Source organism: Saccharothrix sp. 6-C, from assembly GCF_016695385.1.
Lineage (GTDB): Bacteria > Actinomycetota > Actinomycetes > Mycobacteriales > Pseudonocardiaceae > Actinosynnema > Actinosynnema texasense.
The window spans coordinates 6,715,111-6,771,180 of sequence record NZ_CP064192.1; the positions used below are offsets into that span (position 1 = coordinate 6,715,111).

General features: G+C 72.2%; 58 protein-coding genes (2 of these 58 cut by a window edge). 19 read left to right on the forward strand and 39 right to left on the reverse strand.

The window, feature by feature from the left end; all coding sequences use genetic code 11:
* The 4 genes from IOD16_RS28305 to dctA all read right to left on the reverse strand — a co-directional run.
* Positions 1-293 carry the 5' portion of a hypothetical protein gene (locus tag IOD16_RS28305; RefSeq protein WP_201436800.1) on the reverse strand. 448 nt of this gene lie to the left of the window's left edge, so the window shows 293 of its 741 coding nt (coding positions 1-293); its start codon is at positions 291-293; the stop codon falls past the left edge of the window.
* A 151-nt stretch (positions 294-444) separates the two neighbouring features.
* Positions 445-1,950 (reverse strand): glutamate synthase subunit beta, encoded by a 1,506-nt coding sequence (locus IOD16_RS28310; protein WP_201436801.1) that lies wholly within the window; start codon positions 1,948-1,950, stop codon positions 445-447.
* Positions 1,943-6,481 carry a glutamate synthase large subunit gene (gltB, locus tag IOD16_RS28315; protein ID WP_201436802.1) on the reverse strand — a complete coding sequence of 1,513 codons (4,539 nt, stop codon included), beginning with the start codon at positions 6,479-6,481 and terminating at the stop codon, positions 1,943-1,945. The genes IOD16_RS28310 and gltB overlap by 8 nt, the downstream gene beginning before the upstream one ends.
* 360 nt (positions 6,482-6,841) lie before the next feature.
* Positions 6,842-8,212 carry a C4-dicarboxylate transporter DctA gene (dctA, locus tag IOD16_RS28320; RefSeq protein ID WP_123746171.1) on the reverse strand — a complete coding sequence of 457 codons (1,371 nt, stop codon included), beginning with the start codon at positions 8,210-8,212 and terminating at the stop codon, positions 6,842-6,844.
* A gap of 158 nt (positions 8,213-8,370) precedes the next feature.
* Here dctA and IOD16_RS28325 point away from each other — a divergent pair, with 158 nt between their 5' ends.
* A complete protein-coding gene (locus IOD16_RS28325) occupies positions 8,371-9,315 on the forward strand; it encodes a TAXI family TRAP transporter solute-binding subunit (RefSeq protein WP_236594434.1) in 945 nt (314 codons plus the stop codon).
* 486 nt (positions 9,316-9,801) lie between these two features.
* On the opposite strand, the gene IOD16_RS28330 is transcribed toward IOD16_RS28325, so the two are convergent.
* A complete protein-coding gene (locus IOD16_RS28330) occupies positions 9,802-11,169 on the reverse strand; it encodes a sensor histidine kinase (protein ID WP_201436803.1) in 1,368 nt (455 codons plus the stop codon).
* Between the two features lie 109 nt (positions 11,170-11,278).
* Here IOD16_RS28330 and IOD16_RS28335 point away from each other — a divergent pair, with 109 nt between their 5' ends.
* Positions 11,279-11,779 carry an AMIN-like domain-containing (lipo)protein gene (locus IOD16_RS28335; protein WP_236594435.1) on the forward strand — a complete coding sequence of 167 codons (501 nt, stop codon included), beginning with the start codon at positions 11,279-11,281 and terminating at the stop codon, positions 11,777-11,779.
* Positions 11,780-11,786: 7 nt separating this feature from the next.
* Here the strand turns inward: IOD16_RS28335 and IOD16_RS28340 are convergent, their stop codons facing one another.
* The 8 genes from IOD16_RS28340 to IOD16_RS28375 form a co-directional block, all read right to left on the reverse strand.
* Positions 11,787-12,452, reverse strand: coding sequence for a response regulator transcription factor (locus tag IOD16_RS28340; RefSeq protein WP_201436804.1), 666 nt, complete (start codon positions 12,450-12,452; stop codon positions 11,787-11,789).
* A 6-nt stretch (positions 12,453-12,458) separates the two neighbouring features.
* Positions 12,459-13,475, reverse strand: coding sequence for a prolipoprotein diacylglyceryl transferase (lgt, locus tag IOD16_RS28345; protein ID WP_236594436.1), 1,017 nt, complete (start codon positions 13,473-13,475; stop codon positions 12,459-12,461).
* A 35-nt stretch (positions 13,476-13,510) separates the two neighbouring features.
* Positions 13,511-14,086: a Uma2 family endonuclease gene (locus tag IOD16_RS28350; RefSeq protein ID WP_201436805.1), complete on the reverse strand. Its 576-nt coding sequence runs from the start codon at positions 14,084-14,086 to the stop codon at positions 13,511-13,513.
* Positions 14,087-14,237: 151 nt separating this feature from the next.
* Entirely contained in the window at positions 14,238-15,023 is a 786-nt protein-coding gene (trpA, locus tag IOD16_RS28355; protein WP_123746167.1) for a tryptophan synthase subunit alpha, read from the reverse strand.
* Positions 15,020-16,243 (reverse strand): tryptophan synthase subunit beta, encoded by a 1,224-nt coding sequence (gene trpB / locus IOD16_RS28360; RefSeq protein ID WP_201436806.1) that lies wholly within the window; start codon positions 16,241-16,243, stop codon positions 15,020-15,022. The genes trpA and trpB overlap by 4 nt, the downstream gene beginning before the upstream one ends.
* A gap of 40 nt (positions 16,244-16,283) precedes the next feature.
* Positions 16,284-17,093: an indole-3-glycerol phosphate synthase TrpC gene (trpC, locus tag IOD16_RS28365; protein WP_123746165.1), complete on the reverse strand. Its 810-nt coding sequence runs from the start codon at positions 17,091-17,093 to the stop codon at positions 16,284-16,286.
* A 210-nt stretch (positions 17,094-17,303) separates the two neighbouring features.
* Positions 17,304-17,792: a Trp biosynthesis-associated membrane protein gene (locus IOD16_RS28370; RefSeq protein WP_236594437.1), complete on the reverse strand. Its 489-nt coding sequence runs from the start codon at positions 17,790-17,792 to the stop codon at positions 17,304-17,306.
* Positions 17,785-19,326: an anthranilate synthase component I gene (locus IOD16_RS28375; RefSeq protein ID WP_201436807.1), complete on the reverse strand. Its 1,542-nt coding sequence runs from the start codon at positions 19,324-19,326 to the stop codon at positions 17,785-17,787. Before IOD16_RS28375 ends, IOD16_RS28370 begins: the two co-directional genes overlap by 8 nt.
* Positions 19,327-19,414: 88 nt before the next feature.
* Between IOD16_RS28375 and IOD16_RS28380 the strand changes: the two genes are divergently transcribed.
* Positions 19,415-20,035 (forward strand): TetR/AcrR family transcriptional regulator, encoded by a 621-nt coding sequence (locus IOD16_RS28380; protein WP_201441611.1) that lies wholly within the window; start codon positions 19,415-19,417, stop codon positions 20,033-20,035.
* Between the two features lie 4 nt (positions 20,036-20,039).
* Here the strand turns inward: IOD16_RS28380 and hisI are convergent, their stop codons facing one another.
* The 3 genes from hisI to hisF are packed head-to-tail and all read right to left on the reverse strand — an operon-like array spanning position 20,040 to position 21,540.
* The gene (gene hisI, locus IOD16_RS28385) at positions 20,040-20,393 is read right to left on the reverse strand and encodes a phosphoribosyl-AMP cyclohydrolase (protein ID WP_123746162.1); all 354 of its coding nucleotides are present in this window, start codon (positions 20,391-20,393) and stop codon (positions 20,040-20,042) included.
* Entirely contained in the window at positions 20,390-20,767 is a 378-nt protein-coding gene (locus tag IOD16_RS28390; RefSeq protein WP_201436808.1) for a hypothetical protein, read from the reverse strand. The genes hisI and IOD16_RS28390 overlap by 4 nt, the downstream gene beginning before the upstream one ends.
* Positions 20,767-21,540, reverse strand: a complete 774-nt coding sequence (gene hisF, locus IOD16_RS28395; RefSeq protein ID WP_123746160.1) for an imidazole glycerol phosphate synthase subunit HisF — start codon at positions 21,538-21,540, stop codon at positions 20,767-20,769. Before hisF ends, IOD16_RS28390 begins: the two co-directional genes overlap by 1 nt.
* A 329-nt stretch (positions 21,541-21,869) precedes the next feature.
* Here hisF and IOD16_RS28400 point away from each other — a divergent pair, with 329 nt between their 5' ends.
* From IOD16_RS28400 to IOD16_RS28410, 3 genes are all read left to right on the forward strand, one after another.
* Entirely contained in the window at positions 21,870-22,073 is a 204-nt protein-coding gene (locus IOD16_RS28400; protein ID WP_033437808.1) for a cold-shock protein, read from the forward strand.
* A 112-nt stretch (positions 22,074-22,185) separates the two neighbouring features.
* Positions 22,186-22,551, forward strand: a complete 366-nt coding sequence (locus IOD16_RS28405; protein ID WP_201436809.1) for a PPOX class F420-dependent oxidoreductase — start codon at positions 22,186-22,188, stop codon at positions 22,549-22,551.
* Positions 22,552-22,600: 49 nt separating this feature from the next.
* Positions 22,601-23,326, forward strand: a complete 726-nt coding sequence (locus IOD16_RS28410) for a Clp protease N-terminal domain-containing protein (protein WP_201436810.1) — start codon at positions 22,601-22,603, stop codon at positions 23,324-23,326.
* On the opposite strand, the gene priA is transcribed toward IOD16_RS28410, so the two are convergent.
* Genes priA through IOD16_RS28435 form a run of 5 tightly spaced genes read right to left on the reverse strand, consistent with a single transcriptional unit; the run spans position 23,277 to position 26,798 of the window.
* Positions 23,277-24,023 carry a bifunctional 1-(5-phosphoribosyl)-5-((5-phosphoribosylamino)methylideneamino)imidazole-4-carboxamide isomerase/phosphoribosylanthranilate isomerase PriA gene (gene priA / locus IOD16_RS28415; RefSeq protein ID WP_201436811.1) on the reverse strand — a complete coding sequence of 249 codons (747 nt, stop codon included), beginning with the start codon at positions 24,021-24,023 and terminating at the stop codon, positions 23,277-23,279. The two genes, IOD16_RS28410 and priA, sit on opposite strands and share 50 nt — an antisense overlap.
* Positions 24,024-24,032: 9 nt before the next feature.
* Positions 24,033-24,668 carry an imidazole glycerol phosphate synthase subunit HisH gene (gene hisH / locus IOD16_RS28420; RefSeq protein ID WP_201436812.1) on the reverse strand — a complete coding sequence of 212 codons (636 nt, stop codon included), beginning with the start codon at positions 24,666-24,668 and terminating at the stop codon, positions 24,033-24,035.
* A 58-nt stretch (positions 24,669-24,726) separates the two neighbouring features.
* A complete protein-coding gene (locus IOD16_RS28425; protein WP_123746155.1) occupies positions 24,727-25,197 on the reverse strand; it encodes a hypothetical protein in 471 nt (156 codons plus the stop codon).
* A gap of 9 nt (positions 25,198-25,206) precedes the next feature.
* Positions 25,207-26,106 (reverse strand): transketolase family protein, encoded by a 900-nt coding sequence (locus IOD16_RS28430; RefSeq protein WP_201436813.1) that lies wholly within the window; start codon positions 26,104-26,106, stop codon positions 25,207-25,209.
* A complete protein-coding gene (locus IOD16_RS28435; RefSeq protein WP_201436814.1) occupies positions 26,103-26,798 on the reverse strand; it encodes a transketolase in 696 nt (231 codons plus the stop codon). Before IOD16_RS28435 ends, IOD16_RS28430 begins: the two co-directional genes overlap by 4 nt.
* Before the next feature lie 71 nt (positions 26,799-26,869).
* On the opposite strand from IOD16_RS28435, the gene soxR reads away from it, so the two are divergent.
* Both soxR and IOD16_RS28445 read left to right on the forward strand, forming a co-directional pair.
* Complete coding sequence (gene soxR, locus IOD16_RS28440; RefSeq protein ID WP_442978134.1) at positions 26,870-27,313, forward strand: redox-sensitive transcriptional activator SoxR; 444 nt, start codon at positions 26,870-26,872, stop codon at positions 27,311-27,313.
* A gap of 51 nt (positions 27,314-27,364) precedes the next feature.
* Positions 27,365-27,880 carry an RNA 2'-phosphotransferase gene (locus IOD16_RS28445; RefSeq protein ID WP_123748416.1) on the forward strand — a complete coding sequence of 172 codons (516 nt, stop codon included), beginning with the start codon at positions 27,365-27,367 and terminating at the stop codon, positions 27,878-27,880.
* Here the strand turns inward: IOD16_RS28445 and IOD16_RS28450 are convergent.
* The 5 genes from IOD16_RS28450 to hisD form a co-directional block, all read right to left on the reverse strand.
* Positions 27,852-28,442: a TetR/AcrR family transcriptional regulator gene (locus IOD16_RS28450; protein WP_123746152.1), complete on the reverse strand. Its 591-nt coding sequence runs from the start codon at positions 28,440-28,442 to the stop codon at positions 27,852-27,854. The genes IOD16_RS28445 and IOD16_RS28450 overlap by 29 nt on opposite strands.
* Positions 28,443-28,593: 151 nt before the next feature.
* A complete protein-coding gene (locus tag IOD16_RS28455; protein WP_170185257.1) occupies positions 28,594-28,749 on the reverse strand; it encodes a hypothetical protein in 156 nt (51 codons plus the stop codon).
* A complete protein-coding gene (gene hisB / locus IOD16_RS28460; RefSeq protein WP_123746151.1) occupies positions 28,750-29,349 on the reverse strand; it encodes an imidazoleglycerol-phosphate dehydratase HisB in 600 nt (199 codons plus the stop codon). It abuts the gene before it with no gap.
* The gene (locus tag IOD16_RS28465) at positions 29,346-30,449 is read right to left on the reverse strand and encodes a histidinol-phosphate transaminase (RefSeq protein WP_201436816.1); all 1,104 of its coding nucleotides are present in this window, start codon (positions 30,447-30,449) and stop codon (positions 29,346-29,348) included. The genes hisB and IOD16_RS28465 overlap by 4 nt, the downstream gene beginning before the upstream one ends.
* A complete protein-coding gene (gene hisD / locus IOD16_RS28470; protein WP_201436817.1) occupies positions 30,446-31,762 on the reverse strand; it encodes a histidinol dehydrogenase in 1,317 nt (438 codons plus the stop codon). Before hisD ends, IOD16_RS28465 begins: the two co-directional genes overlap by 4 nt.
* A 171-nt stretch (positions 31,763-31,933) precedes the next feature.
* On the opposite strand from hisD, the gene IOD16_RS28475 reads away from it, so the two are divergent.
* Positions 31,934-33,247: a M14 family metallopeptidase gene (locus tag IOD16_RS28475; RefSeq protein WP_201436818.1), complete on the forward strand. Its 1,314-nt coding sequence runs from the start codon at positions 31,934-31,936 to the stop codon at positions 33,245-33,247.
* Here IOD16_RS28475 and IOD16_RS28480 read toward each other — a convergent pair.
* From IOD16_RS28480 to IOD16_RS28490, 3 genes are all read right to left on the reverse strand, one after another.
* Entirely contained in the window at positions 33,228-34,358 is a 1,131-nt protein-coding gene (locus IOD16_RS28480; protein WP_201436819.1) for an aminotransferase class V-fold PLP-dependent enzyme, read from the reverse strand. The genes IOD16_RS28475 and IOD16_RS28480 overlap by 20 nt on opposite strands.
* 89 nt (positions 34,359-34,447) lie before the next feature.
* Entirely contained in the window at positions 34,448-35,341 is an 894-nt protein-coding gene (locus IOD16_RS28485; protein WP_201436820.1) for an IS982 family transposase, read from the reverse strand.
* 62 nt (positions 35,342-35,403) lie between these two features.
* A complete protein-coding gene (locus IOD16_RS28490) occupies positions 35,404-36,948 on the reverse strand; it encodes an ABC transporter substrate-binding protein (protein WP_236594438.1) in 1,545 nt (514 codons plus the stop codon).
* 29 nt (positions 36,949-36,977) lie between these two features.
* Between IOD16_RS28490 and IOD16_RS28495 the strand changes: the two genes are divergently transcribed.
* Both IOD16_RS28495 and IOD16_RS28500 read left to right on the forward strand, forming a co-directional pair.
* On the forward strand, positions 36,978-37,757 hold the full coding sequence (locus IOD16_RS28495; protein ID WP_201436822.1) for a carbon-nitrogen hydrolase family protein: 780 nt from the start codon (positions 36,978-36,980) through the stop codon (positions 37,755-37,757).
* A gap of 110 nt (positions 37,758-37,867) precedes the next feature.
* Positions 37,868-38,779: a DUF2382 domain-containing protein gene (locus tag IOD16_RS28500; RefSeq protein ID WP_201436823.1), complete on the forward strand. Its 912-nt coding sequence runs from the start codon at positions 37,868-37,870 to the stop codon at positions 38,777-38,779.
* 76 nt (positions 38,780-38,855) lie between these two features.
* On the opposite strand, the gene nadC is transcribed toward IOD16_RS28500, so the two are convergent.
* The 3 genes from nadC to nadA are packed head-to-tail and all read right to left on the reverse strand — an operon-like array spanning position 38,856 to position 42,369.
* Entirely contained in the window at positions 38,856-39,719 is an 864-nt protein-coding gene (nadC, locus tag IOD16_RS28505) for a carboxylating nicotinate-nucleotide diphosphorylase (RefSeq protein WP_201436824.1), read from the reverse strand.
* Positions 39,716-41,353 (reverse strand): L-aspartate oxidase, encoded by a 1,638-nt coding sequence (locus IOD16_RS28510; RefSeq protein ID WP_201436825.1) that lies wholly within the window; start codon positions 41,351-41,353, stop codon positions 39,716-39,718. The genes nadC and IOD16_RS28510 overlap by 4 nt, the downstream gene beginning before the upstream one ends.
* On the reverse strand, positions 41,350-42,369 hold the full coding sequence (nadA, locus tag IOD16_RS28515; RefSeq protein ID WP_201436826.1) for a quinolinate synthase NadA: 1,020 nt from the start codon (positions 42,367-42,369) through the stop codon (positions 41,350-41,352). The genes IOD16_RS28510 and nadA overlap by 4 nt, the downstream gene beginning before the upstream one ends.
* Positions 42,370-42,433: 64 nt before the next feature.
* Between nadA and IOD16_RS28520 the strand changes: the two genes are divergently transcribed.
* From IOD16_RS28520 to IOD16_RS28545, 6 genes are all read left to right on the forward strand, one after another.
* The gene (locus IOD16_RS28520) at positions 42,434-43,123 is read left to right on the forward strand and encodes an NUDIX hydrolase (protein ID WP_281277818.1); all 690 of its coding nucleotides are present in this window, start codon (positions 42,434-42,436) and stop codon (positions 43,121-43,123) included.
* The gene (locus IOD16_RS28525; protein ID WP_201436827.1) at positions 43,120-43,800 is read left to right on the forward strand and encodes an LON peptidase substrate-binding domain-containing protein; all 681 of its coding nucleotides are present in this window, start codon (positions 43,120-43,122) and stop codon (positions 43,798-43,800) included. The genes IOD16_RS28520 and IOD16_RS28525 overlap by 4 nt, the downstream gene beginning before the upstream one ends.
* Positions 43,801-43,880: 80 nt before the next feature.
* On the forward strand, positions 43,881-44,570 hold the full coding sequence (locus IOD16_RS28530) for a type I 3-dehydroquinate dehydratase (RefSeq protein WP_201436828.1): 690 nt from the start codon (positions 43,881-43,883) through the stop codon (positions 44,568-44,570).
* A 134-nt stretch (positions 44,571-44,704) separates the two neighbouring features.
* Complete coding sequence (locus IOD16_RS28535; protein ID WP_328809364.1) at positions 44,705-46,024, forward strand: cation:proton antiporter; 1,320 nt, start codon at positions 44,705-44,707, stop codon at positions 46,022-46,024.
* Between the two features lie 193 nt (positions 46,025-46,217).
* Positions 46,218-47,483, forward strand: a complete 1,266-nt coding sequence (locus tag IOD16_RS28540; protein ID WP_201436829.1) for an MFS transporter — start codon at positions 46,218-46,220, stop codon at positions 47,481-47,483.
* A gap of 5 nt (positions 47,484-47,488) precedes the next feature.
* Positions 47,489-48,241 carry a putative hydro-lyase gene (locus IOD16_RS28545; RefSeq protein ID WP_201436830.1) on the forward strand — a complete coding sequence of 251 codons (753 nt, stop codon included), beginning with the start codon at positions 47,489-47,491 and terminating at the stop codon, positions 48,239-48,241.
* Between the two features lie 42 nt (positions 48,242-48,283).
* On the opposite strand, the gene IOD16_RS28550 is transcribed toward IOD16_RS28545, so the two are convergent.
* The 4 genes from IOD16_RS28550 to bioD form a co-directional block, all read right to left on the reverse strand.
* Positions 48,284-48,880, reverse strand: a complete 597-nt coding sequence (locus IOD16_RS28550) for a DUF2567 domain-containing protein (protein WP_123746139.1) — start codon at positions 48,878-48,880, stop codon at positions 48,284-48,286.
* A gap of 40 nt (positions 48,881-48,920) precedes the next feature.
* A complete protein-coding gene (bsaP, locus tag IOD16_RS28555) occupies positions 48,921-49,130 on the reverse strand; it encodes a biotin synthase auxiliary protein BsaP (RefSeq protein ID WP_123746138.1) in 210 nt (69 codons plus the stop codon).
* Positions 49,127-50,143 carry a biotin synthase BioB gene (gene bioB, locus IOD16_RS28560; protein WP_123746137.1) on the reverse strand — a complete coding sequence of 339 codons (1,017 nt, stop codon included), beginning with the start codon at positions 50,141-50,143 and terminating at the stop codon, positions 49,127-49,129. The genes bsaP and bioB overlap by 4 nt, the downstream gene beginning before the upstream one ends.
* A gap of 107 nt (positions 50,144-50,250) precedes the next feature.
* Complete coding sequence (gene bioD, locus IOD16_RS28565; protein ID WP_201436831.1) at positions 50,251-50,967, reverse strand: dethiobiotin synthase; 717 nt, start codon at positions 50,965-50,967, stop codon at positions 50,251-50,253.
* 60 nt (positions 50,968-51,027) lie between these two features.
* On the opposite strand from bioD, the gene IOD16_RS28570 reads away from it, so the two are divergent.
* Positions 51,028-51,267, forward strand: coding sequence for a glutaredoxin family protein (locus IOD16_RS28570; RefSeq protein WP_123746135.1), 240 nt, complete (start codon positions 51,028-51,030; stop codon positions 51,265-51,267).
* Position 51,268: 1 nt separating this feature from the next.
* Entirely contained in the window at positions 51,269-51,901 is a 633-nt protein-coding gene (locus IOD16_RS28575) for a hypothetical protein (RefSeq protein ID WP_201436832.1), read from the forward strand.
* On the opposite strand, the gene IOD16_RS28580 is transcribed toward IOD16_RS28575, so the two are convergent.
* The 3 genes from IOD16_RS28580 to dnaE all read right to left on the reverse strand — a co-directional run.
* Entirely contained in the window at positions 51,881-53,149 is a 1,269-nt protein-coding gene (locus IOD16_RS28580) for an adenosylmethionine--8-amino-7-oxononanoate transaminase (protein WP_123746133.1), read from the reverse strand. The genes IOD16_RS28575 and IOD16_RS28580 overlap by 21 nt on opposite strands.
* Entirely contained in the window at positions 53,136-54,365 is a 1,230-nt protein-coding gene (locus IOD16_RS28585; protein ID WP_236594439.1) for a cytochrome P450 family protein, read from the reverse strand. Before IOD16_RS28585 ends, IOD16_RS28580 begins: the two co-directional genes overlap by 14 nt.
* A gap of 86 nt (positions 54,366-54,451) precedes the next feature.
* Positions 54,452-56,070, reverse strand: partial view of a DNA polymerase III subunit alpha gene (gene dnaE / locus IOD16_RS28590; protein ID WP_201436833.1) — the 3' end only. 1,912 nt of this gene lie beyond the right edge of the window; the window shows 1,619 of its 3,531 coding nt (coding positions 1,913-3,531); its start codon lies beyond the right edge, outside the window; its stop codon occupies positions 54,452-54,454.

Here is a 56,070-nt window from a genome sequence, read left to right on the forward strand (position 1 = left end):
ACGCACAGCCACCGGGCATCCCCCGGCGTGGGTTCCCGGTCCCCGGCGCCGCCGAGGGGTTCGGTGCGGTAGACCCCGACGAAGCGCATCGCCGATCCGTGGTCGATCAAGGTGGTCAACCACGGGAGGAAGACGAAGTCCTCCCCGCCGAGGCGCGCGCTGAAGAAGGTCACCGAGGACAGCTTGGCCTTGGCGACCCGTCTCGACGCGGCCGGGGACGGGACCAGCGGCCCCGCGGGGTCGACGCGGAAACCCGGGTACCCGGTCGGAACGTCGTCGGTTTCACCGCTCACCGGGCCACTCTCCCGGTTCCCGCTCGGGAAGTCACCCGAGTTGGCACGTGGGCACGCCTTGGCCCCGGCCGGATGACGCCGGCTCGGTGAAAGGGCCGCCCCGACGTCGTTGTCGGGGCGGCCGGGCAACCAGCGAGCGGCGGTCTGGGGGTTACACCACGGCGAGCGGCAGCATGTTGGGGATCACCGGGGACGGCAGGTCGGACGAGCCGGTCAGGTAGCGGTCCACCGCGTTGGCCACCGAGCGGCCCTCGGCGATCGCCCACACGACCAGCGAGGCGCCCCGGTGGGCGTCACCGCAGACGAACACGCCGGGCGACCGGGTCTGCCAGTCCGAGCCGCACGAGATCGTGCCGCGCGAGGTGAGCTGGAGGCCGAGCCCGTCCAGCAGCGGCATGTGCTCGACGCCCTCGAAGCCGATGGCCAGCAGCACCAGGTCCGCGGGCAGCACCTCGACCTCCTCGGACGTCGGCACGACCTGGCGGCGGCCCGAGGCGTCCTTCTCCACCCGCACCTTGCGCAGCCGGATGTGGGTCACGTGCCCGTCGTCGTCGCCGACGAACTCCTCCACCGCGACCGCGAACTTCCGCTCGCCCGCCTCCTCGTGCGCGGGGTAGGTGCGCAGGATCCACGGCCACACCGGCCACGGCGAGCGGTCGTCGTCGCGAGTGGACGGTGGCATCGGGTACTGGTCCAGCTGCAGCACGGAGGCCGCGCCCTGCCGGGACGCCGTGCCGTAGCAGTCGGCCCCGGTGTCGCCGCCGCCGATGATCACGACGTGCTTGCCCGCCGCGTCGATCGCCGGCGGGCCGTCGCCCTCGCACGCGCGGTTGGCGGGCACCAGGTGCTCCATGGCCAGGTGGACGCCCCGCAGCGAACGGCCGGGCGTCGTCGTGTCGTCACGGCCGCGCAGCGCGCCCACCGCGAGGACCACCGCGTCGAACTTCGACCGCAGCTCCTCGACGGTCAGGTCGACGCCGACCTCGCAGCCGGTGACGAACTTCGTGCCCTCCTTGCGCAGCTGCGCGAGCCGCCGGTCGAGGACCTTCTTCTCCATCTTGAACTCGGGGATGCCGTAGCGGAGCAGCCCGCCGAGCCGGTCGTCCCGCTCGAACACGGTGACCTCGTGGCCCGCCCGCGTGAGCTGCTGCGCCGCCGCCAGCCCGGCCGGGCCGGAACCGACGACCGCCACCCGGCGGCCCGACGACACCTGCGACTGCGTCGGCCGCACGAGCCCCTGGTCCCACGACACGTCCGCGATGGCCTGCTCGACCCGCTTGATCGCGACCGCGCCGCCCGCGTCGTGGCTGATCGACAGCACGCACGCCGCCTCGCACGGCGCGGGGCACAGCCGGCCGGTGAACTCGGGGAAGTTGTTCGTCGCGTGCAGCCGGTCCGACGCCGACTCCCAGTCGCCCCGGCGCACCAGGTCGTTCCACTCGGGGATCAGGTTGCCGAGGGGGCACCCGGCCGACCCGGAGTGGCAGAACGGGATGCCGCAGTCCATGCACCGCGCCGCCTGCGTGCGCACCTCCGCGTCGCGCTGCTCGGCGGGGACGTCGAGGTACACCTCGTCCCAGTCGGACAGCCGGTCCGCGGCGGGGCGCTTCTTCGCCTCGGCGCGGGAGTGCTTGAGGAAACCGTACGGGTCAGCCACGGGAGGCCTCCATGATCGCCTGGTCGACGTCCCTGCCTTCCGCGCGGGCGCGCCTCATCGCTTCGAGCACGCGCTGGTAGTCACCGGGCATGACCTTGGTGAACGACGCGGAACGCCGGGGCCAGTCGCCGAGCAGCGACGCGGCCACCGCCGAACCGGTGAGCTGGTGGTGGCGTTCCACCACTTCGCGCAGCCAGCGCAGGTCTTCCGCGCCGGGCCGCTGGAGCTCGACCATCGCGGTGTTGACCGCCGCCGGGTCGAGTTCCAGCACGTAGGCGATGCCGCCGGACATGCCCGCGGCGAGGTTGCGGCCGGTCGGCCCGAGCACCACGGCCCGGCCACCGGTCATGTACTCGAACGCGTGGTCGCCGACGCCCTCGGCCACGGCCAGCGCGCCCGAGTTGCGCACGCAGAACCGCTCGCCGACCCGGCCGCGCAGGAAGATCTCGCCGGACGTGGCGCCGTAGCCGATCACGTTGCCCGCGATGACCTGCCGCTCGGCCGCGAACGGCGCGTCGGGGTGCGGCCGCACGACGATCCGGCCGCCGGACAGGCCCTTGCCGACGTAGTCGTTGGCGTCGCCGATCATCTCCAGCGTGATGCCGCGCGGGATGAACGCGCCCAGCGACTGGCCGGCCGAGCCGGTGAACGTCACGTGGATCGTGTCGTCGGGCAGGCCGTCGCCGCCGAAGCGGCGCGTGACCTCCGCGCCGAGCAGCGTGCCGACGGTGCGGTTGACGTTGCGCAGCGGCAGTTCCAGCCGCACCGGGCGGGCGTCGTTCAACGCCGCGTCGGCGAGCTGGAGCAGCGTGCGGTCCAACGCCTGCGCCAGGCCGTGGTCCTGCTCACGAACCTTGCGCTTGGCCGTGCGGTAGGGCGTCTCCGGCACCTCGAACACCGGCGACAGGTCCAGCCCGGCCGCCTTCCAGTGCTCGACGGCCTCGTCGGTCCGCAGCAGCTCGGCGTGGCCGACGGCTTCGTCGATCGTGCGGAAGCCGAGGGAGGCCAGCAGTTCCCGGACCTCCTGGGCGATGAAGTGGAAGAAGGTCACCACGTGGTCGACCTGGCCGGTGAAGCGCTTGCGCAGCTCGGGGTTCTGCGTGGCGATGCCGACGGGGCAGGTGTCCAGGTGACAGACCCGCATCATCACGCAGCCCTCGACGATCAGCGGCGCGGTCGCGAAGCCGAACTCCTCGGCGCCGAGCAGCGCGGCCACCACCACGTCGCGGCCGGTGCGCATCGCGCCGTCGACCTGCACGGTGATCCGGTCGCGCAAACCGTTGAGCAGCAACGTCTGCTGGGTCTCGGCGAGGCCGATCTCCCACGGCGTGCCCGCGTGCTTGAGCGAGTTCAGCGGCGACGCGCCGGTACCGCCGTCGTGGCCGGAGATCAGCACCACGTCCGCGTGCGCCTTCGCCACGCCCGCCGCGACCGTGCCGACGCCGACCTCGCTGACCAGCTTCACGTGCACGCGGGCCTGCTCGTTGGCGTTCTTCAGGTCGTGGATCAGCTGCGCGAGGTCCTCGATCGAGTAGATGTCGTGGTGCGGCGGCGGCGAGATCAGGCCGACGCCCGGCGTGGAGTGCCGGGTGCGCGCGATCCACGGGTACACCTTGTAGCCGGGCAGCTGGCCGCCCTCGCCGGGCTTCGCGCCCTGCGCCATCTTGATCTGGATGTCGCTGGCGTTGACCAGGTACTCGCTGGTGACGCCGAACCGGCCGGACGCGACCTGCTTGACCGCGCTGCGCCGCTCCGGGTCGTACAGGCGCTCCGGGTCCTCGCCGCCCTCGCCGCTGTTGGACCGGCCGCCGAGCCGGTTCATCGCGATGGCCAGCGTCTCGTGCGCCTCGGCCGAGATCGACCCGTACGACATGGCCCCGGTGTTGAACCGCTTGACGATCGAGGAGATCGGCTCGACCTCGTCGATCGGGACCGGCGTGCGGCCCTCGGCGGCGAACGAGAACAGGCCGCGCAGCGTGCCGCCCTGCCGGGCCAGCCGCTCCACCTCTTCGGTGTAGCGCCGGTACACGTCGTGCTTGCCGGTCTTGGTGGCGTGCTGGAGCAGGAACACCGTCTCCGGCGTGAACAGGTGCAGCTCGCCCTCGCGGCGGTAGGCGTACTCGCCGCCCACCTCCAGCCGGCGGTGCACCCGGTCGGTCGGGTTGTCGGGGTGCGCGCGGCGGTGGCGCAGCGCCACCTCCTCCGCCAGCACGTCCAGGTCCGCGCCGCCGAGCTTCGACACCGTGCCGGTGAAGTACTCGCCGAGCAGCTCCTCGGACAGGCCGACGGCCTCGAACACCTGCGCCGCCGTGTACGCGCCGACGGTCGAGATGCCCATCTTCGACATGATCTTCAAAGTGCCCTTGACCAGCGCCGTCACGTAGTTCCGCACGGCCTTGCGCGGCTCGATGCCGGTGACCGCGCCGGTGCTGATCATGTCTTCGATCGTCTCGAACGCCAGGTACGGGTTCACCGCGGCGGCGCCGTAGCTCAGCAGCGCGGCGATGTGGTGCACCTCGCGGGCGTCGCCGGTCTCCACGACCAGCGCCACGCGCAACCGCTCCTTGGTGCGCACCAGGTGGTGGTGCACCGCGGCGACGAGCAGCAGCGACGGGATCGGCGCCATGCGGTGGTCGGAGTCGCGGTCGGACAGCACGAGCGTGCGGGCGCCGTTCGCGATCGCCTCGGACGCCTCGCGGCGCACCCGCTCGACCGCCGCCGCCAGCGCCGCGCCGCCGCCGTCCACTTCGTACAGTCCGGACAGGACGGTGCAGGCGAAGCCGGGCAGGTCGCCGTCGTCGTTGATGTGGATGAGCTTGGCCAGCTCGTCGTTGTCGATCACCGGGTAGGTCAGCTTGATGTGCCGGCAGCTGACCGGGCCGGGCTCGAGCAGGTTCTGCTCCGGGCCCATCACCCGCGACACGCTGGTGACGATCTCCTCGCGGATCGCGTCCAGCGGCGGGTTGGTGACCTGGGCGAAGTTCTGCACGAAGTAGTCGTAGAGCAGCCGCGAGCGCTGCGACAGCGCCGCCACCGGGGTGTCGGTGCCCATCGAGCCGAGCGGCTCCGCGCCGTTGGTGGACATCGGCGCGAGCAGGACCCGCAGCTCTTCCTCGGTGTAGCCGAACGTGAGCTGCCGGCGCACCACGGACTCGTGGCTCTGCACCACGTGCTCGCGGTCGGCCAGGTCGGCCAGCTCCAGCAGGCCCGCGTGCAGCCACTCGTCGTAGGGCAGCTCCTCGGCCAGCTTCGCCTTGACCTCGTCGTCCTCGACCAGGCGGCCCTCGACCGTGTCGACCAGGAACATCTTGCCCGGCTGCAACCGGCCCTTGGCGACGACCTGGTCGGCGGGCACGTCCAGCACGCCGGTCTCCGAGGCCAGCACCACGCGACCATCGGCGGTCTGCCACCAGCGGGCGGGGCGCAGCCCGTTGCGGTCGAGCACCGCGCCGACGAGCGAGCCGTCGGTGAACGTCACGCACGCCGGGCCGTCCCACGGCTCCATCAGGCTCGCGTGGAACTCGTAGAACGCGCGGCGCTTCGGGTCCATCGAGGTGTGGTTCTCCCACGCCTCGGGGATCATCATCATCACCGCGTGCGGCAGGCTCCGGCCGCCCAGGTGCAGCAGCTCCAGCACCTCGTCGAAGCTCGCCGAGTCCGAGCCCTCCGGGTGGCAGATCGGGAACAGCCTGGTCAGGTCGCCCGGGATCAGGTCGGAGGCCAGCAGCGCCTCGCGGGCCCGCATCCGGTTCCGGTTGCCGCGCACCGTGTTGATCTCACCGTTGTGGGCGACGTACCGGAACGGGTGCGCCAGCGGCCACGACGGGAACGTGTTGGTGGAGAAGCGGGAGTGGACCAGGGCGATCGCGCTGGCCAGCCGCTCGTCGCGCAGGTCGGGGAAGAACGCGGGCAGCTGGCCGGTGGTCAGCATGCCCTTGTAGACGATCGTCCGGGACGACAGCGACGGGAAGTACGTGCCGACGTCCGCCGCCGCGCTCTCGTGCTCCACCCGCTTGCGCAGGGCGAACGTGAGGCGGTCCAGGGCGACGTCGCGCCGGTCGCTCCCGCCCTTGACGAGCAGCATCGCGAAGTGCGGCATCACCGACCGGGCGGTGGGGCCCACGCCGGCGTGGTCGGGCGCGGTGGGCACGTCGCGCCAGCCCAGGACCACCAGGCCCTCTTCGGCGGCGATCCGCTCGGTCAGCTCGACGGCCTTGGTGCGCGACTCCTCGGCGGAGGGCAGGAACGCGATGCCCGCCGCGTACGCGCCCGGCTCCGGCAGCTCGAAGTCGAGCACCTGCCGCAGGAACGCGTCCGGCAGCTGCACGAGGATCCCGGCGCCGTCGCCGCTGGTCGGCTCGGCGCCGGCGGCGCCCCGGTGCTCCAGGTTGGCCAGCGCGGTGAGCGCGTCGACGACGATGTCGTGCGAGCGCCGGCCTCGGATGTCGGCGACCATCGCCACACCGCAAGCGTCACGTTCCGCGGCGGGGTCGTAGAGCCCCTGCGGGGACGGGATGGCGGAGAAGATCACTGCGCAGACCTCCTTCGTCGTCCTTGGTGAAAGAACGAGTCCTCGTGTCCAGGTCCTGGAATCCGGGTGCTGGGCACGGGACGACGATGGCCCGCGTGTTGACGAGACTTTAACAGTCGCGAAACGGATCCACACCATCCTTCGGGTGATCTCGATCGGCGACCGGTAACGATTCGACCGGGTCGAGCGATACCCGGGCCGGCTTGTTACGCGTTGTTAAGCATAACGGAGGGCCGGCCGGTGCGCGCGCTGGTGAGAGCCAGCCGACACGGCGCTCCGCGCCACCGTCGCGGACGTAGCCGCAGGTGAGCCCCCGTGCCCCCGCCTCGCGGGCGACGACCGGGGGCTCACCTGCCCGTCTCAGCGGGTGACCGCACCCACCGGTTCACGCTCCGTGACGTCCCCGTCACCGTGCTGCCGGTCCAGCAGGGCGTCCACATCGACCTGTCCCGGGTTGTCCAGCACCTCGCGCAGCCGGTCGCGGTCCAACTGGCCCTGCCACCGCGCCACCACGAGGGTGCCGACGCCGTTGCCGATGACGTTCGTGATGGCCCGCGCCTCGGACATGAACCGGTCGATGCCCACGATCAGCGCGATGCCGACCGCCGGGATCGCGCTGTTGCCCTCGAACGCGCTCAGCGAGGCCGCCAGCGTGACCAGGCCCGCGCCCGTCACGCCCGCCGCGCCCTTGCTGGCCAGCAACATGAACAGCAGCAGGCCGACCTGCGTGCCCAGGCCCACGTCCGTGCCCGTCGCCTGGGCGATGAAGATCGCGCCCATGGTCAGGTAGATGCAGGTGCCGTCCAGGTTGAACGAGTAGCCGGTCGGGATGGTGAGCCCCACCACCGACTTGTCCGCGCCCGCCGCCTCCAGCTTCACCAGCATCCGCGGCAGCACCGTCTCCGACGACGACGTGCCCAGCACGATCAGCAGCTCGTCCTTGATGTACCGGAGGAACTTGAAGATCGAGAACCCGGCGTACAGCCCGACACCGCCGAGCACCACGAGGACGAACAGCAGGCACGTCGCGTAGAACGAGCCCATCAGCCACGCCAGCTTGCCCAGGATCGAGCCGCCGAACTTGCCGATGGTGTAGGCGATGCCGCCGAACGCGCCGATCGGCGCCGCGTACATGACGATCTTGATGACGCCGAACATCACCTTCGCCGTGGTGTCCAACGCGGACACGACCTTCTCGCCGCGCTTGCCCATGCCCGCCACGGCCACCGCGACCAGGATCGCGACCACCAGCACCTGGATCAGCTGGCCGTCGGTGAACGCGCCCAGGAACGACTTCGGCACCAGGCCGAGGATGAAGCCCGTGACACCGGTCTCGGCGGTCTTGGCCTCGGCGAGCGTCTTGTCCGCCGCGCCGTCGTTGATCGGGATGGTCGCGCCGTGGTGGCCCGGCTGGACCAGGTTCACCACGATCAGGCCGATCGCCAGCGCCACCGTCGTCATCGCGGTGAAGTACAGGATGGTCCGCAGCGCCAGGCCGCCCGCCTTGGCGAGGTTGCCCAGGCCCGCGATGCCCACCACGACCGTGCAGAAGATCGTCGGCGCGATGACGACCTTGACCAGCGCGATGAAGAAGTCGGCCAGCCACTTCATGCCCGACGCCTGCGCCGGGAAGGCGTACCCGACGATCACACCGAGCACGATCGACACCAGCACCCAGAAGTAGAGGTGCTTGTAGATCGGTTTGCGCTCACGTGCCTGCGCGCTGACCACGTCTCCTCCAAAGGGGGACCATTGCCTGCCGGCCGGTAGGGGGTTGGTTGGTGATCCTGGGCACAGCGCGTCACCGCGACAAGGAGCCCGGCCGAAACTTCAGATCCCTCTGACGTAACACCCCGTTCACCCGGTGGGGCGGGGTTAGGCTGCCGGTCGTGCGCGTGTCCCGGCGGTCGGTGCTGCGAGCCGCCCTGGTGGCGGGCGGGCCGGCGTGGCTGACGGCCTGCACGTCGACCGAGACGCCCGCGCTCGACGAGCTGGTCCTCGCGACCGGGCCGGACGGCGCGGTGTTCCGCGAGATCGGCGGCGCGCTGGCCGCGGCGCTGGCCGACGAGCTGCCCGCGACCCGGGTGGTGGAGCGGCAGACCGGCGCGTCGGTGGAGAACGTCAGGCTGCTCGGCGAGGGCCAGGTCCACCTTGGACTGTCCTCACTGGACCCTCTGGTGTCCGGTTCGCTGCTCAGCGCGGAAGATCCCGGCGGGATCAGCGCCGTGGGTCGGCTCTACGACAGCTTCATGCAGGTCGCCGTGCCCGCCGGCTCGTCGCTGCGGACGTTGTCGGACCTGGCCGGGAAGACCGTGTCGTTCGGCCCGTCGGAGTCGGGCACCGAGTTCACCGCGAGCCGGTTGTTGTCGTTGCTGGGGATCGAGGTCGACGCGCGCCGCATGGCCCACGCCGACGCGGCCGATGAGGTGAGGTCCGGCGCGCTGGACGCGTTCCTCGCGCTGACCGGCATCCCGACCCCGGCGATCACCGACACCCTCGGCACGTTCCCGCTGCGCCTGCTCGACCTGCCCGCCGAGGCGGAACGCCTGGCCGAGGCCTACCCCGGCCCGTACGTGCCGGCCACCATCCCGGCCACCACCTACGGGACCCTGGGGCCGTGCCACACGTTCGCCGTGCCGAACCTGCTGCTGGCGCGGACCTCGCTGGACGAGGACGTGGTCGAGGTGGTGACGCGGACGGTGTTCACCCAGTCCGCCCGCATCGCCGCAGGACACCCGGAAGCCAGCCGGATCAACGTGCGGACCGGCATCGCCACCGGCCAGGTCCCACTGCACAAGGGCGCCGAACGCTGGTTCCGCGCGACAAAGCGCTGACCAGCAAGTATTCTTGCCCTCCGCCCCACTCTTGATCACTCGATCGAGGGAACCGCCCGTCAATGGCGAAACTTTCCGCACACCATTGACGTTGCCGGGATAGAAGGAGGCGGCACCCACGGCGAGCCATCGCGACCAGGCCAGACCGACAGCGCACCAGCCATCAGCCAGAGGACCGGACGGTCGGCCACCAGGCCAGTCGGCAGGCCCAGGCAGTCCGCGCACCCAGGCGCGCGGGTAGCCCAGGCAGTCCGCGCACCCAGGCGCGCGGGCAGCCCAGGCAGTCCGCGCACCCGGGCGCGCGGGTAGCGCAGGTAGTCCGCGCACCCCGGCGCGCGGGGTTCAAGCGGGCAGCCGGCCTCGGGACGGGTTGCCGCGGCACCGGGCTTGTCATGCTCGGCGCTTGCCGTGCTCGGCGCTTGCCGTGCTCGGGGCTTGCGGTGCTCCGGGCTCGAGGTGTGGTCGGCTTGAGCGCCCCGCGGTGGGTCAGACGGGGGTTCGGGCGCTGAGGCGCACGACGGCGTCCAGGCCGTGCGGTTCGGCGGGGTGGAGGGTCAGTTCGCCGCCGGCCGACTCGATCAGCTCGGCGCAGATCGCGAGGCCCAGGCCGGTGCCCGGGATGTTCTGGTGGCGTGGCGCGCGCCAGAACCTGCTGGTCGCGTCGGCTCGTTCCGCGTCCGACAGGCCCGTGCCGTCGTCGGTCACGTGCAGTTCCACGCCGTCGTCCGCGGTCCGGGCCCAGATGTGCACGCGGGTGCCGCCGGACAGGCGGATCGCGTTGCCGACGAGTTCGTCCAGCACGCTGCCGAGGCCGCCGGGTGGTTCCAGGGCGCGCAGGCCCGGCGGGACGGTGACGTCCAGGCGCATCCCGCCGGCCAGCGCCCGCCAGCCGGGGACGTGGGTGGCCAGCAGGGTGTCCACCTCGACCGGTTCGGCGGAGGAGGCGCTGTCGAGGCGGGTGGCGGCCAGCAGGGTGTCGAGGACGCGGCCCATCTCCTCGGCCTCGTCGACCGCGATGCGTTGCGCCTCGCGGCCCGCGTCGTCGGTCACGTGGGGTTCCAGGTTGTCCACCGCGAGGCGGAGGCTGGCCAGCGGGTTGCGGAGCTGGTGGGAGGCGTCGGCCACGAACGCCCGTTGGCGGCGCAGGGCACGGCCGACGACGTCGACCATCGCGTTGAAGCTCGCGGCCAGTCTGCGCAGCTCAGGGGGTCCGCCGAGTTCGTCCGCGCGAGCGTCGAGGTGTCCACCGGCGACGGCTGCGGTGGCTTCGTCCAGTGTGCGGACCGGGCGCAGGACCCAGCGGGACATCGGCCACGCGACCGCCACCACGCCCAGCATGGGCACGAGGCCGATCAGGGCCAGCACCCCCCACTGGCGGAGGATCGCGGACCGCAGGCCGTCGGTCGGGGAGATCGTCACGACGGCGGCCACGACCTCGCTGTCCCGGCCCACCGGCTCGACCACGACGAGGTCCACCCGCTCCCACGGCCAGACCGACTGGCCGGTTTCGCCGCGGTAGCCGCCGAAGGCCGCGTTCAGGCCCACCTCGACGCGCGGGTCGTCCAGGGGGAACGGGCGGCGTGACGATTCCAGCACCGTGCCGTCGGTGCCGACGAGCGCGGCCGAGATGCCGTAGAGCTGGTCGTAGCGGACCAGTTCCTCGCGCAACGCGGTCAGCCGGTCCGAGGCCAGGGCGTTCTCGGCCAGCGACGCGAACCGGCTCGCGTCACCCAGTCGGTCGAGGTACGTCTCTTGGCTCTCGCGTTGCACGACGGCGAACGCGAGCGGCACGCCGAGGGCCGCGACCAGGGCGACCAGCAGCGGCACGATGAGGACCAGCAGGCGGCGCAGCACGCGGAGGCAACCTCCCGGGGGTGACGTGCGTCATGTCGACTGGGGGCTGTTCCGGTCCGACGAAGGGGGAATGAGCATGCTACGCAAAATTGCGGTGGTACTCGCGGCGATGACGGCGTTCGCGGTGGTAGCTCCGGTCACCGCGTCCGCGGCGCCCACGGCCTGCGCACCGGTCGCCTGGGGGTCGGGGCCCAAGTACGCGTCGCAGACCACGACCGGGCTGCTGTCGAACATCCGGGCGGGTCAGCAGGAGTGCTACGACCGGCTGGTGTTCGACTTCACCGGCGGCGAGAACGACGGCTACACGGTGCAGTACGTGTCCGAGGTGACGCACGAGGGGTCGGGCAAGCCGGTGCCGTTGCGCGGCGGCGGCAAGCTGCAGATCACGGTGAACTCGCCGGCGTACGACCAGGACGGCAACCCGACCTACACCTACCCGAACGGGTCGGAGCTGGTGGACGTCACCGGCTACCAGACGTTCCGGCAGGTCGCGTGGGCCGGGTCGTTCGAGGGGCAGACGACGGTCGGGTTGGGTGTGCGCGCCCTGCTGCCGTTCCGGGTGTTCACGCTGCCCGGTCGCGTCGTGGTGGACGTCGCCCACGTCTGGTGATCGCCGGTCAGGTGTGGGCTGCCACCCGGTAGCCCACACCCCGGATCGTCTCGATGCGCAGGGCGTCGCCGAGCTTGCCGCGCAGGGCGGCGATGTGGGTGTCCAGGGTGCGTGACGGTGCTTCCCAGTGGGCCTGCCACACCTGGTCCACGATCAGGTCGCGGCTGACGACGGTGCCCGCCCGGCCGACCAGCAGGGCGAGCAGGTCGAACTCCTTGCGGGTCAGCGGCACCGGCCGGCCGTTGATCCGGGCTTCCCGGCCGGCCGGGTCGAGGGTGAGCGGGCCGAGCGTGATCTCATGCTCGCGCGCGGCGGCACGGGCGGCGCGCGTGCGGCGGAGCACGGCTTCGATGCGGGCCAGCAGCTCGGCGGTGCCGAACGGTTTCACCACGTAGTCGTCCGCGCCCAGGCGCAGGCCGAGGACCCGTTCCCGCTCTTCGCCGCGCGCGGTGACGGTGATGATCGCGGTGCCGGTGCGGTGGCGGAGTTCGCGCAGCACGTCGAGGCCGTCGCCGTCGGGCAGGCCCAGGTCGAGCAGCACGACGTCCGCCGGCGGTGCGGTGAGCGCCGCGGCGGCCGTGCCGACCCGGTGCACCTCGTAGCCCGCGTGCCGGAGCGCGGTGAGCAGCCCGCGCGCCACCCGGTCGTCATCTTCGACGACGAGGATGCGCACGGCGGTCTACTGGTCCGGCTTGTCGCCGGTGTTCGCGGGCTTGTCGGACGCGGTCTTCGTGTCGGGGACGGTCGTGCCTTCGACGTCGGCCACCGGCCTGTCCGCCGCCGGCGGGTCCTCGTCGGTGCTCGCGTAGCCGGACTCGGCCGGTTCGGCGGCGGGGTCTTCGCGGACGATGACCTCGCGGTCGCCCTTCTTCGCGGCGAGCAGGAAGTAGACGAGCGCGCCGAGGAACACCACGGCGGAGGTGATGACGTTGATCCGCATCCCGAACACCTGGGTGGCCGGGTCGGTGCGCATCAGCTCGATCCAGAACCGGCCGGCCGTGTAGCCCGCGACGTACAGCGCGAACACGCGGCCGTGGCCGAGCCGGAACTTCCGGTCCGCCCAGACGATGAGCAGCGCGACGCCGAGGTTCCACAGCAGTTCGTAGAGGAACGTCGGGTGCACGATCTCGATCGGCGTGTGGTCGAGCGCCACGCCGGCGAGGTCGTCCTTGAAGCCGGTGTCGGGGTCGACCCGCTCGTAGATCTCCAGGCCCCAGGGCAGCGTGGTGGGGCCGCCGTAGAGCTCCTGGTTGAAGTAGTTGCCGAGGCGGCCGATGGCCTGCGCGACGACGATGCCGGGCGCGAGCGCGTCCGCCATCGCGGGCAGCGGGATGCCCTTGCGGCGGCACGCGATCCACGCGCCGACGCCGCCGAGCGCGATGGCGCCCCAGATGCCGAGGCCGCCGTTCCAGATGGCCAGGGCGTCGAGCGGGTTGCGGCCCTCGCCGAAGTACTTGTGGTAGTCCGTCGCCACGTGGTAGAGCCGACCGCCGACCAGCCCGAACGGCACCGCGAACACGGCGATGTCGGTGACCTCGCCCTTCAGCCCGCCCCGGGCGACCCAGCGGCGCTCACCCCACCAGATGGCCAGGATGATGCCGAGGATGATGCACAGCGCGTAGGCGCGGATCGGGATCGGTCCCAGTTGCCACACGCCCTGGTCGGGGCTGGGGATCGTCGCGAGGTAAGTCGTCACCACGGCCACCACCGTAGTGGGTGCGGCCGTTCGTCCTACGGCGACAGCTCGATTGTTACCGGGAAGGGTCGTTCGAGCTTCAGGTACCCGCCCTCGCTGCGCGCCGTCTCCACGTACTTCCCGGCCTCCAGCTCGGACATGGTCGCCACGGGCTCGCGCCCCGCCGGGTCGACGAGCAGGTAGAACGGCACTCCGCCCACCGCGTACAGGTCTCGCTTGAGCGTCAGGTCCTGCTGTCGCGTGCTCGGTGACAAGACCTCGCCGGCCAGGACCAGGTCCTCGACGGGCAGCACCAGGCCGGTACGTCCGCGCACGACGACACCGAAGTCGGGGATGAGCATCCGGGTGGGAGACAGGCCGAGGTTGAAGCCGGGCAGCACCTGGTAGTCGGGTGGGCAAGCCGTCCGCAGGCCGAAGTACACGTCGCCGACGAGGCTCTGGTGCAGGAGGTCCCCGAGAGGGCTCACGATCAGCGCCCCGTCCACCAGCTCGACCCGCTGCGACAGGTCCTCGGGTAGCGCGAGGACGTCGTCGAGGGTCCAGGGCCCTTCGTGGCGAAACCAGGGGGCAGGATGACCGAGGTCGTGTTCGTAGTCCGCCGGCAGGGCCATGCGACATCACCTCCCGGGGGCAGCCCGACGCACGCCAGTGTCGCACGTCGGGTCGTGGACGGGCTTGATCACGAGCCCAGGATGCCCACGACCACCGACAGTTTCGAGCCGCAGGAGCCGCCGAACGGACTAGTTCACTCGAACGAGTGTGCTATACGGCTGCGGCAGCTTGGCGCACCCCGCCGGCCAACTCCTCGGTCAGCGCCGCCACCGTGTCGTCCTGCACGGCCGACACGAACGCCGAGCCCACGATGACCCCGTCCGCGAACGCCGCCAGCTCCGCCGCCTGGGCGCCGTTGCGCACCCCGAGCCCGACGCCGATCGGCAGGTCGGTGTGCTCGCGGACCCGCTTGACCAGCGCCGGGGCCGCCGTGGACACGACGTCGCGCGCACCTGTCACACCCATCACGGACGTCGCGTACAGGAACCCGCGCGACGACCGGGCCGTCAGCGAGATCCGCTCCTCCGTGGAGGACGGCGCGACCAGGAAGATCCGGTCCAGGTCGTGCGCGTCCGTCGCCGCGATCCACTCGGCGCCCTCGTCGGGCACGAGGTCGGGCGTGATGACGCCCAGCCCGCCGGCCGCGGCCAGGTCGCGCGCGAACCGGTCCACCCCGTAGGCCAGCACCGGGTTCCAGTACGTCATCACGACCGCGCGGCCACCGGCTTCGGCGACCGATTCGACCACGCCGAACAGGTCCCGCACCCGGAACCCGCCGCGCAGCGCCTGCTCGGCCGCGCGCTGGATGGTCACGCCGTCCATCACCGGGTCGGAGAACGGCAGGCCGACCTCCACCAGGTCGCAGCCGGAGGACACCATCGTCCGCAGCACGTCCTTCGAGCCCTCGAGCGTGGGGTACCCGGCGGGCAGGTACCCGATCAGGGCCGCCCGCGACTCCGCCCGACAAGCCGAGAAAACCGGATCAAGCCTGCTCACGACTCCACCCCCAGCCCGAACCACTTGATCGCGGTGTCCATGTCCTTGTCGCCGCGCCCGGACAGGTTGACCAGGATCAGCCCCTCGGGGCCCAGCTCGCGGCCCAGCACCAGCGCGCCGGCCAGGGCGTGGGCCGACTCGACCGCCGGGATGATGCCCTCCTCCCGCGACAGCAGCGCGAACGCCTCCATCGCCTGGGCGTCGGTCACCGGCCGGTACTCGGCCCGTCCGCTGTCCTTCAGGAACGCGTGCTCGGGGCCGACGCCGGGGTAGTCGAGACCGGCCGAGATGGAGTGCGCCTCGGCGATCTGCCCGTCGGCGTCCTGCAGCACGTACGACATGGCGCCGTGCAGCGACCCGGGCGTGCCCGCGGTCAGCGTCGCGCCGTGCCGGGCGGTCTCGATGCCGTCGCCGCCGGGCTCCAGGCCGACCAGCCGCACGGACGGGTCGTCGATGAAGCCGTGGAAGATGCCGATGGCGTTCGACCCGCCGCCGACGCACGCGGCCACCACGTCCGGCAGCCGGCCCGCCTTCTCCAGGACCTGCTCGCGCGCCTCGATGCCGATGATCCGGTGGAAGTCGCGCACGAGCACCGGGAACGGGTGCGGCCCGGCGGCGGTGCCGAGCAGGTAGTGCGTGTCGTCGACGTTGGCGACCCAGTCGCGCAGCGCCTCGTTGATGGCGTCCTTCAGCGTGCGCGAGCCGGTCTTCACCGGGATGACCTTCGCGCCGAGCAGCCGCATCCGGGCCACGTTGAGGGCCTGCCGCTCGGTGTCGACCTCGCCCATGTAGACGACGCAGTCCAGGCCCATCAGGGCGCAGGCGGTGGCGGTGGCCACGCCGTGCTGGCCCGCGCCGGTCTCGGCGATGACCCGCTTCTTGCCCATCCGCTTGGTCAGCAACGCCTGCCCGAGCACGTTGTTGATCTTGTGCGAGCCGGTGTGGTTGAGGTCCTCGCGCTTGAGGAACACCCGTGCGCCGCCCGCGTGGGCGGCGAACTTCGGCGCCTCCGTGAGCAGCGACGGGCGTCCGGCGAAGTCGCGCAGCAGCCGGGCGAACTCGTCCAGGAACTCGGGGTCGACCCGCGCCTTCTCGTAGAACGCGGCGAGCTCGTCCACCGCGGCGATGAGCGCTTCCGGCATGAACCGGCCGCCCCACGGCCCGAAGTGGCCCCGCTCGTCCGGGTCGTGGGGTGTCGGAGCCAACTGGCCGCGCGACATGCGCTCTCCTCTGCGGTGGGTAACCCGTCTGACGGGGTTCTTACCGGCTCGGCCGGGGACACGCGGGGTGCGACCCCGCCGTCACCAGCTTGTTCACCGCGACCTTGGGGTCGCCGCTCGTGACCAGGCTCTCGCCGACCAGCACCGCGTCGGCGCCCGCGCCCGCGTACGCCATCAGGTCGCCCGGCCCGGACACGCCGGACTCGGCGATCTTGATGGTGTCGAAGGGCAGGCCGGGCGCGATCCGCCCGAACACGTCCTTGTCCACTTCCAGGGTGTGCAGGTTGCGCGCGTTCACGCCGATGACGCTCGCGCCAGCCTCCAGCGCCCGGTCGGCCTCCTCGGCCGTGTGCACCTCGACCAGGGCCGTCATGCCGAGCGACTCCACCCGGTCGAGCAGGGACACCAGCGCGTTCTGCTCCAGCGCCGCCACGATCAGCAGCACCAGGTCGGCGCCGTGCAGGCGCGCCTCGTGCACCTGGTACGGGCTGACGATGAAGTCCTTGCGCAACAGGGGCACGCCCACCGCCGCGCGAACGGCGTCGAAGTCCTCCAGCGACCCGCCGAACCGACGCCCCTCGGTCAGCACGCTGATCGCCCGCGCGCCGCCCAGCTCGTACTGCGCGGCGAGCTCCGCGGGCTCCGGGATGTCGGCCAGCTGCCCCTTGGACGGGCTGCGCCGCTTGACCTCGGCGATCACGCCGACGCCCGGTCCGCGCAGGATCGACATCACGTCCTGCGGCGGCGACACCTTCGTCGCCTTCTCCCTGAGCACGTCGAAGGGCAGTGCCGCCTCGCGCGCGGCGAGGTCCTCGCGGACGCCTTCGATGATCGACTCGAGCACGGTCATCCGCGCACCTCGCTCGACTCCGTCAGACCTTCCGGTTCAGTCGCAAGCTCCCGCACGTCATGCTCCCCTTCCCGCCACGAGGATGCTAACCCCGCAGCGAACCCCGTCCGGCCACCGGGGTAGGCGCGTTCGCCCGGTTGACCAGCGCCCTTCCGGGCCGACGTGCGCGAACGTGCGGTACCGGTGGGTCAGCCCGCCGTCAGCGCGACGTCAGTCCCGGTCCGTGGGATCGTCGCCGCGCTCCAGCGCGTTCCACAGCTCCCGCTCGGGATCGGCGGTCCGCTTGGCCGCGCCGGGCGTCTGGTACCCGCCGCCCAGGCGTGGCATGGCCGGACCGCGCACGACGAGCAGGACGCCCGCCGCGACCGCGAGCGCCGCGCCCAGCAGCACGAGCCCCCGGCCGGTCACCGGGCCGTCGGCGTCCACCCCTTGGAACGCCGCCGCCGCGCCCGCCAGCAGCACCACGGCGCCGAGCAGGCGCCGCACCCAGCCGCTCAACGCCACCACGGCGGCGATGGCGGCCAGGCACAGCAGCGCCAACGGGGTCAGCGCGGGCACGACGTCGCCGCCGCTTCGGTCCGCCGAAGCGTCCCAGGACAGGGCGGAAGCGCCCCACAGCGCCACCGCGCCGAGCAGCAGCAGCGCCACCACGATCCACAGTGGACGCCTGCCGGGCCGGGCGCCGGACTCCTCAGACACGGGCCGGGTCCACCGCCGGGGCCATGGTCTGCGCGGTCGCGATCGCCGAGAGCACCGCGCCCGCCTTGTTCAGGCACTCGTTGTCCTCGGCGACGGGGTCGGAGTCGGCCACGATGCCGCCGCCGGCCTGCACGTACGCCACGCCGTCGCGCACCAGGGCGGTGCGGATGGCGATCGCGGTGTCCGCGTCGCCCGCGAAGTCCAGGTAGCCGACGACGCCGCCGTACAGGCCGCGCCGGGTGGGCTCCAGCTCCTCGATCAGCTCCATCGCGCGCGGCTTGGGCGCGCCGGACAGGGTGCCCGCCGGGAAGCACGCCGCGACCGCGTCGAACGCCGTGCGGCCCTCGGCCAGCTCGCCGCTGACCGTGGACACGATGTGCATGACGTGGCTGTACCGCTCGACCTTGAAGAAGTCGACGACGGTCACCGAGCCCGGCTTGCACACCCGGCCCAGGTCGTTGCGGCCCAGGTCGACCAGCATAAGGTGCTCGGCGCGTTCCTTGTGGTCGGCCAGCAGGTCCTTCTCCAGCAGGGCGTCTTCCTCGTCGTCGACGCCCCTCCACCGGGTGCCCGCGATCGGGTGAGTGGTGGCCTTGCCGTCGCGCACGGTCACCAACGATTCCGGGCTGCACCCGACGATGTCGAAGTCGTCCAGCCGCAGCAGGTACATGTACGGGCTGGGGTTGGACGTGCGCAGCACGCGGTAGATGTCGAGCGGGTCGGCGGTGGTGCGCATCTCGAACCGCTGCGACAGCACGACCTGGAACGCCTCGCCGGCCCGGATGGCCTCCTTGGCCTTCTCCACGACCGCGTAGTGCTCCTGCTGCGAGCGGCGGCGCACGAACTCCGGCTTGGGCCGGGCGAACACCGCGACCGTGGGCGGCGCGGGGCTCTGCAGGTCCTGCGTCATCACGTCGAGCCTGGTCACCGCGTCGTCGTAGGCCGCGTCCACGCGTTCCGGCGAGTCGTCCCAGTTGATGGCGTTGGCGATGAGCGTGACGGTGCCCTCGTGGTGGTCCAGCGCGGCCAGGTCGGTGGCCAGCAGCATCACCAGCTCCGGCACCTTCAGGTCGTCCTCGGCCAGCGACGGCAGCCGCTCCAGCCGCCGCACGGCGTCGTAGCCGATGTAGCCGACCATCCCGCCGGTCAGCGGGGGCAGGCCGGGCAGCGGGTCGGTGCGCAGCACCTCGATGGTCTCGCGCAGCGCCACCAGCGGGTCGCCGCCCTCGGGCAGGCCGACGGGGTGCGGGCCGAGCCAGAACGCCTCGCCGCCGGTCGCGGTCAACGCGCCCGCGCTGCGCGCGCCGACGAACGACCAGCGCGACCAGGAGCGGCCGTTCTCGGCCGACTCGAACAGGAACGTGCCCGGCCGGTCCGCCGCGAGCTTGCGGTACAGCCCGACGGGCGTCTCCGCGTCCGCCAGCAGCCGCCGCACCACCGGGATGACCCGCCGCTGGGCGGCGAGCTCGCGGAACTCCTCGCGCGTCGGGCTGACCTCGCCCAGACCCGCGCCTGCACCGATGACGCTCACCATGGGCGACATTGTGCCGGTCGCCCCTACACGGGTGCGCGGGGCTCTATTTCAACGCCCGTTGAAAAAATTGGGGGCGTCCCGCATGATGATGGGCGTGAACCCCGGCTCGCACCAAAACGAACCCAAGCGCCGCGGCCGACGGTCCGGCGGCGAGGACACCAAGGCCGCGCTGCTGGCCGCCGCGCGCGAGGTGTTCGTCGAACGCGGCTACGAGGGCGCCACGGTCCGGTCCATCGCCGCGCGGGCGGGCGTCGACGCGGCCATGGTCAACCACTGGTTCGGCGGCAAGGAAGCCCTGTTCGCCAAGGCCGTGCTCCACGTCCCGGTCGACATCAACGCGCTGATCGAACGGCTGCTCGACGGGCCGGACGAGGAGATCGGCGAACGGATCGTGCGCAACTTCATCGGCGTGTGGGACCCCATCGGCGGCGGGCCGTTCGCCGCGATGGTGCGCAGCGTGACGTCGCACGGCCAGGTCGCCGACGTGCTGCGCGCGTTCTTCGTGCAGACCCTGCTCAAGCGGCTCGTGACGCACCTGGACGCGCCCGACGCCGAGCTGCGGGCGACCCTGCTGGCCAGCCAGATCTTCGGCATGGGCATGGTCCGGTACGTGGTGAGGTTCGAGCCGCTGGCCTCCGCGGACGTGGAAACGGTCGTCAAGGCCATCGCGCCCAACCTCCAGCGCTACCTGACCGGCGACATCGGCTGAGCCGTCAGTCGGCCGGGCCCAGCAGCACGGTGGCGTCGAAGCAGGTCGCGTCGCCGGTGTGGCAGGCCCCGCCGACCTGGTCCACGACGAGCAGCAGCGCGTCGCCGTCGCAGTCCAGCCGCACCTCGTGCACGTACTGGGTGTGCCCGGACGTCTCGCCCTTCACCCACAGCTGCCGGCGGCTGCGCGAGTAGTACGTGGCGCGGCGGGTGGTGAGCGTGCGGTGCAGGGCCTCGTCGTCCATCCACGCCACCATCAGCACCTCCCCCGTGCCTCTCCGCTGCGCCACGGCGCACACCAGGCCGTCGGCGGTGCGCTTGAGCCGTGAGGCGATGGACGGGTCGAGCGCGCTGGTCAACGCTGGCCTCCGAGGAAGTGGATCCGGGCGGGCTTGGTGTTGAGCATCACCACGGCGAAGACGTGCACGGCGGACAGCAGCCCGGAGAGCACGCGGAGCCACACCGGCCCCTGGTTGAGCACCGCGAGCAGGTGGATCAGCGCGACCAGGCCGAAGACGAACGCCGCGATCAGCCGGGCCGGGCGCGGGCGCGCCACCAGGCCGGCGACCGCGAGCAGCTCCAGCACCGCGACGACGACCGGGAACCTGACCCAGCTCGAGTCGTCCTCGACCTGCCACTGGACCAGGCCCATCAGCACGAACGCCAGGCCGCCCGCCGCGCCGATCAGGATCGCGAGGAACACCTCGGTGGGCGCGTTGCGCGGGTTCGGCATCAGCGCACCTCCACGCCCGCGTCGCGCAGGCCCTGCTTCACGTCGCCGATGCGCAGCGTGCCGAAGTGGAAGACGCTGGCCGCGAGCACGGCGTCCGCGCCCTCGGCCACGGCCGGCGGGAAGTGCTCCACCGCGCCCGCGCCGCCGCTGGCGATCAACGGCACGTCCACCACCGCGCGGGTGAGCCGGATCAGCTCCAGGTCGAACCCGGCCTTGGTGCCGTCGGCGTCCATCGAGTTGAGCAGGATCTCGCCCACGCCCAGCTCCTGACCCCGGGCCGCCCACTCGACCGCGTCGATGCCGGTGCCCTTGCGCCCGCCGTGCGTGGTGACCTCGAACCCCGACGGGGTGGGCTGCTCGCCCTCGGGCACGCGGCGCGCGTCCACCGACAGCACGATGCACTGGGCGCCGAAGCGGCGCGACAGCTCGCCGAGCAGCTCGGGGCGGGCGATGGCGGCCGTGTTCACGCTCACCTTGTCCGCGCCGGCGCGCAGCAGCTTGTCCACGTCGTCCGCGCTGCGCACGCCCCCGCCCACGGTCAGCGGGATGAAGACCTGCTCCGCCGTGCGCCGGACCACGTCGAAGGTGGTCTCCCGGTCGCTGGAGGACGCCGTCACGTCGAGGAACGTCAGCTCGTCCGCGCCCTCCGCGTCGTAGGCCCGCGCCAGCTCGACCGGGTCGCCGGCGTCGACGAGGTTGGTGAAGTTCACGCCCTTCACGACCCTGCCCCGGTCGACGTCCAGGCAGGGGATCACGCGCACCGCGACTGACATGGCCAAAAGCCTACGGGGACGCCCTGAGCGGCCGGCTTCCGGTGCCTGAGCGCTCGGCGCGGGCGTCGCGGTCGTGGGCGCGCGCGACCGCGACGCGGGACACGCGCGCGGTAAACGTGGGGCTCACAACACCTGAACGTGGGATTCGTGGGCGTCAGTGGGCGACGTGGCGGCGAAAGTGTGGTTCACTTGTGGAGGTCGCAAGTTTTGTGTTCGTGTCATCCACGCTCGCGAAACATTGTTTGAGCGTGTGATTCCTCAGGGTCAGCGTTTGGACCGGCCCCAGCGGGTGCGTTCGCCCCGTTGGTAGCTGTATGAGGAGTACAAAGATGGCGCAGGGCACCGTGAAGTGGTTCAACTCGGAGAAGGGCTTCGGCTTCATCTCCCCCGAGGATGGCGGCGCGGACGTGTTCGTGCACTACTCGGAGATCCAGAGCGGCGGCTACCGCAGCCTGGAGGAGAACCAGCGGGTGAGCTTCGACGTCGGCCAGGGTGCCAAGGGCCCCCAGGCGACGAACGTGACGGTCATCTGACCTGGCGTTGCTCGTGAAGAGCCCCGTTCCCCTCGTGGGAGCGGGGCTCTTCCGCGTGTCGGGCCCCGTCCGGGACGGGCGGACGCGCCGACCACGGCTAACGTTGCCGGACATGGACCTCGCAGCCGGCAAGTACCTGTTGTTGACCACCTTCCGCAAGGACGGCACCGCCGTGCCGACCCCCGTGTGGGTCGCGGGCGGGGACGGCACGCTGTACGCGTGGTCCGCCGCCGACGCGGGCAAGGTCAAGCGCATCCGCCGCAGCGGCGACGTGCGCATCGGACCGTGCGACGTCCGGGGCAAACCCACGGGCGAGCAGATCCCGGCCACCGCGCGGCTGCTCGACGGCCCCGGCAGCGACCGGGTCCGGTCCCTCATCGCGAAGAAGTACGGCGTGGTGGGCAAGCTGTCGCTGCTCGGCAGCCGGCTGCGGCGGGGCCGCGACGGCACGATCGGCATCGAGATCACACCCGCCTAGCGTCAACCCGAGGTTGACCCGTCGCACTGCGTCAACCTACAGTTGACGGGTGGTAGCGCCCCCGGTCCAGCTCACCGACCTCATCGTCACCGTCGCGTCGGAGCACACCGACGTGCTGGGCAGGCTGTCCGCCGCCGTGCGGCTCAGCGGCCAGCTCGACGAGCTGGGCGACCACCTCATCGGGCACTTCGTGGACGAGGCGCGCCGCGCGGGCGCGAGCTGGGCCGAGATCGGCGTGAGCCTCGGCGTCACCAAGCAGGCCGCGCAGAAGCGGTTCGTGCCCAAGGAGTCGCCCGACCTGAAGCCGAGCTTCGACCGCTACACCGACCGGGCCCGGCGGGTCGTCGTGCTGGCCCGCCACCACGCCCGGTTCAGCGAGCACATCGGCACCGAGCACGTCCTGCTCGGCCTGCTCGACGAGTCCGGCGGCCTCGCCGCCAAGACGATCGCCGAGCTGGAGGCGTCGGAGGGCACCACGCGGATGGCCGTGCTCGGCGAGCTGGACGGCGCGGTCCGGCAGCGGCCCGACCCGCAGCCGTTCACCACGCACTGCAAGAAGGCGCTGGAACTGGCCGTGCGGGCGTCGCTGCGCCAGGGCCACGCGTTCGTCGGCACCGAGCACCTGCTGCTCGGCCTGCTCGCCGAAGGGGAAGGCGCCGCGGCCAAGGCCCTCGAACGCACGGGCGTCACCGAGGCAGCCGCGGAGGCCTACATCGTCCGCGAGATCAAGGCCGCGATCGATCGCGGACCGCGGCCAGCGCCTCGGGGAGCGTGAACGCGCCCGCGTAGAGCGCCTTGCCCACGATCGCGCCCTCGACACCGTCGCGGGACAACGCGGCCAGCGCGACCAGGTCGTCCACACTGGACACGCCGCCGGAGGCGATCACCGGCGCGTCGGTGCGCGCGCACACCTCGCGCAGCAGGTCCACGTTCGGGCCCTGGAGCGTGCCGTCCTTGCCGACGTCGGTGACCACGTAGCGGGCGCAGCCGTCGCGGTCCAGCCGCTCCAGCACCTCCCACAGGTCGCCGCCGTCCTTCGTCCAGCCGCGCGCGGCCACCCGGTGGCCCTGCTCGGTGATCCGCACGTCGAGGCCGACCGCGACCTTGTCGCCGTGCTCGGCGACGACCTTCGCGCACCACACCGGGTCCTCCAGGGCGGCGGTGCCCAGGTTCACCCGCGCGCAGCCGGTCGCCAGCGCGGCGGCCAGCGACGCGTCGTCGCGGATGCCGCCGGACAGCTCGACCCGGACGTCCAGCTCGCCGACCACGCGGGCCAGCAGCTCGCGGTTGCTGCCGCGGCCGAACGCGGCGTCGAGGTCGACCAGGTGCACCCACTCGGCGCCGTCGCGCTGCCAGGCGAGCGCGGCGTCCAGCGGGTCGCCGTAGTTGGTCTCGGTGCCGGCCTCGCCCTGCACGAGCCGAACGGCCAGGCCATCGGCCACGTCAACAGCCGGGAGCAGCGTGAAAGTCACGCGTTCAGCCTAGTTGACGCTCTTGAGCCAGTTCTCCAGCAGGTGCGCGCCCGCGTCGCCGGACTTCTCCGGGTGGAACTGGGTGGCCCACAGCGGCCCGTTCTCCACCGCCGCGACGAACTCGTCGCCGCCGTGCTCGGCCCACGTCACCAGCGGCGCGCGGAGCACGTCGGACTCCGGCAGCTCCCACTCGCGCACGCCGTAGGAGTGCACGAAGTAGTACCGGGTGTCGGGGTCGAGGCCGGCGAACAGCGCGGTGGACCCGGGGGCGCGGACGGTGTTCCAGCCCATGTGGGGCACGACGGGCGCGGCCAGCCGCTCCACGGTGCCGGGCCACTCGCCGCAGCCCTCGGTGAGCACGCCGTGCTCGATGCCGCGTTCGAACAGGATCTGCATGCCGACGCAGATGCCGAGCACGGGGCGCCCGCCCGCGAGCCGTTGGCCGATGAGCCGGCCGCCCCTGATCGCGTCCAGCCCGGCCATGCAGGCGGCGAAGGCGCCGACACCGGGCACCACCAGGCCGTCCGCGTCGAGCGCGGCCCGGTGGTCGGCGGTCACCTCGACGTCGGCGCCGACGCGCTGCAGGGCGCGCTCGGCGGAGCGGATGTTGCCGAATCCGTAGTCCAGCACAACGACCTTGGGCACCCGTCCAGCCTAGTCGCCGCCCCGCGACCAGCGGCGTGCGGTCGGGCACAGCCCCCGGTCAGGCCAACCCGCCCTGCGTCACCGGGACCACCGGCAGGACGGTGTTGATCGGCAGGCCCGCCCGGTCCGGCAGGGCGGTCACCCACGTGTCGGCGCGGCCCTCGTCCACCAGGGACCGCACCTCGGCGACGTCGGCGGGCAGGTCGACGGGCCGCGGCCGGGCGTCGAGCCGCCACCAGCGCACCAGGCCGACCAGCCGGCGCGCCGAGCCCGTCGACCCCGCCCGTTCACCGTCGGTCCACACCTCGGCGGTGGGGGACCAGCGCAGCAGCAGCGCCGCCACGCCGGTCCCCCGGACCTGCTCGGTCAGCCGCAGCGCCGCCGGGAACCCGATCTGCCTGCGCGGCAGCAGCACCGTCCCGGAGGCCACCGGGACGAGCGCCGCGGGCCCCGCGGCGGCGCGGTGCAGGTTCAGCTGCAGCTCCGCGGTCGGCGCGGGTGTCCAGATCAGGGTTCTCGGCACGCTCACAGGCAGAGATCATGCCGCAGCGGCCGGATGGCCGAACATCCGACGCACGGCCGCGGCGACGCCGAGCACGTCGAGGTCGTGCGCCGAATCGTGGTCCTCGGCCGTGCCGTAGGCCCGCAGCTCGGCGTCGCGCCGCACGCCGAGCGACCGCAGCCGGTGCGGCACGTCCGCCAGCGCCTCGGCCGCCAGGTGCGCCGACGTGCCCTCCAGGTACGGCTCGACCAGCAGCACGTCGGCCCGCCCGGCGCGGTCCACCGCCGCTTGGAGCCCGGCCGCGTCGAACGGCCGCACGGTGGTCGCGTAGAGCACGGTCACGTCCGCGTCCCGGGTGGCCGTTAGCACGGTGTCGAGCATCGGCCCCACCGCCACCACCACGCCCCGGCCGCCGTGCCGCACCTCGGTGAACCCCTCGACCACCGGGTGCGGCGCGGTGTTCTCGCGCAGGGAAAGCCGGAGGTAGACCCGGTCGTCGCGCTTTAGCGCGTCCCGCACGATCGGCCCCACCTCCGCCGGGTGGCCCGGCACGCGCACCGTCCAGCCGGGCAGCGTGTCGAACAGCGCCACGTCGCCGGGCGCCTGGTGCGTGCGGCCCCAGACCGGGTCGTCGTAGGAGCCGCCGATGCTGACCAACACCCCGCCCAGGTCCTGGTGGCCGAAGTCGAGCTTGATCTGCTCGAACGGCCGCTCGACCAGGAACGGGGCGTAGGTGTGCACCACGGGCCGCAGCCCGCTCAACGCCAGCCCCGCGCCGACGCCGACCATGGCCTGCTCGCGGATGCCGACGTTGATCACCCGCTCGTGCGGCGCGAACACGTCCCGGGAGATCTCCGCCAGCACGACCGCGACCCTCGGGTCGTGTCGCATCACGTCCTCGACGGTGTCCACGAACACCTGTCGCATCGAGGTCATCCCCGCTCCCCCTCGCCGATCTCCGCCACCACGACCGAGGGCCGGCCGGGGTGGTCCCGCGTGAACGCCTCGTGCAGCGCGCCGTGATCCCGACCGTCCACTGTGGACGTCTGCCAGCCCTCGACCTCGAACCGCTTCGCCACTCCGCCCGGCCAGCCGTGCGTGCCGGAGGCGTTGTCCACCACCACGGCGACGAGCCGGTCCAGGCCGAGCCGACCGGCCAGCGCGATCGCCTCGTGGTTGCTGCCCTCGTCCAGCTCCGCGTCCCCGAGCAGCACGAACGTCCGCGCGGCCCGTCCCTGCAAGCGCAGGCCGAGCGCGGTGCCCACGGCGATCGGCAGCCCGTGCCCGAGCGAGCCGCTGCTGATCTCGACGCCGTTGACCAGCACGCGGTCCGGGTGCTGGCCCAGCGGCGAGTCCCACGCCGTCCACCTGTCCAGAGTGGACGGTTCGAGGTAGCCCTTCGCGGCCAGCACGGCGTAGTACGCCATCGGGCCGTGCCCCTTGGACAGCAGGAACCGGTCGCGGTCCGGGTCGTCCACCCGGTCCGGCGAGACGTCCAGCACCCGGTCGTAGAGCACCCACAGCACGTCCAGCGTGGACGCCGCCGCCCACTCGTGCTTCTCGTCCCCTGTCATCCGCCGGAACAGCGCGGGGATGTCCGCGAAGCCCGACTTGCCCTTGACTCCCATGACATCACGAAACAACTTCGACTTAGGTCGAGGTCAAGACCTAGGATGGGCACGTGAGCAAGTTGCCGGAGATGTTGACCATCGGCCAGGTGGCCGAGCGCAGCGGCGTGCCGCACACCGCGTTGAGGTTCTACGAGGAGAGAGGGCTGATCGCCTCCGAGCGCACGGCCGGCAACCAGCGCCGCTACCCCCGGCACGTGCTGCGGCGGTTGGCGTTCATCCGCACCGCGCAGCGGGTCGGGCTGTCGCTGGAGGACGTGCACGACGCGCTGGCGACGCTGCCGGAGAACCGCACACCCACCAAGACCGACTGGAGCAGGCTGTCAGCGAGCTGGCAGGTGGAGCTGGACGCGCGGATCGACGCGCTGCGGCGGCTGCGCGACCGGCTGACGTCGTGCATCGGGTGCGGGTGCCTGTCGCTGCGCAGCTGCACGCTGCACAACCTGGACGACGAGCAGGCCGCCGACGGGCCCGGCGCCCCCAAGCTCAAGCCGGCCCTCGAAGGCGGCACGTGAAATGTGGTTGTGCCGCGTGCTGCACTGGTAGTCGTGCAAGAGCAGAAGCAGATGGTCCGCTTGTCGAAGCGGATGGCGAAGACCCTGCGCCACGACCCGCAACGGCTCGGGTTGACCCTGGACCCGGCGGGCTGGGTGGACCTGGAGGAGTTCGTGCGCGCGCTGGGCGTGACCCGGGCGCAGGTGCTGGAAGTGGTGGCGACCAACGACAAGCAGCGGTTCGCGATCGAGGACGGGCGCATCCGGGCCAACCAGGGCCACACCGTGGAGGTGTCGCTGGACCTGCCGGTGGCCGAACCGCCCGCCGAGCTGTACCACGGGACGGTCGGCCCGTCCCTGCCCCACATCTTCCGGGACGGGCTGCGGCCGATGGCGCGGCACGACGTGCACCTGTCCGCGACCGTCGACACGGCCGTGCGGGTCGGGTCGCGGCGCGGCAAGCCGGTGGTGCTGGTGGTCGACGCCGCCGCCATGGCCGCCGACGGCCACGAGTTCCGGGTGAGCGCCAACGGCGTGTGGCTGGTGCCCGCCGTGCCGCCTAACTACCTGCGAGAACACGTCTCGTGAGCCAGTCGAGGCCCGCGACCACCTCGTCCGGGCCGAGACCGCGCACCTGTCTCTGGTACTGGTAGACCTCCGGGGCCAGCGGCGCCATCAGGGCGTCCACCACGGCCGCCGGCGCGCCGTCCACGAGCGAGGCGACGTGCCGCCGCCAGAAGCCGTAAGCGCCCGCCCGGAACCGCGCCCGGCCCGTCTCCGCGCCGAGCACCAGGTGCAGGTGCCGTTCCAGCAGGCCGACCATGGTCCGGTAGAACGCGGCCAGCCGCTCGTCCGGCGACGCGCCCGGACCCAGCGGCGGGGGGCCGGTGAGGATGCGGTCCTTGATCTCGGACTCGTGCTCGTCCAGCAGCGCCTGCGCGATCGACGTCGTGTCCGGGTAGCGCCGGTAGAGCGTCGCCCGGCCCACGCCCGCGGCGCGCGCGATGTCCTCCATCGTCACGCCCACCGCCCCACCGGCGGCGGCGAACACCTCTTCCGCCGCGGCGAGCACGCGGGCCCTGTTGCGGGCCGCGTCGGCCCGCTCCCGAGGACGACCGACGGTGATGGCGGCCTCAGCCGGTGACGACATGTGACCAACCATACGCAGACAGCCAAACCGACCGCGGCCGCCGCCCCGAACGTTCAACACGGGTGCGCCGAACGTAGGACACGCCCGTCCCGAACGTAGGACACGCGCGGCGTGAACGTAGGACTCTCGCGAGAGTCCTACGTTCGGAGGGCTACAGGAGCCAGGTGACGGCGGCGCCCACGGCGACCAGGGCGAGGACCAGCAGGACGACCGCCAGGCCCCGCGCCGTCCGCCACGTGCTGTAGACGCCGCCGCCGAGGAAGCCGGCCAGCGCGATCAGGCCGATGACCACGTACTCCTTCGGCATCTAGAGGACGCCCTTGGTCGACGGCACGCCACCCACCCGCGGGTCCGGCTCCACGGCCGTCCGCAGCGCCCGCGCGATGGCCTTGAACTGCGCCTCGGCGATGTGGTGCGGGTCGCGCCCGTACTCCACCCGCACGTGCAGCGCGATGCCCGCGTGGAACGCCAGCGAGTCGAACACGTGCCGGTTCAGCACGAACGGGTAGTTGCCGCCGATCGTGAAGGTGGTGAACTGCTCCGGCTCGCCGACGTGCACGCAGTACGGCCGCCCGGACACGTCCACCGCCGCGTGCGCCAGCGTCTCGTCCATCGGGATCCACGCGTCGCCGAACCGGCGGATGCCCGCCTTGTCCCCCAACGCCTCCCGCAACGCCTGCCCGAGCACGATCGCCACGTCCTCCACGGTGTGGTGCGCGTCGATCTCCACGTCGCCCGTCGCCCGGACGACCAGGTCCAACGACCCGTGCACGCCCAGCGCGGTCAGCATGTGGTCGTAGAACGGCACGCCCGTGGCGATCTCGACCTGCCCGGTGCCGTCGAGGTCGACCTCGACGTGCACCGACGATTCCCTGGTGGTCCGCTCCACCTTGCCGACCCGGCTCACCGGCCAACCTCCTTGCTCGCCGCGAGGAACGCGTCGTTCTCCTCCGGAGTGCCGACCGTCACCCTCAGATGTCCGGCGATGCCGACGTCCCTGATCAGCACACCGCGTTCCAAATACGCGCGCCACGCGGTGCGCGTGTCCTCGAACCAGCCGAACAGCACGAAGTTCGCGTCGCTCGGCACCACCGAGAAGCCCAGGCCCGCGAGCGAGCCCATCACCCGGTCGCGTTCGGCCGCCAGCTTCGCCACCGACCCGAGCGTCTCCGCCGCGTGCCGCAGCGAGGCGCGCGCCGCCGCCTGCGTCAACGCCGACAGGTGGTAGGGCAGCCGCACCAGCTGCAACGCGTCCACCACGGCGGGCGCGGCGGCGAGGTAACCCAGCCGGCCGCCGGCGAAGGCGAACGCCTTGCTCATGGTCCGGCTGACGATCAGCTTCGCCGGGTAGTCCTCCAGCAGCACGACCGCGCTCTCCCGCGAGGAGAACTCGGCGTACGCCTCGTCCACCACGACCATCCCGGGCGCGGCCTCGATCAGCACCCGCAGGTCCGCCACCGGCAGGCTCTGCCCGGTCGGGTTGTTCGGGCTGGTCACGAACACCACGTCCGGCGCCCGCCCGGCGATGGTCTCGGCCGCCCGCGCGACGTCCAGCGAGAAGTCGGCGCGGCGGGGCGTCGGCGCCCACTCCGTGCGGGTGCCGGCGGCGATGATCGGGTGCATCGAGTACGACGGCTCGAAGCCCAGCGCCGAGCGCCCCGGCCCGCCGAACGCCTGCAGGATCTGCTGGAGCACCTCGTTCGACCCGTTCGCCGCCCACAGGTTCGCCGACGTCAGCGGCACGCCCGTGGACGAGGCCAGGTAGGCCGCCAGGTCCTCGCGCAACGCCACCGCGTCCCGGTCGGGGTAGCGGTGCAGCTCGCCGGCGATGGCCGCCACCTCCCGCACCACGTCCTGCACCAGGGCGGGCGTGGGCGGGTACGGGTTCTCGTTCGTGTTCAGCCGGACGGGCACGTCGAGCTGCGGCGCGCCGTACGGCGTCCGGCCGCGCAGGTCCTCGCGCAGCGGCAGGTCGACCAGCTCGACCTTGGCTCCGACGGGCTTCACGCCGGGAACCTCGCCGTCACGGCCTGGCCGTGCGCGGGCAGGTCCTCGGCGTTCGCCAGCGCCACCACGTGCGGCGCGACCTCGCGCAGCGCGTCCTCGCTGTAGTCGATGACGTGGATGCCGCGCAGGAACGTCTGCACCGACAGCCCCGAGGAGTGCCGCGCGCAGCCGGCGGTGGGCAGCACGTGGTTGGAGCCCGCGCAGTAGTCGCCCAGCGACACCGGCGAGTGGGCCCCCACGAAGACCGCGCCGGCCGCGCGCACGCGGGCGGCGACCTCGCGGGCGTCGGCCGTCTGGACCTCCAGGTGCTCGGCGGCGTAGGTGTCCACCACCCGCAGCCCCTCGTCCAGGCTCGACACCAGCACGGTGCCGGACTGCCTGCCGGTCAGGGCCGTCCGCACGCGCTCGTGGTGCTTGGTCTCGCCGACCTGGCGGGCCAGCTCCGCGTCCACCGCGTCCGCCAGCTCCACCGACGTGGTCACCAGCACGCTCGCGGCCAGCGTGTCGTGCTCGGCCTGGCTGATCAGGTCGGCGGCCACGTGCACCGGGTCGGCCGTGCCGTCGGCCAGGACCGCGATCTCGGTCGGCCCGGCCTCGGAGTCGATGCCGACCAGACCGCGCAGCAGCCGCTTCGCGGCGGTCAGGTAGATGTTGCCGGGACCGGTCACCAGGTCCACCGGCTCCAGGAGCCGCCCGTCGGTGTCCGTGCCGCCGTGGGCGAGCAGCGCGACGGCGAGCGCGCCGCCCACGGCCCACACCTCGGTGACGCCGAGCAGCGCGGCGGCGGCCAGGATCGCCGGGTGCGGCAGGCCGCCGAACTCGGCCTGCGGCGGCGAGCACACCACCAGCGACTCGACGCCCGCGATCTGCGCCGGCACCACGTTCATGACCACGCTGGACGGGTAGACGGCCAGGCCGCCGGGCGCGTACAGGCCGACGCGGGCCACCGGCACCCAGCGCTCGGTGACCGTGCCGCCGGGCACGACCTGGGTGGTCGTGTCGACGCGGCGCTGGTCGGCGTGCACCTTGCGGGCGCGAGCGATGGACTCCTCCAACGCCGCCCGCACGGCCGGGTCCAGCTCGGTCAGCGCGCGTTCCAGCTCGGCGGCGGGCACGCGGATCGACGCCGGGCGCACCCCGTCGAACTTCGCGCCGTGCTCCAGCACGGCCTCGACGCCCCGATCGCGCACGTCCTCCACGAGCGGCCGGACCTGATGCAGCACCGCGTCCACGTCGACCTCGGCGCGCGGCAGCGCGGCGCGCAGTTCGGCGGGTGACGGGACACGACCACGCAGGTCGATGCGGCTGAGCATGCCCACAAGGGTAAGGCGTCGCCAATTCCGTCAACTGTCACCCTGGGTCCCGGTGGTGAACCCGACAAACGGGGGCTACCTCGATCCGTGACCGGCGGGCCACGCTGCGTGGGCACCCGTTCGCGGGTGTTCCCCATCTCCGTCGCAAACCCTGCTGATGATGGAGGCTTGATGTTCACCAAGCGGCGCGGCCTTGTGGCCGCCGCGTTGGTCGCGAGCGTGGCCCTGGTGCTCCCCGCGCACCCCGGGTCGGCGCAACCGGCGGCCTCGCACACCCCCGAGCGGACCGTGTTCGAGGTCACCGCGGCCTCGCCCGAGGCGCGGACGAAGGTCGCCCGGACCGGGGTCGACGTCCTCGGCCAGAACGGCGACACGCTCACCGTGATCGCCGAACCGCGCCAGCAGTTGCTGCTGCGCGCCACCGGGCTGCCGGTGAAGAACGCCGGTGACGCGGACGCGCAGCTCGCGGGCCTGGGCAAGGCGGACTTCGCCGACCCGCAGCTCGGCGCGCAGGACTTCCCGTCCGGCTACACCGGCTACCACAACTACGCCGAGATGGTCACCGAGCTGAACCAGACGGTCAGCGACCACCCGAACCTCGTCACGATGCGCAGCATCGGCAAGTCGTACCAGAACCGCGACCTGTGGATGATCAAGATCAGTGACAACCCGACCTCCGACGAGGCCGAGCCCGAGGTGCTGTTCACCTGCAACCAGCACGCGCGGGAGCACCTGACCGTGGAGATGTGCCTGCACATCATCAAGCGGTACACGGACAACTACGCGTCCGACTCGGCCGTCAAGAGCACCGTCGACAGCCGGGAGATCTGGGTCATCCCCAGCGTCAACCCCGACGGCGCCGAGTACGACATCGCGACCGGCTCGTTCCGGGCGTGGCGCAAGAACCGGCAGCCGAACTCCACCTCGACCGGCACCGACCCGAACCGCAACTGGGGCTACCAGTGGGGCTGCTGCGGCGGCTCCAGCAGCAGCGGGTCGAGCGAGACCTACCGCGGCCCGTCGGCGTTCTCCGCGCCGGAGACCGCGCGGGTCCGCGACTTCGTCGGCACGCGCGTGGTCGGCGGTGTGCAGCAGATCAAGTCGCACATCGACTGGCACACGTTCTCGGAGCTGATCCTGTGGCCGTACGGCTACACCTACAACGACACCGCCGCGGGCCTGGACGCCACCCAGGCCAACGTGTTCCAGACCATGGGCAGGCGGATGGCCTCGCTGAACGGCTACACGCCGCAGCAGGCCAGCGACCTCTACATCACCGACGGCAGCGTCGACGACTGGATGTGGGCCGCGCACAAGATCTGGAGCTACACGTTCGAGATGTACCCGGCCTCGGCGAGCGGCACCAGCGGGTTCTACCCGCGTGACACGCAGATCGCGCCGCAGACCACGCGCAACGACACGGCGGTGCAGCTGTTCCTCGACTACTCCGACTGCGTCCCGCGCATCACCGGGCGCACCTGCTGACGGCCTCCACGGCCTGATCGACCTGCGCGGGCTCGACGAAGTAGTGGGGTGACGCCCTCACCACCTCGGCGAGCCCGCGCCGGGTCATGTCCAGCAGCGTGGAGGACGCCCAGCTGACGGTGACCGTGATGCCCTCGCGGGCCAGCCGGTCGCGCACCTCGGTCGCGGCCACGCCGTCCACGGTGAACGTGACGATGCCCGCCTTGCGCACGCCCTGGTCGCGCACCGTCACGCCGGGCAGCGCGCCCAGCCCGTCACGCAGCCGGCGGGCGCGCTCGCCCACCTCGCGTTCGATCACGTCCAGGCCCTTGGCCAGCGCGTGCCGCGCCGCCGCGATGAGCCCGAGCCGGTCGGCGACGCTGGCCTCCCAGATCTCGTAGACCCGCGCGTCGTCGCGCAGCCGGTACTCGTCCGGGGCCGTCCACTCGGCGCTGTGCAGGTCGATCAGCCGCGGGGTCATGCGCGCGGCGGCCTCGCGGCGCACCACCAGCACACCGGTGCCGCGCGGCCCGCGCAGCCACTTGCGGCCGGTGCCCGCGATGAGGTCCACGCCCAGCTCGTCGGCCCGCACCGGCAGCTGCCCGATCGACTGGCACGCGTCCAGCAGCACCAGCGCGCCCACCTCGTGCGCCGCGTCGGCGACCTCCCGGGCCGGGTTCACCAGGCCGCCGTTGGTCGGCACGTGCACCAGGGAGACCAGCTTCACCCGCTCGTCCAGCAGGTCCTTCAGCGCGTCCACGTCGATCTGCCCGAACTGGTCCGACGGCACCGCCTCGGCCGACGCGCCGACCTCACGCGCCCGCCGCAGGATCGGGATCGCCGTGCCCGCGTACTCGGCCTCGCTGAACAGCACCCGGTCGCCCGCGGCCAGCGGCACGGCGTCGAACGCGGTCAGCCACGACCGGGTCGCGCTGTCGGTGAACGCGATCTCGTCCGGTGACGCGCCCAGCAGCTCCGCGAGCACCCCGTAGCCGGCCTCCAGGTCGGCCTCGCGCTCCTGCGCGGCGACGTACCCGCCGATCTCCGCCTCGCGCCTGAGGTGGCCGATCACCTCGTCGAGCACCTCGGGCGGTGGCAGCGACGAACCGGCCGAGTCGAGGAAGATCTTCATGGCGCCCCCTGGGTCCGCAGGTACTTGATCCGCACCGCCGCCAACAGCATGCAGCAAGACGGGGGCTAGACGAGTAATGCGTAAGTCGGTCAGTGGTCGTAGGCGGTCAGGGACCGGGTGACGGGTCGGCCGGTGGCGCGGTTGTGCCAGATGGCGGCCGTGAGTGCCAAGAGCCGTTGGGCGATGCGGACACCGACGCCCTCGATGGTGCGTCCGCCATGCTGTTCCAGGTCGAGTTGGCCTTTGAGCGTGTCGTTGACCGACTCGATGAGCTGGCGGACGGCTTTGAGCAGCGGCTCGCCGGGGTGCGGAGTCCGGTTGCGGTAGGACGGCCGGATCAACCGGACCCCGCGTTCGGTGAGGTAGTGGTCGAGTTCGGCGGAGACGTAGCCCTTGTCGGCGATGATCAGCAGACCGGGTCGGTCGGTGAGCAGGTGGGGTTCGTGGTCGCAGAGCGCCATGAGCACCTGGCGCTCGTCGATCTTCGGATCGGCCAGTGCCCAGGCGATCGGCAAACCGGCCGGGGTGCAGACCAGGTGCAGCCGCAGGCCCCAGAACCAGCGTGAGTGCGAGCGGCAGAAGCCGTACTTCGCCCAGCCGGCCAGCTCAGAGCGCTTCACGGTGGGCAGGGAGCGTCCGCATTCGACCGGGGTGGAGTCCACGATCCAGGTGGTGTCGGTCCACAGGTCGGTGTCGGCCGCCAACCAGCGCATGACCTGCTTGACCAGTGGTAACGCGGCGCGCAGTCGGCGGTTGTAGCCGGACTGGCCGGGCAGGTACCGGAACGCGCCGGGCATCCGGACGGGCAGGAACCGCAGCCACCGGGCCTCGGAGGTGAACCCGAGCAGCGCCTGGGCGACCGCGAGGGTGACCAGCTCCGCGTCGGTCAACTTCGGCGGTCTGCCCACGCGGGTCCTGCCCGCCAGGTGATCGTCGATCTTGACGTAGAGTGCGGTCAGAAGGGTGTTCAGGTCTGTCGTCACAAACGGATCTTGAACACCCTTCGTCCGTCTCCGGACACCGCCCCGACTTACGCATTACTCGTCTAGCGGGGCGTCCACTTCTCCAGGTTCCACCACGGGCCCCACGACAACGCGCCGTGCGCGTGGGGGTCCACGACCTCCTGGTAGCCGTTCCAGTTCTCCCGCACCACGTACGTGTGCCGCACGGACGCCAGCACCACCATGCCCGGCGCGGCCACGTAGGCGCGCTGGAACTGCTTGTAGGCCGCCGCGCGCTGCGCCGGGTCCAGCAACGTCCGCCCGGCGTCCAGCGCGGCGTCCACCTGCGGGTTCGAGTAACCCCACGGGTTGGGCGTGCGCAGCGGCAGGTAGGTCATCAGGTCCGGGTCGAACGGCGTGCCGCCGCCGTGCAGCAGCGCGTCCGCGCCCAGCCTCGGCGTGACGGCCTCCCAGCTCAACCCGGCCAGCTGCACGTCGATGCCGACCGCCCTGGCGTCCGCGGCGAACGCGGTGGCCAGGTCGGCGCGCACCACGTCGCCGATCGGGTACATCAGCGTGAACCGGGCGGCCACGCCCTCGCGCGCCCGCACGCCGTCCGCGCCGCGCACCCAGCCCGCCTGGTCCAGCAGCAGCTCGGCCAGCGCCTTGTCGTAGGCGAACCGGGCGCCGGTCTCCACGAACTCCGGCAGCGTGTCCGGCACCGGCGTGCTCACCACCGCGCCCTGGCCGCCGAGCAGGTTGTCCACCATGCCCTTGCGGTTGACCGCGTGGTTCAACGCCATCCGGATCGCGCTGTCACCCGTCACGGCGCCACCCGGCAGCGTGACGGCACGCAGGTCGGCGCTGCGGTGCGTGATGAGCCTCATGCCGTTGGCCGCGCTGAACGACGTGGCCAGCCGGGGCGGCAGCTCGGTGCCGTCGAACTCGCCCGCCTGCATCCGCTGCGCCCGCGTGTTGTCGTCCGGCACGAACACCACGGTCAGCTTGCGGATCTCCGGCTCGCCGCCGAAGTAGGACGCGTTGGCCTCCAGCACCATCCGGTCGCCCTTGCGCCACTTCACCAGCTTGTAGGGGCCCGTGCCGACCGGCCGCACGTCGCGCAGCGGCCCGCCGAGCTCCTCGCTGGGCAGGATGCCGAGCACCAGCGTGTGCGGGAACGCGGCCCACGGCCTGGCCAGCGTGAACCGGACCGTGCGCGCGTCCAGCTGCTCCACGCCGGTCAGCTGGGTGTACGCGGTCCGCTCGGTCGAGCCGGCCGCCGGGTCGAGCAGCGCCCGGTAGGTCGCCACCACGTCCTCGGGGCCGAACGGCGTGCCGTCGGCGAACTTCACGTCCTCGCGCAGCGACACGGTCCAGCTCAGGCCGTCGGCGGCGGGCGCGGGCGCGTCCGCCGCGAGCTGCGGGCGCACCGAGCCGTCCGCGCGGTGCTCCACCAGCCCGTCGTACAGCTTCGACACGCCGTCGCGGCCGTAGCCGAGCAGCGGGTTCAGCGTGGTCGGCTCCAACGGGTCGGCCAGCACGAGCGCGCTGTTGTCCGACGTGCCCTCGGCGCTCGGTGTCGTCGTGCCCGTGCACCCCGCAGCGGCGAGCAGGGCTACGACGACCAGCGGGGGAAGGAGGGAGCGCACGAGACCCGACACTACCTAGAGTGGGCCGCATGCGTGTCGCCCTCTGCCAGATCACCTCGTCCAGCGACCCGTCGGCGAACCTCGACCTGGTGCGTTCGGAGACCGCGCGCGCGGCGGCCGGCGGCGCGCGCGTGGTGGTGTTCCCGGAGGCCGCCATGTGCCGGTTCGGCGTGCCCCTCGGCCCGGTGGCCGAGCCGCTGGACGGCCCGTGGGCGAGCGCCGTGCGCGACATCGCCGACGAGCACGGCGTGGTCGTCGTGGCGGGCATGTTCACGCCCGCGCCGGACGGCCGGGTGGCGAACACCCTGCTGGTCACGGGCGGCGGGCGGCACGTCGGCTACGACAAGATCCACTTGTTCGACGCGTTCGGGTTCACCGAGTCGAGCACGGTCGCGCCGGGCTCCGAGCCGGTGGCCGTCGAGGTCGACGGGCTCACGTTCGGCCTCGCCACCTGCTACGACGTGCGGTTCCCCGAGCTGTTCCGGGCGTTGGCCGACCGGGGCGCGACGGCCGTGCTGGTGTGCGCGTCGTGGGGTTCGGGGCCGGGCAAGCGCGAGCAGTGGGAGCTGCTGGTGCGCGCGCGGGCGCTGGACTGCACGTCGTGGGTGCTGGCCTGCGGCCAGGCCGACCCGGAGGTCGACCACGGCGGCGCGCCCACCGGCATCGGCTGCAGCACGGTCGCCTCCCCCTTGGGCGAGGTGGTCGGGCAGTTGGCCGGCGAGCCGGGCATGCTCCTGACCGAAGTGGACGCGGAGAGCGTCACGCGGGCGCGGAATACCTTGCCGGTGCTGGCGAACCGCCGACTCTGAATTTCTTTCGGGGGGCGTTGCCTCACACGAACGGGTGGCAGCCGAATAGGTGGCCCTTGGCGCCGGGAAGCCCCTTTCGGGACTATCCGACACGCGAAGGGGACCCGGCCATGATCAACCAGGCCGAAGTGGACCGCTTGTACGACTGCGAAGTGATCGACGAGCACGGTGAGCGCATCGGCTCGGTCAAGCAGGTGTGGCTCGACGACCGGGACGGGCGGCCGATGTGGGCCTCGGTGCACACCGGCCTGTTCGGCCTCAAGGAGTCGTTCGTGCCCATCCAGGACGCGACCATGGGCAACGGCGTCGTCACCGTGCCCGTGGACAAGCAGCAGGTCAAGGACGCGCCCAGGATCGACGTGTCCGACCAGCACATGTCCGACCGGCAGCAGGACGAGCTGTACGAGTACTACGGCCTGATCCCGTCGCACCGCTCCGGCGACCACGACCGGTTGCCGAACCGCGGGCGGTCCGAGACCAAGCCCATGCCGTCCGCCGGCCACACGTCCGGGCTCAGCCGGGGCGAGATGCGCGGTGGCGGCATGCCCGGCGAGACCCGTCCCGAGGGACGCGGCACCGTGCGCGGCGAGACGGCCGCGGCGGGCGAGACGACCACCGGCAAGCGTGCCCGCCACGAAGCCCGCTCCGGCGACTCGGTCACCCGCTACGAGGAGGAGCTCGACGTCGGCACCCGCGACGTCGAGGCGGGCCGCGTGCGCCTGGTCAAGCACACCGTGACCGAGCAGAAGGACGTGACGGTGCCGGTCACGCACGAAGAGGTCCGCGTGGTGCGCGAGCCCGCGGACGGCGCGCCGACCGACCGCGCGTTCATGGAGGAGGAGGCCGAGGTCGAGGTCACCCTCCGCCGGCAGGAGCCGGTGGTGGAGAAGAAGGCCAAGGCGGTGGAGAAGGTCCGGTTGGAGAAGGAGGCCGTGACCGAGCAGGAGCACGTCCGCGGCGAGGTCCGCAAGGAACGGGTCGACGTGGAGCGCGACGGCAAGACCGAGCGGCGCGACTCCTGAACAGGGCGTGCCCGCGCCTGTGCCCCGGGCGCGGGCACGCTCCCCGTCCGCTCCGCCGGCCTCGTCCGCGCCGGGGCTAGAGCAGGTCCAGCCCCAGGTCGAGGGCCGGGGCGGAGTGCGTGAGGCCGCCGACGGCCAGGTAGTCCACGCCGGTCTCGGCGTAGGCCCTGGCCACGTCGAGCGTGAGCCCGCCGGACGCCTCCAGCGCGACACCGCCCGCCCGGCGCACCGCCTCCGCGCACTCGGCGGCGGTGAAGTTGTCCAGCAGCACGAGCTGCGCGCCCTCGGCGACGGCCTCGTCCAGCTGGTCGAGCGAGTCGACCTCGACCTCGCACGCCAGGTGGGGCGCGTGGGCGCGCACGGCGGCCAGCGCCGCCCGCACCGAGCCCGCCGCCCGCACGTGGTTGTCCTTGATCAGCACCGCGTCACCGAGGCCGAGCCGGTGGTTCACGCCGCCGCCGCACCGCACCGCGTACTTCTCCAGCAGCCGCAGGCCCGGCAGGGTCTTGCGGGAGTCGCGCACGCGCGCCTTGGTGCCCGCGACCTCGTCCACCCACGCGGCGGTGAGCGTGGCCACGCCGGACAGGTGGCACAGCAGGTTCAGCGCGGTGCGCTCGGCGGTGAGCAGGCCGCGCACCGGCCCGCGCAGCACCAGCGCGGGCTCGCCGGGCACGGCCTTGTCGCCGTCCCGCCGCTCTTCCAGCACCTCGACGTCGGTGACCTGCCGGAACACCTCCAGCGCCACCGGGATGCCCGCGAGCACGCCGGCCGCGCGGGGCGTCAGCTCCGCCACGGCCACCGCGTCCGCGGGCACGGTCGCCTCGGTCGTCGCGTCCGCGCCGTAGCGCAGGTCCTCCGCCAAGGCCGTCGCGATCACCCGGCGCGCGTCGTCCAGGTCCAGTCCGCCGCTCGCCCCGGCGTGCAGTCCTCCGGTGTTCATGCCACTCCCCTCGCCACCGCTGGGTCGGCCAGCACCGGCTGGCCGGACGGGTTGAGCCGGACCACCTGGCCGCGCTGCCACCGCGCGTCGTCCCGCTCGGTGAAGTCGGTGCGCACGTGGCAGCCGCGCGACTCCTCGCGCTCCGCCGCCGCCGCGATCAACGCCCGCGCGGCCACCGTGAGCGCCGCGTCCTCGACCAGCTGCCGGCTGTCCAGCCGGCGGTCCGCGGTGGACAGGTCCAGCACCGACCCGACCACGGCCAGTCCCTCGGCGTCACGGCCGATCGCCGCGTAGCGGGACATGACCCGCTGCAACGAGTCCCGGTCGGCGACCGGCGCCGTCGGCAGCCCGACCGCGACCGCGACCGAGGCCGACGGGCGGGCCAGCACGCCCAGCGCCAGGTCCGCCGCGACCGCCTCGGCCGCGCGCGTGCCGACGACCAGGCCTTCGAGCAGGCTGTTGGACGCCAGCCGGTTCGCGCCGTGCAGCCCGGTGCGGGCCACCTCGCCCGCCGCGTACAGGCCGGTCACCCCGGTCCTGCCGTCCACATCGGACACCACACCGCCGCACGCGAAGTGCGCCGCGGGCGCCACCGGGATCGGCCGGCCCGCCGGGTCGACCCCCGCCGCGAGGCAGGCCGCGTGCACGGTCGGGAACCGGCGCGCGAAGTCGGAGATGCCCGTGGCGTCGAGGAACACGTGGTCGTCCACGCCGCCGGGGCCGGCCGCCATGTGCCGGGTGATCGCCGCGGCCACCACGTCGCGGGGCGCCAGGTCCTCCAACGGGTGCACGCCGCGCATGACCCGCGCGCCGGTCGCGTCGACCAGCACCGCGCCCTCGCCGCGCACCGCCTCCGTGACCAGCGGGCAGCGGCCACGCGCGCCGCGCCCGGTGTAGAGCACGGTCGGGTGGAACTGGACGAACTCGACGTCCGCCGCCACCGCGCCCGCGCGCAACGCCAGCGCGAGCCCGTCGCCGGTGGCCACCTCCGGGTTGGACGTGGCCTGGTAGAGCTGCCCGAGGCCGCCGCTGGCCAGCAGCACGGCGGGCGCGCCGAGCACACCGGGCACGCCGTTGCCGTCCAGCACCAGCAGGCCGCACACCTGGCCGAGCGGTGTGCGCACCGCGTCCACCGCGATGTGGTTCTCCAGCACCGGCACCCGACCGTCGGACGCCGCCGCCAGCAACGCGCGCTCGACCTCCGCGCCGGTCGCGTCACCGCCCGCGTGCACCACCCGGAACGCGCTGTGCCCGCCCTCCCGCGTGCGGGCCAGCCCACCGGTCGCCGCGGGGTCGAACACCGCGCCGCGCTCGCGCAGCCGGGTCACCGCCGCCGGGCCGCCCGCGATGATCGCCTCGACGGCGGCCTCGTCGCACAGCCCCGCGCCGGCGACCAGCGTGTCGCGCACGTGCAGCTCGATCGTGTCGGCTGTGTCGTCGGCGTCGTGCTCGTCGGGCAGCACGACGGCCACGCCGCCCTGCGCCCACCGGGTGTTGCCGTCCTCGGCGGCGGCCTTCGTCACCACCAGGACCCGCAGCCCCAGCTCACGCGCGCGCAGCGCCGCCGTCAGACCGGCCACTCCGGTGCCGACGACCAGCAGGTCGGCGCGGGCCTCCCACAGGGGGGTGCTCATTCCCCGCCGCCGGGCTGCCCGATCTCGATCATGCGCTGCACCGCGCCCCGCGCCCGCTTCGCGGTCTCCAGGTCCACGTGCACCTCGTCCTTGCCCTCCCGCAGCCCGCGCAGCAGGGCGGTCGGAGTGATCATCTTCATGTACCGGCACGACGCCCGGTCGTTCACCGCGCGGAAGTCGATCTCCGGCGCGGCCCGGCGCAGCTGGTGCAGCATCCCGATCTCGGTGGCCACCAGCACCGACTTCGCGCTGGTCTGCCGGGCGGCGGTGATCATGTCGCCGGTCGAGAGGATCTTCACCTTCTCCGCCGGCACGGTGCCCTCGCCCGCGAGGTAGAGCGCCGACGTGGCGCAGCCGCACTCGGGGTGGATGAACAGGTCGGCGTCCGGGTTCGCGGCCGCGCGCTCGGCCAGCTCCGGGCCGTTGATGCCCGCGTGGACGTGGCACTCGCCCGCCCAGATGTGCAGGTTCTCCCGGCCGGTCTCGCGCTTGACGTGCGCGCCGAGGAACTGGTCCGGCAGGAACAGCACCTCGCGGTCGGCCGGGATGGACCGCACCACGTCCACCGCGTTCGACGAGGTGCAGCAGATGTCGGTCTCCGCCTTCACCTCGGCGGTGGTGTTGACGTACGAGACGACGATCGCGCCGGGGTGCTCGGCCTTCCACGCGCGCAGCTGCTCGCCGGTGATCGAGTCGGCCAGCGAGCAGCCCGCCCGCTCGTCCGGGATCAGCACCGTCTTGTGCGGCGCGAGGATCTTGGCCGTCTCGGCCATGAAGTGCACGCCGCAGAACACGATGGTGGACGCGTCGCTCGCGGCCGCGATGCGGCTGAGCGCCAGCGAGTCGCCGGTGTGGTGGGCGATGTCCTGGATCTCGGGCAGCTGGTAGTTGTGCGCGAGGATCACCGCGTCCCGCCGGCGCGCGAGCTCCAGGACCTCGTCGCGCCAGGCGGCGTCCGGGGCGATCCCGTCGTAGGCGCCGTCGGAGGTTCGCTCCACGTAAGCGGTAGCGACCATGGGTTCCTCCCTAGATCCAGGTTTTCGCCTAACGGTCGAAAACGTGGCCGATAGTATCAGCCGAGTGGGACTGGCGGAACATGAAGTGCTGGCCGCGGTGCTCCAGGTGAGAGCCGGATCACTCCAGGTCATGCTGTGGGAACGCGCCCGCGAACCCCACGCCCACCGCTGGTCACTGCCTGGTGGCGGGCTCGGCGACGACGAGGACGTCGAGGGCTCGATCCGCCGTCAGCTGGCCGAAAAAGTCGACGTGCGACAGTTGTCACACGTCGAGCAGCTCGCCGTGTTCAGCAACCCCGCGCGGGTGCCCGGACCCCGGGTCGTGGCGACCGCGTTCCTCGGCCTGGTGCCGTCGCACATCGACCCCGTGGTGCCGGCGGACACGACCTGGCACCCGGTGGACGCGCTGCCCGCGACCGCGTTCGACCACGAGGCGATCTGCCGCCGCGCCCGCAACCGGCTCGCGTCGAAGCTGTCGTACACGAACCTGGGCTTCGCCCTGGCGCCCCCGGAGTTCACCATCTCGGCGCTGCGCTCGCTGTACTCGGCGGCCCTCGGTTACAAGGTGTCCGCCACGAACCTGCAACGCGTGCTGTCGCGGCGGGGGCTGCTGGAGCCGACCGGCGGCACCGTGCAGCCGGGCCCGTCCGGCGGCCGGCCGGCCGCGCTGTTCCGGTTCGTGTCGGGCGAGATGCGGATCACCGACCCGTTCGCCGTGCTGAGGCCACCGTCCACCCGTAGCTTGGGCTCGTGACGACGACCCTCCCCCTGTTCCCGCTGGGCACCGTGCTGCTGCCCGGGGCGTCGCTGCCGCTGCACGTGTTCGAGCCGCGGTACCGGCAGCTGACCGTGGACCTGGTGACGGGCGCGGTGCCGGAGCGGACGTTCGGCGTGGTGTCGATCAAGCAGGGGTGGGAGGTCGGCGCGGAGAACGTCGAGGCGTTGTCCGACATCGGGTGCACGGCCGTGCTGGAGGAGGCGCGGCGGCTGCCCGACGGGCGGTTCGACCTGACCACGAAGGGCGGCCGGCGGTTCCGGGTGATCGAGGTGGACGAGGACAGCGCGCCGTACCTGGTCGCGTCGGTGCAGTGGCTGCCGGACACCGCCGCGCCGCCCGAGGTCGAGGCCGTGCTGCCGCTGCTGGCGGAGAGCGCGCGGGCGGCGCACGGCCGGTACCGGCAGGCGGCGTACCAGAGCGTGGGCAGCCGGCCGCCCGGCCCGGACACGGCGCCGGCCGACCTGGCCTACGCGTTGGCCGGCGACTGCCTGCTGACGTTCGAGGACCGGCAGCGGCTGCTGGAGGAGACCTCCCCCGCCCGGCGGCTGCGCCTGGTGCGCAAGGTGCTGCACCGCGAGGCGGGCATTCTCGACGCGTTGAGCGCGGTGCCCGCGCCGTTGTCGGAATTGGGCCACCTACCTCATCGCAACTGACCGTTCGGACCAGCGGTGTAGCATGCCGCAGCGTGAATAGGCTGCGCGCGCTGCTGGAACTCGACCTCCCGCTGATCGCGGTGAGCTTCTCCGACGAGGACAGCGAGCGGGCGGCGGCGGAAGCGCGTTCCCTCGGGGTCGACGTGGCCGAATTGCGGATCGACCGGTTCTCGCTGACCGGGTCCGGGCACGTCCTCGACCAAGTCCGCGCGTTCGACGGCCTGCCGGTGCTGGCCACCGTGCGCTCGGCCGCCGAGGGCGGCGGCTGGCGCAGCGGCGAGGCGGCGCGCCTCGAACTGTTCCGCGAGGTCGCCCCCCTGGTGGACGCCGTGGACGTCGAGCTGTCGTCCCGGGAGATCCTGGCCGACGTGATCGCCGCCGCGCACGCGCACGACGCGTTGGCGATCGTGTCGCACCACAATTTCGACCGCACGCCAGGAATCGACGACCTCCGCGCGATCGCACGCGACGCGCGAGAGGCGGGCGCGGATATCGTGAAGATTTCCACGATGGCGACCGACAGCGCCGACCTGAAGGTGTTGGCGTCGTTGTTGGTGGATTCCGGGGACGACTCGGAAATGATCGTGATCGCCATGGGCGAGATCGGCACCGCGTCCCGCATCTTCTTTCCCGCGCTCGGTTCGCGGTTGACCTACACGTTCATCGGCCATCAGCCCACGTCGGGTCAACTCGATTTCGCCGAAACGTCCCGGCTCGTGCGCAAGTTCCACCCGGGCTACGACCGGCACAAGGGCGCGGACCACGTCTGAAGGCCGCTACAGCGCGCTGACCTGCGGCTGACGCTCCGCTGACCGATACGGCGTCCCGAACGCGCCCGCTCTTCAGTTCCCCACCTCCGCCGAGTACCTCTTCCAGGACGGATGTCGCCCTGAGGAGAGCCCTGATGATTCTGGCCGCCGCACCCCCGAGTCCCATCGGCGCCCACCCGATGCTGGTTTTCCTGCTCCAGCTCACCGTCCTGCTCGGGGTGGCGTTCGCGCTCGGCAAGCTCGCCACCCGGTTCAACCTGCCGGCCGTGGTCGGTGAACTGGCCGCGGGCGTGCTCCTGGGTCCCTCGTTGCTCGCGCACGTGGTGCCACCCCTGTCGGCTTGGCTGTTCCCGGCCGACGCCGAGCAGATCCACCTGCTCGACGCGGTCGGCCAGCTCGGCGTGCTGCTGCTGGTCGGCTTCACCGGCATGCACATCGACATGAAGCTGGTGCGCAGCAAGGGCAGGACCGCGATCTACGTCAGCCTCGGGGGCCTGCTCATCCCCTTGGTCCTCGGCGTCGGCGTCGGCATGGTGCTGCCCTCGGCGCTGCTGTCCGGCGGCAAGGGCGACCTGGCGTTCGCGCTGTTCCTCGGCGTGGCGATGTGCGTGAGCGCCATCCCCGTGATCGCCAAGACGCTGGTGGAGCTGCGGATCCTGCACCGCAACATCGGCCAGCTGACCATCGGCGCGGCCGCCGTGGACGACATCGTGGGCTGGTCGCTGCTGTCGGTGGTGTCCGCGATGGCCACCACCGGCCTGCGCGCCGGGAACATCGCCCTGACCGTCGGCAGCCTGGTGGCCGTGCTGGTGCTGACCTACCTGGTCGGCCGCCCGGCCGTGAAGGCGGGCCTGACCCTGGCGAACAAGTCCGCCGACCCGGCGGTGACGATCGCGATCGTGGTCGTGATGCTGCTGGCGTGCGCGGCGGGCACCCACGCCCTGGGCCTGGAGCCGATCTTCGGCACGTTCCTGTGCGGCATCCTGATCAGCACGTCGGGCATCCTCGACCGGACGAAGATCGCACCACTGCGGACGTTCGTGATGGGCGTGCTCGCGCCGATCTTCTTCGCCACGGCCGGCCTGCGGATGGACCTGACGCTGCTGGCCGAGCCCGAGGTGCTGCTGTCGGCGGTGGTGGTGCTGGTCATCGCGATCCTGGGCAAGTTCGCGGGCGCGTACCTGGGCGCGCGGCTGGGCAGGCTCAACCACTGGGAGGGCCTGGCCCTGGGCGCCGGGCTGAACGCGCGCGGCGTGATCGAGGTGATCGTGGCGATGGTGGGCCTGCGCCTGGGCGTGCTCACCACCGCCGGGTACACCATCATCGTGCTCGTGGCGGTCGTGACGTCCCTGATGGCGCCTCCGATGCTGCGCTACGCCGTGAAGCGGATCGAGATCACCGACGACGAGCGCGACCGGGAGAAGCTGTACGCGGCTTCGTCGCAACCCGCCTGAACCGCATCGCCCACGACGGGGGCTCGCCATCTCGGCGGGCCCCCGTCGTCGTGCGCGCCGGGAGGGTGGTGTGGGTCCGAAGTCCACCGAAAGAGTGACCTGTTGATTCGTCCCATTGCCCTCTAGTGGGATTGTTCAACAATCCCCTACCGTGTGGGCCACGACACATCCTCACCGCTGCGAGGTGACCCCCATGAGCACCCCCGAGCTGGACACCACCAAGGACGCCCGAGGTCCGTTCGCCTGGTTCCACACGCTGGGCCGCAACGGCAAGCGCGCCTTCGTCGGCGCGTTCGGCGGCTACGGCCTGGACGCCTACGACTTCCAGGTGCTGCCCCTGAGCCTGTTCGCCATCACCGCCTACTTCGGCCTCACCACGGGCGAAGCGGGCCTGCTCACCACCGTCACCCTGGTCGTCTCCGCCGTCGGCGGCGCGGTCGCGGGCATCCTCGCGGACCGCATCGGCCGCGTCCGCACCCTGATGATCACGGTCGTCACCTACGCCGTCTTCACGGTCCTGTGCGGCTTCGCCACCAGCTACGAGATGCTGCTCGTCTTCCGCGCCCTGCAAGGCCTCGGCTTCGGCGGCGAGTGGGCGGCGGGCGCGATCCTCGTCGCCGAGTACTGCAAGCCCCGGTACCGGGGCCGCACGGTCGCGTTCATCCAGAGCTCGTGGGCCGTCGGCTGGGGCCTGAGCGTGATCGTCTACACCACGGTGTTCAGCTTCCTGCCGCAGGACATCGCCTGGCGCGTGCTGTTCTGGACCGGCGCGCTCCCCGCCGTCCTGATCTTCTACGTGCGCCGCAACGTCAAGGACGCGCCCCGGGTCGAGCGGACGCTGGAGACCAGCCCGGTCAAGGGCAGCGTCAAGGCCGTCTTCCAGGGCAAGCTCGGCCGCACCACGCTGTTCGCCTCGCTGCTCGCCACCGGCGTCCAGGGCGGCTACTACACCCTGGCCGGTTGGGTGCCGACGTTCCTCCGGACCGAACGCGGCCTCAGCGTGGTCGGCACCGGCGGCTACCTGGCGCTGCTCATCAGCGGCGCGTTCGCGGGCTACGTCACCGGCGGCTACCTGACCGACCGGCTGGGCCGCAAGCGGACGTTCACCCTGTTCGCCGTGCTCAGCGCGATCCTCATCGTCCTGTTCACCACCATCCCGGCCGGCGCGAACGGCGTGATCCTGCTGCTCACGTTCCCGCTCGGGTTCACCACCTCGGCGATCTTCAGCGGTTTCGGCTCGTACCTGGCCGAGCTGTACCCCACCGAGCTGCGCGGCACCGGGCAGGGCTTCACCTACAACTTCGGCCGCGGGGTGGGCGCCTTCTTCCCCGCCCTGGTGGGTTTCCTCGCCGGCGGCATGGGCGTCGGCGGCGCGATGATCTTCGGCGCGGTCGCCTACGGCATCGCCGTGGTCGCCCTGCTCGGCCTCCCCGAGACGAACGGAGTGGAACTGCGATGACCACGATGACACCGCAACAGGTCCGCCGGCACCACCAGGGCCCGACCGCCGGGCTCGCCGACGGCTACGCGCAGGCCAACCTGATCGCGGTCCCCGAGGACTGGGCCTACGACGTGCTGCTGTTCACCCAGCGCAACCCCAGGCCGTGCCCGGTCCTGGACGTCACCGACAAGGGCCGGACCACGACGGTCCTCGCGGGCAACGCCGACCTGATGCGCGACGTGCCCCGCTACCGGATCTGGGAGCACGGCGAGCTGGTCGACGAGCCGACCGACGCCTCCGCGCACTGGCGCGACGACCTCGTCGCGTTCCTCATCGGGTGCAGCTTCACGTTCGAGTCGGCGCTCAAGCTGGCCGACGTCCCGCTGCGGCACGTCGAGCAGGGGCGCAACGTGCCGATGTACGTGACCGACCGCGAGTGCCGCCCGGCGGGCCGCCTGCACGGCCCGATGGTGGTGTCGATGCGCTACGTGCCCGCCGACCTGGTCGACACCGCGAAGCGGGTCACCTCCCGGATGCCCGCCGTCCACGGCGCGCCGGTGCACGTGGGCGATCCGGGCGCGCTCGGCATCGCCGACGTCGACCGGCCGGACTTCGGCGACCGCACCGAGCCGCACGAAGGCGACGTGCCGGTGTTCTGGGCGTGCGGCGTGACGCCGCAGGCGGCCGTGATGGCGTCGAAACCGCCGTTCGCGATCACCCACGCGCCCGGGCACATGTTCGTCACCGACGTGCCCGACCTGGCCTACCAGCTCTGACCCGAGCCCGACCGGGCCGTGACCGGCGCGCCGGCCGGGTCCTCAGCCGAGCCGGCGGCCGAGGTCGTCCAGACCGTTCCACGCGGCCAGGCAGCCGTACGCCAGCGCCGTGCCCAAGGGCCACGCCAGCAAGCCCCACCACGTCTCCAGCACCGGGGCCAGGGCGATCACGTCACCCACCGCGGGCGCGGCGTCGACGGCGTACCGGCTGCCCGCCGAGCCGATCCCGGTCAGCTGCGCCAGGTAGGCCGCCACGACCGCGCCGAGCGTGGCGGCGAGCATCACCACCGGGCCGCGGCGCTCCCGCAGCAGCCACACCGCGATGCCCGTGATCAGCCCGGCGCCCAGCCCGACCAGCACGAACAGCATCAGCCCGTCAAGCCGGTGGTAGCTCTCGCCGGTCACCGGGATCAGCGACCCGTCCTGCTGCGCCACCACGTTCTGCGGCGGCGCGAGCCTCGCCCACAACCACCCGGCGGGCAGCCCGAACAGCGAGATCACGGACAGCACGGAGAACGCGGGCAGCAGGTCGCGCTTCACCACGACGCGCGGCCGCTGCACCACGTAGTAGTACTCGAACGCCGGCGCGGGTGGCACCCGAACGGGCGTCGCCCGCTCGTCCACCGGTTGCTCCGCCACCCGACGACCTCCCTGCACCCGTGACCAGATGCAGGGCAGGTTACCGCGCGGAGGTGATCTCGCCGTGACGGCTGCACGCGGCCGTCCACCCGGCGGGCGTCACCTGCACCACCATCCGCCGCGCGCACTCCGCGCAGAACCGCGGCGGGTCGATCACGCCCAGCCGCGACGCGCACGCGGAGTGGTCGGCCTCCGCGCTCGCCTTGCCGCAGAACCCGCAGTACGCCACAGCACCCGGCCCGCTCGTCACAGCGTCTTGCTCAGTTCCTTGATCGGCATGGACAGCTCGGTCAGCATGTCGAGGTCCTGCTGGGCGGGCCGGCCGAGGTTGGTCAGGTAGTTGCCGACGATGATCGCGTTGACGCCGCCGAGCATCCCCTGCTTGGCTCCGAGGTCGCCGAAGGTCAGCTCACGGCCGCCGGCGAAGCGCAGGATCGTGCGCGGCAGGGCCAGCCGGAACGCGCCGACGGTCCGCAGCGCCTCGGGGCCCTCGACCACCGGGTAGTTCTCGTACGGGGTGCCGGGGTTGGGGATCAGGAAGTTCAGCGGCACCTCGTCGGGCTCCAGCTCCGCCAGCTGCACGGCGAACTCCGCGCGCTGCTCCAGCGTCTCGCCCATGCCGATGATGCCGCCGCAGCAGACCTCCATGCCCGCCGTGCGGATCATCGTCAGCGTGTCCCAGCGCTCCTCCCAGGAGTGCGTGGTGACCACGTTCGGGAAGTGGGAGCGGGCCGTCTCCAGGTTGTGGTTGTAGCGGTGGACGCCCATGTCCACCAGCTCGTCCACCTGCTCCTGGGTGAGCATGCCGAGCGAGCACGCGATCTGGATGTCGTTGCCGTCCTCGCGGATGGCCTTGATGCCGTCGCGCACCTGCGAGAGCAGCCGCTTGTCGGGGCCGCGCACAGCGGCGACGATGCAGAACTCGGACGCGCCGGTCTCGGCGGTCTGCCGGGCGGCCCGCACCAGGCCGGGGACGTCCAGCCAGGCCGAGCGCACCGGCGAGGGGAACTGGCCGGACTGCGAGCAGAAGTGGCAGTCCTCGGGGCAGCCGCCGGTCTTGAGCGACACGATCCCCTCGACCTCGACCTCCGGGCCGCACCAGCGCATCCGCACCGCGTGCGCCAGCTCCAGCAGCTCCGGGATGCGCTCGTCGGGCAGCCGGAGGACTTCGAGCACCTGTTCCTCGGTGAGCCCGACGCCCTGCTCCAGCACCTGCTCGCGGGCAACGCCGAGGACATCGACCTGTTCAGGGGCTGCGGTCACGACATCTCCTCGTCAACTCCGGGCTGTGGTCCGCCGTGCAGTCTGCCGCACGGGACCCGGCCCGCCCCAGCGACGTGCGTCACTGGTTCGGTCGACCACGGGCGGGGTCAGCAGGTGTGCGGCGCGGCGAACTTCTCCGGGTCGAACGTACCGCCGAACCACGGCGACAGTCCTTCCCTGGCCCGCTCCAGGAACTCCGACCGCCCCAGCGCCGCCATCCCGTCGGGCAGCACGCCGAGCAGCGGCGCGCCCGCGGCCTCGGGCAGGTCGACCAGGTTGGTGCGGGTGGCCAGGTCGGGCACGGCGGGCCAGCGGCCCACCACCACGCCGACGGACTCCAGGCCGCGGCGCAGCAGGGCCTCGGCGGTCAGCGCGGTCATGTTCAACGTGCCCAGGCCCGGGTGCGCGACGATGAGCACCGGCGCGTTGAGCGCCCACGCCGCGTCGGCGATGGTCGAGCCCGCGTCGTCGAAGCGGACCAGCAGCCCGCCCGCGCCCTCCACCAGCACCAGGTCGTGCGTCTCGTCCAGCGCCACGGCCGCCGAGGCGACCTCGCTGGGGTGCAGCGTCGGCTGCCCGGACCGGCGCGCGGCCGTGGCGGGCGCCAGTGGTTCCGGGTATCGACGCAGCTCACGGGTGGTGACGGAGCCGGCGAGGCGGGTCACCTCGGCCAGGTCGCCCGGCTCGCCGTCGGCGACACCGGTCTGCGCGGGCTTGAGCACGGCGACCCGCCGACCGTCGGCCGCGGCCAGGGCCGCCAGAGCGGCGACGACCACGGTCTTGCCGACCTCGGTGCCCGTGCCGGTGATCACGAGGACGCTCACGGCGACTCACCCTAGGCCTATACGGAGCGTTGCGGTCCTCCGCGTTCTACAGTCACCACCATGAGTGAGATCGTTCTCTACGGGGCGAACTGGTGCGGCGACTGCCGGCGGGCCAAGGCATGGCTGCGGGAGCACGAAGTGCCGTTCACGGACGTCGACGTCGAGCAGGACGACGCAGCCCGTGACCGCGCGATCGAGCTCGCGGGCGGGCGCAAGAACATCCCGGTCATCGCGCTGCCGGACGGCCGGGTCCTGGTGGAGCCGACCGACACCGAGCTCGCGGCCGCGGTCCAGGGCTGACGTGGGCAAGGACGGCCGGCGCAGACGGCGCCAGCAGGGCTCGCAGCGCACCCGCGACCAGGCCGCGGTCCGGACCGCCACCCGACCGGCGCCGCCGAAGCCGAAGAACTGGTTCCAGCGGCAGCACGGCGGCGTCCAGACCCTCGTCGTCCTGGGTGTCACCGCACTGGTGGTCGGCGGGCACTTCTTCCTGTGGGGCGCGGTCTTCCCGGCGCTGGGCGCGGCGGTCGGCCGCGTGCCGGTCGTGTCGACCGCGGCGGGCTGGCTGTTCGGCGGCGGCGCGTTCATCGCGTGGGGCGTGGTGGCGATCAACCAGGACACCGCGAAGCCCGCGACGGTGAAGCGGCTCCACGTCGTGGCGTGGGTGTGGACGGCGGTCGCGGTCGAGCTGTTCCCGACCGGCTACGCCAACGGCATCAGCCTGCCGGTGGACTTCTGGGCGGGCGTCTACGCGGGCGCGTACGGCGTGCTCCTGACGCCGGTCGCCCTCGGCGTGGTCGCGCTGGGCTGGTGGCTGCTGGTCACCAAGCTCGCCGGGCGCAAGGGGGAGCCGAGCCACCAGGCCATCGGCTGGATCTGCGTCGGCTACGCGGCGCTGCTGCTGGTCTGGGGCTCAACGCTGCTGCGCACGTGACGCCTCGGCCGCGGCGACGACGGCGGCGGCGATCGTCGCCACGTCGTCGTCCGTGCTGACGAACGGCGGCATGGTGTAGATCAGGTCCCGGAACGGCCGCAGCCACACGCCGTGGTCGACGGCCGCGGCGGTGGCGGCGGCCATGTCCACTTGGTGGTCCAGCTGCACCACGCCGATCGCGCCGAGCACCCGCACGTCGCCGGGCGCGTCCGCGAGGCCCGACCGCAGCCCCGCCTCGATCCGCCGCACCGACGACCGCCAGTCCTGCGCCAGCAGCAGGTCGGTCGAGGCCAGCGCCACCGCCGAGGCCAGCGGGTTGCCCATGAACGTCGGTCCGTGCGCCAGCACCGGCACCTCGCCGCGCGAGATGCCGTCCGCGACCCGTGACGTGCACAGGGTCGCGGCCATCGACAGGTAGCCGCCGGTCAGCGCCTTGCCCAGGCACATGATGTCCGGGCTGATCCCGGCGTGGTCGGCGGCGAACAGCTCGCCGGTGCGGCCGAAGCCGGTGGCGATCTCGTCGAAGATCAGCAGCACGTCGTTGGCCAGCGTCAGCTCGCGCAGCACGTGCAGGTAGCGCGGGTCGTGGAAGCGCATCCCGCCCGCGCCCTGCACCACCGGCTCCACGATGACCGCGGCCAGCTCACCCGCGTGCGCCTCGACCAGGTCGGCCAGCTCCTGCACGTACGCGGTCTCCAGCTCGCGCGGCGGCGCGGACGCGAACACCTGCTCCGGCAGCACGCCCCGCCACAGCGAGTGCATCCCGCCTTCCGGGTCGCACACCGACATCGGCTGGAACGTGTCGCCGTGGTAGCCGCCGCGCCACGTCAGCAGCCGCCGCTTCTCCGGCCGCCCTCGCGAGCGCCAGTGCTGCACCGCCATCTTGATCGCGACCTCGACCGACACCGACCCCGAGTCGCACAGGAACACGTGCCGCAACGGCTCGGGCGTGATCTCCACCAACCGCGCGGACAGCGCCACCGCGGGCTCGTGGGTCAGGCCGCCGAACATGACGTGGCTCATCCGGCCGAGCTGGTCGCGCACCGCCGCGTCGAGCACGGGGTGCCGGTAGCCGTGGATCGCGGCCCACCACGACGACATGCCGTCGACCAGCTCGCGCCCGTCGTCCAGCCGGAGCCGGACACCCTCGGCCGAGGAGACCACCAGCGGCTCGCGGGTGCCCGGCATGGGGCCGTACGGGTGCCAGACGTGCGCCTGGTCCAGCTTCAGCAGCTCATCGCGCTCCACGAGGCGTCAGGCTAACCGGCAGCGACTGGAGGCCGCGGATGAGCGTGCCCTCCCGCCAGCGCAGCTCCTCGGGCTCGGCGGTCAGCGCCAGGTCGAACCGGTCCAGCAGCGACCCGATCGCGATCTCGCCCTCCATCCGGGCCAGCGGCGCGCCCAGGCAGTAGTGGATGCCGTGGCCGAACGCGAGGTGCCCGGCGGCCTGCCGGGTGATGTCGAGCCGGTCCGGGTCCGGGAACCTGGACCCGTCGCGGTTGCCGCCCGACAGCGACACCACCACGACGCTGTCCTTCGGGATGACCACGTCACCCAGCTCCACGTCCTCGTTGGTGTAGCGGAACGTGGCCTGGTTGACCGGGCTCTCGAAGCGCAGCACCTCCTCGACCGCGCCGGGCAGCAGCGAGCGGTCGGCCCGCAGCTTCGCCAGCTGCTCCGGGTCACGCAGCAGGTGGTACACGCCGTTGGCGATCAGGTTGACCGTCGTCTCGTGGCCGGCCACCAGGAGCAAGAACGCCATGGCGATCAGTTCCTTCGGGTCGAGCCGGTCGCCCTCGTCGTCGGCCTGCACGAGGGCCGAGAAGAAGTCGTCGCCGGGGTTCGTCCGCTTGTGCTCGACCAGCTTCGCCAGGTAGCCCGCCATCTGGGCGCCGGCCTGCTGGAGCTGCTCCGGTTCGCCGTTGCCGGCCACCAGCACGTTGGACCACACGCGGAACTCGTCGCGCTCGTCCATCGGCACGTCGAGCATCTCGCAGATCACCGTGATGGGCAGCGGGAACGCCAGCGCGTCCACCAGGTCCACGTCACCCTTCTCCCCCGCCTCGTCCAGCAGCCGGTCGGTGATCTCCTGGATGCGCGGCCGCAGCTGCTCCACCCGTCGGGCGGTGAACGCCTTGGTGACGAGCTTGCGCAGCCGGGTGTGGTGCGGCGGGTCCATGTTCAGCATGTGCTGCACCAGGGACTCGTCGAACTTGGGCGCGTCGCCCCCGCCGATCCGGTTGCGCTCCATCACCTCCGGGAAGCGCTCCCAGTGCTTGCTGAAGCGCGGGTCGGCCAGCGCCGACCGCGCCTCCTCGTACCGGGTGACCAGCCACGCCCTGGTGCCGCGCGGCAGCACGATCTCGCTCGCCGCCGCTTGCTCGCGCAACCGCGCGTGGAAGCTGTGCGGATCGGCGAAGTAGTCCTCGCCGAGCACGTCGAGACCGGCGATCTTCTCCCCCACAGGAACCCTCCTCGTTCGAGTTAACCCTGTTCACTCAAACGATCCGAGACTTCCTCTTGTCCCCGATTGCGGACCTTGTCACCCGATCAGCCCAAGCACCCCGGGCCGAGTAGAGCCTTCAAATCACCCATAAGGGATGGGGTGGGAGTAACCCGAAGGGCGTCATCCAGCTTGAGCAACGTGTTGCGGCTGCTGTTGATGACCAGGTTCAGGTGCACCTCGGTGGTGCCGGGGTGCGCGGAGAGGACTTCCTTCAGCAACGTCACCAGCTTCGGGTCGCAGCGTGACGCCGCCACCTTCAGCCTCAACGCCTGCGCGCCCAGCTCCGACAGGTCCGGCACGACCAGGTCGTTGGCGATCAGCGAGATCCGGTCCTCCCGCTTGGCCACCCGCGCCTTGACCAGCACGATCGCGTCCTCGGCGACCGACATGCCGTGCACCGTGTAGCTCTTGGGGAAGAACAGCACCTCGATGCCGCCGGCGAGGTCCTCGAGCATCGCCGACGCCCACGGCTCGCCGTTCTTGTTCACCCGGCGGGTGACCGTCGCGAGGATGCCGCCCAGCGTGACCTGCGTGCCGTCCGGCACGTCGCCTTCCAGGATGCGCGGGATCGTGGTGTCGGAGTAGGAGCTCAGCACCTGCTCCACGCCGTTGAGCGGGTGGCCGGACACGTACAGGCCCAGCATCTCCCGCTCCAGCGTGAGCTGGTGCTTGGACTCCCAGTGCTCGTCGGGGATCTTGACGTCGAACACGCTCGTGCCGTCGTCACCGCCGCCGTCGCCGAACAGGTCGAACTGGCCGCGCGCCTCTTCCTTCTTGGTCAGCATGATCGCGTCGACCGCCTCGACGTGCACCATGTGCAGGCCCTTGCGCGGGTGGCCGAGCGAGTCGAACGCGCCCGCCTTGATCAGCGACTCGACGACCTTCTTGTTGCACGCCTGCACGTCGACCTTGCGCAGGAAGTCGGAGAAGTCGCCGAACTTCCCCTTCTCCTTGCGGGTCTTGATGATGGCGTCGACCACGTTCGCGCCGACGTTGCGGATCGCGCCGAGCCCGAACCGGATGTCGTTGCCGACCGCGACGAACTCGCGCTCGGACTCGTTGACGTCCGGCGGCAGCACGGTGATGCCCATCCGCCGGCACTCGGCCAGGTAGATGGCCGACTTGTCCTTGTTGTCCGAGTTCGTGGTGAGCAGCGCGGCCATGTACTCGCCGGGGTAGTTGGCCTTGAGGTACGCCGTCCAGTACGCGATCAGGCCGTACGCGGCGGAGTGCGCCTTGTTGAACGCGTAGTCCGCGAACGGGACCAGGATGTCCCACAGCGTCTTGATCGCCTCGGGCGAGTAGCCGTTGGCGACCATGCCCGCCTCGAAGCCCTCGTACTCCTTGTCGAGGATCTCCTTCTTCTTCTTGCCCATCGCGCGGCGGAGCAGGTCCGCTTGGGCCAGCGAGTAGCCCGCCACCTTCCGCGCGATCGCCATGACCTGCTCCTGGTACACGATCAGGCCGTACGTCGTGTCCAGGATCTCGGCCAGCGGCTCGCGCAGCTCCTCGTGGATCGGCACGATCTCCTGCTGCTTGTTCTTGCGCAGCGCGTAGTTCGTGTGCGAGTTCGCGCCCATCGGGCCCGGCCGGTACAGCGCGATGACGGCCGAGACGTCCTCGAAGTTGTCGGGGCGCATCAGGCGCAGCAGGTCGCGCAGGG

Coding starts and splice junctions, on each gene's coding strand:
- IOD16_RS28535 (WP_328809364.1), top strand. CDS start 44,705: ATGATTCTGGCCGCCGCACCCCCGAGTCCCATCGGCGCCCACCCGATG.
- IOD16_RS28540 (WP_201436829.1), top strand. CDS start 46,218: ATGAGCACCCCCGAGCTGGACACCACCAAGGACGCCCGAGGTCCGTTC.
- hisF (WP_123746160.1), bottom strand. CDS start 21,540: ATGTCAGTCGCGGTGCGCGTGATCCCCTGCCTGGACGTCGACCGGGGC.
- nadA (WP_201436826.1), bottom strand. CDS start 42,369: ATGGTCGCTACCGCTTACGTGGAGCGAACCTCCGACGGCGCCTACGAC.
- IOD16_RS28450 (WP_123746152.1), bottom strand. CDS start 28,442: ATGTCGTCACCGGCTGAGGCCGCCATCACCGTCGGTCGTCCTCGGGAG.
- IOD16_RS28435 (WP_201436814.1), bottom strand. CDS start 26,798: ATGGGAGTCAAGGGCAAGTCGGGCTTCGCGGACATCCCCGCGCTGTTC.
- IOD16_RS28350 (WP_201436805.1), bottom strand. CDS start 14,086: ATGGCCCTGCCGGCGGACTACGAACACGACCTCGGTCATCCTGCCCCC.
- IOD16_RS28430 (WP_201436813.1), bottom strand. CDS start 26,106: ATGACCTCGATGCGACAGGTGTTCGTGGACACCGTCGAGGACGTGATG.
- IOD16_RS28510 (WP_201436825.1), bottom strand. CDS start 41,353: ATGAGCACCCCCCTGTGGGAGGCCCGCGCCGACCTGCTGGTCGTCGGC.
- IOD16_RS28390 (WP_201436808.1), bottom strand. CDS start 20,767: ATGCCGAACCCGCGCAACGCGCCCACCGAGGTGTTCCTCGCGATCCTG.
- IOD16_RS28455 (WP_170185257.1), bottom strand. CDS start 28,749: ATGCCGAAGGAGTACGTGGTCATCGGCCTGATCGCGCTGGCCGGCTTC.
- IOD16_RS28495 (WP_201436822.1), top strand. CDS start 36,978: ATGCGTGTCGCCCTCTGCCAGATCACCTCGTCCAGCGACCCGTCGGCG.
- IOD16_RS28400 (WP_033437808.1), top strand. CDS start 21,870: ATGGCGCAGGGCACCGTGAAGTGGTTCAACTCGGAGAAGGGCTTCGGC.
- IOD16_RS28480 (WP_201436819.1), bottom strand. CDS start 34,358: ATGAAGATCTTCCTCGACTCGGCCGGTTCGTCGCTGCCACCGCCCGAG.
- IOD16_RS28500 (WP_201436823.1), top strand. CDS start 37,868: ATGATCAACCAGGCCGAAGTGGACCGCTTGTACGACTGCGAAGTGATC.
- IOD16_RS28570 (WP_123746135.1), top strand. CDS start 51,028: ATGAGTGAGATCGTTCTCTACGGGGCGAACTGGTGCGGCGACTGCCGG.
- IOD16_RS28335 (WP_236594435.1), top strand. CDS start 11,279: ATGACGGCGTTCGCGGTGGTAGCTCCGGTCACCGCGTCCGCGGCGCCC.
- IOD16_RS28445 (WP_123748416.1), top strand. CDS start 27,365: ATGGTCCGCTTGTCGAAGCGGATGGCGAAGACCCTGCGCCACGACCCG.
- nadC (WP_201436824.1), bottom strand. CDS start 39,719: ATGAACACCGGAGGACTGCACGCCGGGGCGAGCGGCGGACTGGACCTG.
- IOD16_RS28545 (WP_201436830.1), top strand. CDS start 47,489: ATGACACCGCAACAGGTCCGCCGGCACCACCAGGGCCCGACCGCCGGG.
- IOD16_RS28405 (WP_201436809.1), top strand. CDS start 22,186: ATGGACCTCGCAGCCGGCAAGTACCTGTTGTTGACCACCTTCCGCAAG.
- trpB (WP_201436806.1), bottom strand. CDS start 16,243: ATGTCGCGCGGCCAGTTGGCTCCGACACCCCACGACCCGGACGAGCGG.
- hisD (WP_201436817.1), bottom strand. CDS start 31,762: ATGCTCAGCCGCATCGACCTGCGTGGTCGTGTCCCGTCACCCGCCGAA.
- IOD16_RS28380 (WP_201441611.1), top strand. CDS start 19,415: ATGGGCGTGAACCCCGGCTCGCACCAAAACGAACCCAAGCGCCGCGGC.
- soxR (WP_442978134.1), top strand. CDS start 26,870: ATGTTGACCATCGGCCAGGTGGCCGAGCGCAGCGGCGTGCCGCACACC.
- trpC (WP_123746165.1), bottom strand. CDS start 17,093: ATGACCGTGCTCGAGTCGATCATCGAAGGCGTCCGCGAGGACCTCGCC.
- IOD16_RS28375 (WP_201436807.1), bottom strand. CDS start 19,326: ATGGTGAGCGTCATCGGTGCAGGCGCGGGTCTGGGCGAGGTCAGCCCG.
- IOD16_RS28475 (WP_201436818.1), top strand. CDS start 31,934: ATGTTCACCAAGCGGCGCGGCCTTGTGGCCGCCGCGTTGGTCGCGAGC.